Genomic DNA, 56,184 nt, shown 5'->3' with positions numbered 1-56,184 from the left:
AATCTCTCATCTGCTTTGCGGATGAGGGTTTTCTTATTTTATGCTATACTTAAGGTATGCATAGAAAAACAGTGATTGATTTTAGGATTTTGGGGGAGAGATACACCTTTACCCAGCCTATCAAAGAGATAAAAACGAGAAATGTAGCAGAAGTGGCAGATTTGCTGGCACAAGTGGAAAGCTACCAAGAGCAAGGTTATTATGTGGTGGGGTATGTCAGCTACGAGGCTGCCCCTGCTTTTGAGGAAAAATTAGCAGTTCACAAGGATCCCCTACTGGGAGAGTACCTGCTTTACTTTACTGTTCATGATAGGGTAGAGACCTCCCCTATTCCTCTGACTTATGAGGATATTGATTTGCCCTCAAATTGGCAGGAAGTGACGTCTGCAGCAGACTATGAAAAGGCCATTGCCCAGATACACCATCACTTGAGGCAGGGAGACACCTATCAGGTCAACTACACCGTCCAACTCAAGCAAAAGTTAAGTGCCAATCCTTTTGCCATCTACAATCGTATGGTGGTAGAGCAGGAGGCGGGCTACAATGCCTATGTGGAACATGACGAGATGGCAGTGATTTCCATGAGCCCAGAGCTCTTTTTTGAGCAAAATGATCGCGAGTTGACAACACGACCAATGAAGGGGACGACTCAGCGTGGGGTAACTGACCAAGAAGATCTTGAACAGGCCAGTTGGTTGGAACAGGATCCCAAAAATCGCTCTGAAAATATGATGATTGTGGACCTCTTGCGCAATGATATGAACCGTATTTCTGAAGTTGGGAGCGAGCACGTGGAGCGTCTGTGCCAGGTAGAGCAGTATTCAACTGTTTGGCAGATGACTTCGACCATCAAGAGTCAGTTGCGAGAGGATGTGGACCTTGTTGAAATCTTCCGCTCACTCTTTCCTTGTGGTTCCATAACGGGTGCACCGAAAATTGCGACAATGGAGATTATCAAGGACTTGGAGCCTCAACCGCGTGGAGTCTACTGTGGAACGATTGGTCTCTTGCTTCCAAATGGACGACGGATTTTTAATGTGGCCATTCGTACCATTCAACTTCACAAAGGTCAAGCCATTTATGGAGTTGGCGGAGGGATTACTTGGGATAGCACATGGGAATCTGAATACCGAGAGGTTCATCAAAAGGCAGCAGTTCTTTATCGTAAACAAGCCCGCTTCCAACTGATTACGACAGGGGAAATCAGCCAGAAGAACCTGCTGTTTGAAGATCAACATCTGGAAAGACTGAGAAAAGCTAGTCGTTATTTTGCCTTTCCTTTTGATGCAGAAGACTTGGGACACAAGATTGAGGAAGAGTGTCAGGATTGTGAAGCTAATCAAGATTACCGCTTGCGAATCAGCCTTAGCAAATCTGGAGAGATAGAAGTCAATCGTCAAGTATTAACCCCTCTCAGTACAAGCTTTTGTCAGGCCCAAGTCTGCCTTCAGGAAGCTGCTTTGAATCAATCCTTTACCTACTTTAAAACCACTCACCGACCGCATTTGAGCCTAGGAGAACAAGAGAAGATTTACCACAATAAGTCAGGAAAACTGCTTGAAACCTCTATAGGAAATTTGGTTCTGAAAATCGCTGGAAAACTCTACACACCGCCTATCCGACTTGGAATCTTGCCAGGAATTTACCGTCAGTATTTGCTAGAAACAGGACAGGTAGAAGAGAAAGTCTTGACCTTGGCAGATTTAGCCCAAGCAGAAGCTATTTACGGCTGTAATGCAGTGAGAGGCTTGTATGAACTAAGCCTTGAGGAGAACTAGATGAAACTGATATTTTTGCATGGGTTAGGGCAGTCAGCAGAGTCTTGGAAAGAAGTTCGGAATCTACTGACAGATTATCCTTCTGAGGCTATCGAGTTATTTCCTTCTGGAGTTAGTAACTATCAACAAGCTAAGGAGCGAGTTTATCAGCACCTAGCTCAAGAGACAGAACCTTTTGTTTTGATTGGATTGTCCTTAGGTGCTGCCCTGGCACTAGAACTTTCCAGTTACGATTTACCAAATCTTCGAGCTTTGATTCTGTCAGGATGCCCGCTTAAATTAGCAGGGAATATCCTATTTTATCTTCAGTTGCTGATTTTTAAACTACTTCCCAAAAGAGTATTTGAAAAACAGGGAGCAGACAAGGCTCTTATGGTCGGAGTTTCTGAGGAGTTGAAGACACTTGATTTAACGGATATAGCAGGAACTTGCCCTTATCCAACCTTACTAATTTGTGGTATCAAAGATAAACCGAATCTTAGTTCTATGAGAAGTCTTCATAAACTAATATCAGAATCCCAATTTCAGATTATCCCAGATGGCCCTCATGTCTTGAATAAGGCAAAACCAAAGGAGTTTGTAGAAAAGACCAGAAGTTTCCTTGAATTGCTGAAATAAGTTTGATAAAATAATATTGAAATCGATATCATAATTATGGGAGAAAGAAATGAATAAACGTCTATTTTTAAAAATGAGTCTGGTGACGTTGCCAATTTTAGCCTTGTTTTCACAACCTGTGTTAGCAGAGGAAAACATTCATTTTTCGAGTTGTAAGGAAGCTTGGGCTAATGGATATTCGGATCTTCATGAGGGAGAACCTGGTTATTCTGCCAAGTTAGACCGCGATCATGATGGTGTGGCTTGCGAATTGAAAAATGCTCCTAAGGGTGCTTTTAAAGCAAAACAAGCGGCTACAACTCAAACTGATACAACTTCATCCACAGCAAGTGGTTGGGTTAAGCAGGACGGTTCTTGGTACTATTTTGATGGAAATGGAAATCTAGTGAAAATGCATGGCAGGGAAACTATTACCTGAAAGCTGATGGTAAAATGGCACAGAGTGAATGGATTTATGACTCTTCTTATCAAGCTTGGTATTATTTGACATCAGATGGTTCTTATGCTTACAGTACATGGCAAGGAGCTTATTACCTTAAATCAAACGGTAAAATGGCACAAGGTGAGTGGGTTTATGATTCTTCTTACCAAGCATGGTATTACTTGAAATCAGATGGTTCATATGCTCGCAATGCATGGCAAGGAAACTACTATTTGAAATCAGATGGTAAAATGGCTAAAGGTGAATGGGTTTATGATGCCACCTATCAAGCTTGGTATTATTTGACATCAGATGGTTCTTATGCTTACAGTACATGGCAAGGAAATTACTATCTAAAATCGGATGGTAAAATGGCTGTCAATGAATGGGTTGATGGTGGACGTTATTATGTTGGCGCTGACGGAGTTTGGAAGGAAGGTCAAGCAAGTACAGCTTCTTCTAGTAATGATAGCAATAGTGAATATTCTGCTGCTTTAGGAAAGGCAAAAAGTTATAATTCGTTATTCCACATGTCAAAAAAACGTATGTATAGACAATTAACTTCTGATTTTGATAAATTTTCAAATGATGCAGCTCAATATGCCATTGATCATTTAGATGGTTAACAGATACTGGTAGGCGAAAAAATTCCTTATAATTCATTTACGCAAACCTTTGCATAAGTGAATGGATTTTGATATACTAGTACTGTAAGCATTTTCAATTACTACACAATGAAAAAGGAGAATATGATGAGTCAAAAGATTATTGGGATTGACCTTGGTGGAACTTCTATCAAATTTGCAATCTTAACAACAGCAGGAGAAATCCAAGGAAAATGGTCAATCAAGACCAACATTTTGGATGAGGGAAGTCATATCGTTGATGATATGATTGAGTCTATTCAACATCGTTTGGACTTGCTTGGATTGGCAGCAGCGGACTTCCAAGGTATTGGAATGGGATCACCAGGTGTGGTTGACCGTGAAAAAGGGACTGTTATCGGTGCCTACAACTTGAACTGGAAAACCCTTCAACCAATCAAACAAAAGATTGAAAAAGCTTTGGGCATTCCATTTTTCATCGATAATGATGCCAACGTAGCAGCTCTTGGTGAGCGCTGGATGGGTGCTGGAGATAACCAACCAGACGTTGTCTTTATGACACTCGGTACTGGTGTTGGTGGTGGTATTGTCGCAGAAGGCAAATTGCTTCATGGTGTTGCTGGTGCAGCAGGTGAACTTGGTCATATCACTGTTGACTTTGACCAACCAATCTCATGTACTTGTGGTAAAAAAGGCTGCCTTGAGACAGTTGCTTCAGCAACAGGGATTGTCAACTTGACTCGTCGCTATGCCGATGAATACGAAGGCGATGCAGCCTTGAAACGCTTGATTGATAACGGAGAAGAAGTAACTGCTAAGACTGTCTTTGATCTCGCAAAAGAAGGAGACGACCTTGCTTTGATTGTTTACCGTAACTTCTCACGTTACTTGGGAATCGCTTGTGCTAACATTGGTTCAATCCTAAACCCATCAACAATCGTCATCGGTGGTGGTGTGTCAGCTGCGGGAGAATTCCTTCTACAAGGTGTTCAAAAAGTTTACGATGAAAATAGTTTCCCACAAGTACGCACATCTACTAAATTAGCTCTTGCAACTCTAGGAAATGACGCTGGAGTTATCGGAGCAGCATCACTTGTATTGCAATAAGATAATGAGAGAGGAAAATGCTAACCTAGAGTTAGTAATGTTCCTCTTTTATTTTTTATGCTATACTAGTTAGGACAATGAATGAGGTGAAACGAAATGACAAAAGCAGATACGATTTTTAAAGAGAATATTGAACGCATTCTAAAGGAAGGTGTTTTCTCAGAGCAGGCTCGTCCTAAGTACAAGGATGGGACTGTTGCTAATTCCAAGTATGTAACTGGTGCCTTTTCCGAGTACGACTTATCTAAAGGAGAATTTCCTATCACAACCTTGCGTCCCATTGCAATCAAATCCGCCATCAAAGAAGTTCTCTGGATTTACCAAGACCAGTCAAATAGCTTAGAAGTGCTTAATGACAAGTACAATGTTCACTACTGGAATGACTGGGAAGTTGGAGACACGGGAACCATTGGTGAGCGCTATGGTGCCGTTGTTAAGAAACACGACATTATCAATAAGCTTCTCAAACAGTTGGAAACCAATCCTTGGAACCGCCGCAATATTATTTCGCTCTGGGATTACCAAGCTTTCGAAGAAACAGATGGGCTGCTCCCGTGCGCCTTTCAGACCATGTTTGATGTCCGGCGTGTTGATGGGGAAATCTATCTGGATGCGACCTTGACCCAGCGCTCCAATGATATGCTGGTGGCCCACCACATCAACGCTATGCAGTATGTGGCTTTGCAGATGATGATTGCCAAACATTTTGGCTGGAAGGTTGGGAAGTTCTTCTACTTCATCAACAACCTCCATATCTATGATAATCAATTTGAACAAGCTCAGGAATTGCTCCGTCGGGAGCCGTCAAACTGCCAACCACGCTTGGTTTTAAATGTTCCTGATGGGACTAATTTCTTTGATATCAAAGCAGAAGATTTTGAGTTGGTGGATTATGACCCTGTTAAGCCACAGTTGAAGTTTGACCTAGCTATTTAAAAGAATAGAAAAAAGAAGTTGAGAATAATCCCAACTTCTTTTGTTTCTTAACGTGATACGCGGCGACGAGCTGCTTTTTTACGGTTTTCTTCGATGAAAGCTGCTTTTTGCTCTTCTGGTTCGATTACTTTCTTTTTAAATGCGTATACTGCACCTGCAACGGCAGCGACAGTTCCTGCGACACCTGTTACAAGACCTTTAGCGAATCCTTTAGCCATGAGTCTTCCTCCTTTATATTCTCAATCAGCCAGCCTCCTCAAGAGGTCACATTTTTCTGACTGACCTTTTTGTGTTATAATAATAGTAACGAAAAAATGGGAATTTTTCAAGGAAAAAAGATGAAAACAAAAATAATTGTGATTGTTGGACCGACTGCTGTTGGAAAGACGGCTCTAGCTATTGAAGTTGCAAAGTGCTTTAATGGCGAAGTGGTTAGTGGAGATAGCCAACAAGTCTATCGAGGACTTGATATTGGGACGGCCAAGGCTAGTCCAGAAGAGCAGGCAGCTGTTCCTCATCATTTAATCGATGTTAGAGAGATAACCGAGTCTTACTCGGCTTTTGATTTTGTTTCAGAAGCTAAGATGACTATTGAGGATATTCACAGCCGTGGCAAGCTAGCCATTATCGCCGGTGGGACTGGACTTTATATCCAGAGCTTGCTAGAAGGTTACCACCTAGGTGGGGAGACTCCTCATGAGGAGATTTTAGCTTATCGAGCTAGTTTGGAGCCATATTCAGATGAGGAATTAGCCCATTTGGTGGAGCAAGCAGGCCTTGAGATTCCCCAGTTTAATCGTCGTCGTGCTATGCGTGCCTTAGAAATTGCCCATTTTGGTCAGGATTTGGAAAATCAAGAGATTTTGTATGAACCGCTGATTATCTGCTTGGATGATGAACGTAGTCAACTTTATGAGCGTATCAACCACCGAGTGGATTTGATGTTTGAGGCTGGGCTTTTGGATGAGGCCAAGTGGCTGTTTGACCATTCCCCTAATGTACAGGCTGCTAAAGGAATTGGCTATAAGGAACTCTTTCCTTATTTCCGTGGAGAGCAGACCTTTGAGGAAGCTCGTGAGAGTCTTAAACAGGCGACCCGTCGTTTTGCCAAGCGTCAGCTGACCTGGTTCCGTAATCGCATGCAGGTCACCTTTTATCAGATTGGAGAATCTGGTGTACAAGACCGCATTTTAAGCCAGATAGAGGAGTTTTTAGATGATTGAAACGGAGAAAAAAGAGGAGCGAGTCCTGCTGATTGGTGTGGAATTGCAGGGTATGGACAGTTTTGACCTCTCCATGGAAGAATTGGCTAGTTTAGCGAAAACGGCAGGGGCAGTCGTTGTAGATAGCTACAGACAAAAACGTGAAAAATATGATTCCAAGACCTTCGTCGGCTCTGGTAAGTTGGAAGAGATTGCGCTTATGGTGGATGCAGAAGAAATCACTACTGTCATCGTCAACAACCGTCTGACCCCAAGGCAGAATGTCAATCTAGAGGAAGTTCTCGGTGTTAAGGTCATTGACCGTATGCAGTTGATTTTGGATATCTTTGCCATGCGGGCTCGAAGCCATGAAGGGAAGCTCCAAGTCCACCTAGCCCAACTCAAATACCTCTTGCCTCGCTTGGTTGGTCAGGGGATTATGCTCAGCCGTCAGGCAGGGGGAATTGGTTCCCGTGGTCCTGGTGAAAGCCAACTGGAGCTGAACCGTCGTAGCGTTCGCAATCAAATCACGGATATCGAGCGCCAGCTCAAGGTGGTTGAGAAAAATCGTGCGACTGTCAGAGAAAAACGTTTGGAGTCTAGCACTTTTAAGATTGGTTTGATTGGTTATACTAATGCTGGGAAATCAACTATCATGAACATCTTGACCAGTAAGACCCAGTATGAAGCAGATGAGCTCTTTGCGACTCTGGATGCGACAACCAAGAGTATTCATCTGGGAGGCAATCTCCAAGTAACTTTGACAGATACCGTTGGCTTTATCCAAGATTTGCCGACAGAGTTGGTGTCCAGTTTCAAGTCAACCTTGGAAGAAAGCAAGCATGTGGACCTTCTGGTTCATGTTATCGATGCTAGCAATCCTTACCACGAGGAGCATGAAAAAACGGTTCTCTCCATCATGAAAGACCTGGACATGGAAGATATTCCTCACTTGACGCTTTATAATAAAGCGGATTTGGTGGAGGATTTCACGCCTACCCAAACGCCATATACCCTCATTTCTGCCAAGTCTGAGGACAGTCGTGAAAACTTGCAAGCATTATTGCTAGATAAGATTAAGGAAATTTTTGAAGCATTTACCCTGCGAGTGCCTTTTTCAAAGTCCTACAAGATTCATGATTTAGAGAGTGTTGCAATTCTGGAAGAACGTGATTATCAGGAAGACGGCGAAGTGATTACAGGCTACATTTCCGAGAAAAATAAATGGAGGTTAGAAGAATTTTATGACTGATATTAAAACTTTGGCTCTAAAGTATGGAGGTTATACAAGTCTGGACAAGGTCTATCTGGATCAGCTTCTAGCTGGTAAAACAGAGCAGGAGCAGTTAACACTTATTACACCTCCGCCAAGTGTTGTTAATGCCTACTTTGCAGAACTCTATCAGAAAAAAAGTCCTCAGGCTGCGACGGATTATTTTGCAGAACTCAGTCAGGAACTGAATCTTTACAATACTGAGCCAAGTTTCACCCTAGAAAATAAGCCTTTTATTCGGCTTAATCTGTCTGGTAAATCCTTTGGTTTTTGTTATGAGAGTGACGGCCTTGGTCGGATTTTCTCTGAAAATGAGGAGAAAATCTCGGATGACTTGCTCTTTGAAATTGCGCAAATTTTCTCCCATCAATTAGTCTTTGAAGAGTCTGGTAAGATTTACATGAAACCTGTCAAGGACGAGGAAGTTGTCAGCCTAGAAAGTCTCACAGCTTTGACTGATTTGGAAAGATTGGCTGATGGTCGAAAACGTCTCAAAGGCTACAGCCAAGAGGATTTATTGCAAGAAGCTGCTGCTTTTTCTGGCAAACGCTATTTCCGATCGGAAAACCGCACAGCCATGTTATATATTGATTAATTAGAAAGTATCGAATGGATATTCAATTTTTAGGAACGGGGGCTGGTCAGCCCTCTAAAGCCCGCAACGTTTCAAGTCTCGCCCTGAAACTTTTGGACGAGATTAACGAAGTTTGGCTCTTTGACTGTGGAGAAGGTACGCAAAATCGCATTCTGGAAACCACAATTCGACCACGTAAGGTCAGCAAAATCTTTATTACCCATCTGCATGGAGACCACATTTTTGGTTTGCCAGGTTTCCTTTCTAGCCGTGCCTTTCAGGCCAATGAAGAGCAGACAGATTTGGAAATCTACGGACCTCAAGGAATCAAGTCATTTGTCTTAACCAGCCTTCGTGTGTCAGGTTCTCGTCTGCCCTACCGCATTCATTTCCATGAGTTTGACCAAGATTCTCTGGGTAAAATTCTTGAAACCGATAAATTCACTGTGTATGCAGAGGAGCTGGACCACACTATTTTCTGTGTTGGCTATCGTGTCATGCAAAAGGATCTAGAAGGGACGCTGGATGCTGAAAAACTCAAGGCTGCTGGTGTTCCGTTCGGCCCGCTTTTTGGTAAAATCAAAAACGGCCAGGATCTTGTTTTGGAAGACGGAACTGAAATCAAGGCAGCAGACTATATCTCAGCGCCACGTCCAGGTAAGATTATCACTATTTTAGGAGACACTCGAAAAACGGATGCCAGTGTGCGTCTGGCTGTCAATGCAGATGTCCTAGTTCATGAGTCCACTTATGGCAAGGGTGATGAAAAAATTGCTCGTAACCATGGTCACTCAACTAATATGCAAGCTGCACAAGTAGCGGTAGAAGCAGGTGCCAAACGCCTCCTACTCAACCATATCAGTGCCCGTTTCCTCTCAAAAGATATAAGCAAACTCAAGAAGGACGCTGCCACAATTTTTGAAAATGTCCATGTGGTCAAAGACTTGGAAGAAGTGGAAATCTAGCAGTCACAGAAAGGATAAGTATGCCTACTATTCTCATTACCGGAGCTAGCGGTGGTCTAGCTCAAGAAATGGTCAAACTCCTGCCCAATGACCAACTCATCTTGCTTGGTAGAAATAAGGAAAAATTAGCCCAACTCTACGGAAATTATTCCCATGCAGAATTGATTGAAATTGATATTACCGACGATTCAGCCCTAGAAGCTCTGGTAACTGATCTTTATCTCCGCTATGGCAAGATTGATGTCTTGATTAACAACGCTGGTTACGGGATTTTTGAGGGATTTGACCAGATTGCTGATAAAGATATTCACCAGATGTTTGAGGTCAATACCTTTGCCCTGATGAATCTGTCTCGTCACCTTGCGGCTCGTATGAAGGAAAGCAGCAAAGGGCATATCATCAACATCGTCAGCATGGCAGGTCTAATAGCTACTGGCAAGTCTAGTCTTTACTCAGCGACCAAGTTTGCGGCTATTGGTTTTTCAAATGCTCTGCGACTCGAACTTATGCCCTATGGAGTCTATGTGACAACAGTCAATCCAGGTCCAATCCGAACAGGATTTTTTGACCAAGCTGACCCAGATGGAACTTATCTTAAATCGGTTGACCGCTTCCTCTTAGAGGCAGATGCAGTGGCTAAAAAGATTGTCAAGATTATAGGCAAAAATAAACGAGAACTCAATCTCCCGATTTTGTTGAACCTAGCCCATAAGTTTTATACTCTCTTTCCCAAGCTAGCTGATAAGTTGGCAGGGGAAACTTTTAATTATAAGTAAAAAGAACCAATGTGCAGGTTGTTGCTAGCCTACATATTGGTTCTTATCATTTCTCAACTATCAAACTGAACTTCTTCTAGTAGATAGTCGATAAAGCGTTCGCCCATCTTAGATAGGCTGGTTTTCTCATGCTGGATATAGACCAGCTCAATCGGGTCATCAATATCCAGTGGGATAGAAACGATATTGTCTCCGTTTAGGTTGCTGTTCAAAATCCCTGTCGCAATGGTATAACCATCCAAACCAATCAAGAGATTAAAGAGGGTGGCACGGTCACTGACCACAATGGATTTCTTGTGGTGTTCCTGAGAAAGAATCTCTTCTGAAAAGTAGAAGGAGTTGTGCGTCCCTTGGTCATAGCTGAGGTAAGGGAAATTCTCCAAATCAGACAGTTTCACCTTGTCTTTCTTTGCCAGAGGGTTGGTCTTGCTGACAAAGATATGCGGTTGCGCTGTGAAGAGATGGTGGGCTAGCAGGTGATTGTCATCCAGCATCTTGGTTAAAACATCACGGTTGTAACTGTTTAAGAAGAGGACCCCGACCTCACTGCGGAAGTTCTTGACGTCGTCGATAATCTCCCAAGTCCGAGTTTCACGAAGGAAGAGTTCGTATTTCTCCATATCGCTTTTCTTGAGCAAAGAGACAAAGGCATTGACCACAAAGGCATAGTGTTGAGACGAAACGCTAAAGAGTTCGCGGTGGGCGACAGGATTTTTATAGCGTTCCTCCAGAAGCTGGGTCTGCTCGACAACCTGACGGGCATAAGAGAGAAACTCCATCCCATCACGGGTCAAGGTGATTCCCTTGGGATTGCGGATAAAGATCTCAATGCCCATTTCATTTTCCAAATCTCGCACTGCATTGGAGAGACTTGGCTGAGTGATAAAGAGTTGCTTGGCTGCCTCATTCATGGAGCCAGTTTCGACGATTTTGATAATATAATGTAATTGTTGAATTCTCATGTTTTTATTGTACCATACTTGCCTTAGAATCGCTAAAGAAGATAGGAAAATAAGGAGCATTGTGTGAGTCTCTTCTTGAAAAAAACACAAAATTTTGCTAGAATGAGTCTTATGAAAACATTCTATGATGTGCAGCAATTCCTCAAACGATTTGGTATTATTGTTTACATGGGAAAACGCTTATATGATATTGAACTGATGAAGTTGGAACTATCTCGGATTTACGATGCAGGGTTGATGGATAAATTAGACTATCTAGAGGCAGAAGCAGTTCTTCGCAGAGAGCACAAGGTAGAATTGGATTATATTGAGAAAAATGGAGAAAAGAACTAATGGTTACTTGGATTTTGTGGGCACTTATACTAGCAATGTTGGCGTGGATGGGCTTTAACTATCTTCGTATTCGCCGTGCGGCTAAAATTGTGGACAATGAGGAGTTTGAAGCCTTGATTCGTACGGGTCAATTGATTGATTTGCGCGACCCAGCAGAATTCCACAGAAAACATATCCTTGGTGCACGCAATATTCCTTCAAGTCAGTTGAAAACTAGTCTTGCAGCCCTTCGTAAAGATAAACCTGTCCTTCTCTACGAAAACCAACGTGCGCAACGAGTTACAAATGCAGCTCTTTACTTGAAAAAACAAGGTTTTTCTGAGATTTATATCCTTTCTTATGGCTTGGATTCTTGGAAAGGGAAAGTGAAGACTAGCTAACCTTATTTCCAAATTAGTCGAATGATAGAATGAAGCTATTGTTTTATAGTATAATTAATTTGTATAAAATTTAAAGAGTTCTTAGAACATGAAAGAAAAGAAGAAAAATCCACTTTTTGTGGGTATCTTGTCGATTATTCTTGGTTTGTTATTTCCAATTGTAGGCCTGATTTTGGGTATCATAGGATTGGTCTTGGCTATTTCATACCAAAAAGAGTCACAATTAGACTATAAAATAGAAAAGATTCTTAATATCTTAGGAATTGTGATTTCTGTAGTTAACTGGATTGTAGCAATCGCCTTAATTTTTCGGTAAATAAAAGAAAAAAGCTTTAGTTTTAAAGCTTTTTTTGTTTTATCGACTCATCTCTAAATAGTTTTTAATGATTTGTAACTCTTTTTGGTTCAAAGGGTGGTAGTTACCTTCTGCTAAATCTGGGTTCAATGTGAAGTCCCCAAATTGGATTCTCTTGAGGTTAGTCACCTTAACACCAACCGAGAGGAACATTTTCTTGATTTGATGAAATTTTCCTTCTGAAATGGTGATAGAGGCTTGACTGAGGGAAGGACTTGCTGATAGAATCTCTAGTCTTGCAGGTTTACAGATAGTGCCATCTAAAAAGACAATTCCTTTTTGAAAGGTTTGGATATGGTCAGGTGTTAGAAGTCCATTAACCTCAACTTGATAAGTCTTATCGACATGATATTGGGGATGGAGGAGTTGGAAGCCCAAGGGACCGTTATCGGTCAAGAGAAGGAGTCCTGTTGTATCTCGGTCCAGTCGGCCGACGGCATAGAGCTTGTCAGACTGGATGTCAGATGGAAGCAAGTCCATGACGGTCGGAAGTTCCTTGTCTTTGTTGGCTGTAACGACACCAGCAGGTTTATGAAGCATAAGATAGGTGTGTTCATAGCCTTGAATGATTCGATCCTGAAAAAGGAGTTCTTGTAGTCCTGTATCGATATTTTGAGCTAGGGAGCGGGCTGGGCAACCATCGACTAGAATTTCCCCTCTGAGGAGTGCTTGCTTCATGGCCTTTCGGCTAACTTTTTCTTGGGCTAATAAATTATCTAAACGCATACTGTGCCTATCTTATCATAAGTCGCTTGCTTTGAAAAGGCTTGACGTGAAAAGAAAAGCGGAGTGAAAACATTTACACTTGCTTGAGTTATGTTATTTATTTGAAATTATGGTATAATCGTTCAGTTAGAAAATAAATTTTGAATATTATAGAGGAAATCATGACAAAATTAAGAGAAGATATCCGTAACATTGCGATTATCGCCCACGTTGACCACGGTAAAACAACCCTGGTTGACGAATTATTGAAACAATCAGAAACGCTTGATGCACGTACTGAATTGGCAGAGCGTGCTATGGACTCAAACGATATCGAAAAAGAGCGTGGGATTACCATCCTTGCTAAAAACACTGCCGTTGCTTACAACGGAACTCGTATCAACATTATGGACACACCAGGACACGCGGACTTTGGTGGAGAAGTTGAGCGTATCATGAAAATGGTTGACGGTGTTGTCTTGGTCGTAGATGCCTATGAAGGAACCATGCCACAAACTCGTTTCGTATTGAAAAAAGCCTTGGAACAAGACCTTGTCCCAATCGTGGTTGTTAACAAAATCGATAAGCCATCAGCTCGTCCAGCAGAAGTAGTGGATGAAGTCTTGGAACTTTTCATCGAGCTTGGTGCAGATGACGACCAGCTTGATTTCCCAGTGGTTTATGCTTCAGCGATCAACGGAACTTCTTCATTGTCAGATGATCCAGCTGACCAAGAAGCGACTATGGCACCAATCTTTGACACGATTATCGACCATATCCCAGCTCCAGTAGATAACTCAGATGAGCCTTTGCAGTTCCAAGTGTCACTTTTGGACTACAATGACTTCGTTGGACGTATCGGTATCGGTCGTGTCTTCCGTGGTACAGTTAAGGTTGGGGACCAAGTTACCCTTTCTAAACTTGACGGTACAACTAAAAACTTCCGTGTTACAAAACTCTTCGGTTTCTTTGGTTTGGAACGTCGTGAAATCCAAGAAGCCAAAGCGGGTGACTTGATTGCCGTTTCAGGTATGGAAGACATCTTTGTCGGTGAAACCATCACTCCGACAGATGCAGTAGAAGCTCTTCCAATCCTACACATCGATGAGCCAACTCTTCAAATGACTTTCTTGGTCAACAACTCACCATTTGCTGGTAAAGAAGGTAAATGGGTAACTTCTCGTAAGGTGGAAGAACGCTTGCAGGCAGAATTGCAAACAGACGTTTCCCTTCGTGTTGACCCAACTGATTCACCAGATAAATGGACTGTTTCAGGACGTGGAGAATTGCACTTGTCAATCCTTATCGAAACAATGCGTCGTGAGGGCTATGAACTTCAAGTATCTCGTCCAGAAGTTATCGTAAAAGAAATCGACGGTGTTAAATGTGAACCATTTGAACGTGTACAAATCGACACTCCAGAAGAATACCAAGGGTCTGTTATCCAAAGCCTTTCTGAACGTAAAGGTGAAATGTTGGATATGATTTCAACTGGTAATGGTCAAACTCGTTTGGTCTTCCTTGTTCCAGCGCGTGGTTTGATTGGATACTCAACTGAGTTCTTGTCAATGACTCGTGGTTACGGTATCATGAACCATACCTTCGACCAATACTTGCCATTGATTCCAGGGGAAATTGGTGGACGTCACCGTGGTGCCCTTGTTTCTATCGATGCTGGTAAGGCTACAACTTACTCAATCATGTCTATCGAAGAACGTGGTACGATCTTTGTCAACCCAGGTACTGAGGTTTATGAAGGAATGATCATCGGTGAAAACTCTCGTGAAAATGACTTGACAGTTAACATCACGAAGGCAAAACAAATGACCAACGTTCGTTCAGCTACTAAGGACCAAACAGCTGTTATCAAGACGCCTCGTATCTTGACACTTGAAGAGTCTCTTGAGTTCTTGAACGACGATGAGTACATGGAAGTAACGCCTGAGTCTATCCGTTTGCGTAAACAAATCCTTAACAAAGCAGAGCGTGAGAAAGCTAACAAGAAGAAAAAATCAGCTGAATAAGAGCTAGAAAGAGAGAAAGATGGTCTATTTAGTCCTAGGAATTTTACTGCTCCTACTCTATGTATTTGCGACACCAGAAAGCATTAAAGGGACAGTCAATATCGTCGCTATGGTATGTATTTTAGTGGCACTCTTGATTTTATTGGTTCTATCTTTTCTGAAAATTTTTCAATTACCAACAGAAATATTCCTAGCAATAGCCATGTTGATCCTAGCTTACTTTAGTGTTAGAGACATTACACTCATGCCAGTCAAAAAAAGTAAAAGAAGATAAAAAAGAGAGTTTTGGCTCTCTTTTTTGCTAGGAATTTTACAATAGTTTGAATTGTTTTGTACTATAACATCATCTCTTTTGCTTGGATAGTATGAATGGGAAAAACTTGAATAAAATTCGTTAATGGCATCTATTTTATATTTGGTTAGTACTGGTTGCATATTATTTTAAAATAAAACTACTATATAATATTATTCATAGAGGCAATGTAGTAAAATATCTAAAAAATTCGATTTTTTCTTTGACAACAAATAATAAAAATGATATTTTTATCACATAAGAAAGCGGTTTCAACAAAAGAGAGAGGAGGGTTTATTTTGTTGCATTGTTGCTCAAGGTGTGCTTTTTTTGAAAGAAAAAATAAAATGAAAACGAAAAAACATAGATTACTTGCTCTAGCTCTTATTTCAAGTTTTACATTATTGGGAGCTGCATCAGCTGCTGTACAATATCCAGATGGAGGAGTATGGACGTATGGAGAAGGTTCAGGAGGTGGTTGGGCTTTTTCAAATTACTATCATGGTAAAAAATATCATTATTCTTCTCTTGTAAGTAGATGGAATAGTCATTCAGATAAAGGAGAAGCTTCTGCTGGAAAAACCTCCTATGCATGGATTTGGACTAAATGGGGAGAACAAGTAGCATTTTACTGTGATTATGACTAATCGTTCATTGATTTAAATCGTTCCCCTTGTAAGAAATTACAGGGGGAATTTTGTTTACAAGGAGTCTACTATGAAGAAACTATTCATATTATTATCAACTTTTTTTCTCAGCTTCTTCCTTGCTTGGATTATTGTCTTACGTGCGCCACAATATTTATATGCAAGCTATGATTCCGTTTCTTTACTTCGTGTCAAAAAAGATACTCAGGAACCGACGCGTGAGGTATTTGAACAGGAATTGGAGAATTTTGCAAACTCAGAACAGAGTTTAATAGCTAGAAGAATTGTAGAGCCGAGTAAGGATGGGACGACTCACTTTACTTATGCAACTTATGGTCAGGGAACTTTACCAAAAGAATTCCAAGAAGCTAGCCAAGAAAGTCGTGAACGTAGTGATCCGCTAAATAGTTATCTCCTTTTGTCAGGCTCCTTGACGAAAGAAAAGCTTGCCGATAAATTAGGAGATTTGGGTTATAAAGCAAGTGCTGACCGAAAGATACCGCCCTATTTTCTTGCTTTTCGAATATTACTAAATCCCCTTATTTTAATTAGTTTAGCAATATTTGGCTTATCTTTCTTTGCTTTAGTGATTATCACTCGGATTAAGGAAATGAGAGCAGCAGGTATAAAACTCTTTTCTGGTCAGACTCTCTTATCCATCATGGGGCATTCTTTATCTACTGATATCAAATGGCTCCTTCTATCAGCCCTCCTTTCCTTCCTAGGTGGGGGAGTCGTTCTTTTTAGTCAAGGTTTGTTTTATCCTATCTTGTTAGCCACCTATGGTTTTGGGATTAGTTTCTATCTGTTGTTTTTATTGGCGATTTCAATTTTACTAATGCTTCTTTATCTAATGAGTTTGAGTTACAAAGCATTAGTTCCCGTTATTAAGGGGAGATTACCCCTTAAACGCCTGATGATTTTAACCCTATTGTGTCAGTTGGTTGCTGTCTTTACAGTAGGCTACGCTGTTAAGACAGGTTTGATGTCTTACCAACGATTGAAAGAACTTGAAATTTCAAAACAAGCATGGCAGGATAGAGCAGACTATTATCAAATTTCTTTTGGCTTAGGTGATAGAGGAAAAGATACAGAAAATCAGAGCAAGTGGTATGCCTTTGCCAAGGAAGCAATCGAAGAAGAACAAGCTCTTTATGTAAAGGATAATCTGCTCCATTTTGCCAATCCACAAGGAAAAAATGAACAGGGAGAGACACTGGATACCTATAGTCCAGATGCTAATACGCTCTATGTTAGTCCCAGTTATTTGGACAAGGAAAAGGTCGTGGTAGATGCTGAGACCAAACAGAAGTTAGCCCATCTCCAAAAAGGTGAGTTTATCCTCTTGCTCCCAGAACATTTGCGCTCTCGAGAAGCAGAACTTAAGAAAGTTTTTGAAGAAAGATTGAGTTATTATGGAAAATCTGGTGAGGAGGCAAGTGCTCCTTTGGATTATGAGATGAAAGCGCACGTTAGTTATCTTTCAATGGGAGAAAAGCGGTTTGTTTATAATAACGGTGAGAATCCCGTATCTACTCAGTATTTGACTGATCCGATTTTAGTGGTATTCACGCCGACTTCTACAGGTGATAGTTTTATATCCTTATCTAGTTGGTCTATCAATGCTGGAAAACAACTCTTTATCAAAGGATATGAGAGTGGGCTAGAACTCTTGAAGAAAGCTGGAATTTATGAGCAAGTATCCTATCTTAAAGAAGGAAGAAGTGTTTATCTAACTCGTTATAATGAAGTTCAAACTGAAACAGCAACTTTAATCTTAGGAGCTATTGTGGGGATAGCTAGTTCCTTGTTACTATTTTATTCTGTCAATCTTCTATATTTCGAGCAATTCCGCCGAGATATTTTGATTAAACGAATTTCAGGTTTACGATTTTTTGAAACACATGCTCAGTATATGGTTAGTCAATTTGCCAGTTTTGTATTTGGTGCTAGTCTCTTTATTTTAAGCAGTCGAGACTTGGTGATTGGCTTGCTCACTTTATTAGTCTTTCTAGCTAGTGCAGTTCTGACGCTTTACCGTCAAGCGCAGAAAGAATCTCGTGTTTCTATGACAATTATGAAAGGAAAATAGGATGATTGAACTAAAGAATATATCTAAAAAATTTGGAAGCCGTCAGCTATTTTCAGATACAAATCTTCATTTTGAAGGTGGGAAAATTTATGCCTTAATCGGTACAAGTGGCTGTGGTAAGACAACATTCTTGAATATGATTGGACGATTAGAGCCATATGACAAAGGACAAATCATCTATGATGGTACTTCTCTTAAGGACATCAAGCCTTCTGTTTTCTTTAGAGATTACTTGGGATACTTATTTCAAGATTTTGGCTTAATTGAAAGCCAAACCGTCAAAGAGAATCTCAATCTGGGTTTAGTTGGTAAAAAGTTGAAGGAAAAAGAGAAAATCTCTTTGATGAAACAAGCTCTAAACTGTGTAAACCTCTCTTATTTGGATTTGAAGCAACCTATATTTGAGTTATCAGGAGGAGAAGCACAACGTGTTGCATTAGCGAAGATAATTTTAAAGGATCCACCTTTGATCCTCGCAGATGAACCAACCACTTCCTTAGACCCCAAAAACTCTGAGGAATTACTTTCCATCCTAGAATCTTTAAAAAATCCGAATCGGACCATTATTATTGCGACCCACAATCCTCTGATTTGGGAACAAGTGGATCAGGTCATTCGAGTTACCGATTTATCACATAGATGATATGGTAAGATTCAGTTAGAAGAAAGAGTCACAAACACACTTTGTGGCTTTTTTATTTCCATAAAAATGGTAAAATAGTAGGAGTAGAAATGGAGTTCGAGACATGAAAGTAATAGATCAATTTAAAAATAAGAAAGTCCTTGTTTTAGGTTTGGCCAAGTCTGGTGAATCTGCAGCTCGTTTGTTGGACAAGCTAGGTGCCATTGTGACAGTAAATGATGGGAAACCTTTCGAGGACAATCCAGCTGCCCAAAGTTTGCTGGAAGAAGGGATCAAGGTCATTACAGGTGGCCATCCTTTGGAACTCTTGGATGAAGAGTTTGCCCTTATGGTGAAAAATCCAGGTATCCCCTACAACAATCCCATGATTGAAAAGGCTTTGGCCAAGGGAATTCCAGTCTTGACTGAGGTGGAATTGGCTTATTTGATTTCAGAAGCACCGATTATTGGTATCACAGGATCGAACGGTAAGACAACCACAACGACTATGATTGGGGAAGTTTTGACTGCTGCTGGGCAACATGGTCTTTTATCAGGGAATATCGGCTATCCAGCTAGTCAGGTTGCTCAAATAGCATCAGATAAGGACACGCTTGTTATGGAACTTTCTTCTTTCCAACTCATGGGTGTTCAAGAATTCCATCCAGAGATTGCGGTTATTACCAACCTCATGCCAACTCATATCGACTACCATGGGTCATTTTCGGAATATGTAGCAGCCAAGTGGAATATCCAGAACAAGATGACAGCAGCTGATTTCCTTGTCTTGAACTTTAATCAAGACTTGGCAAAAGACTTGACTTCCAAGACAGAAGCCACTGTTGTACCATTTTCAACACTTGAAAAGGTTGATGGAGCTTATCTGGAAGATGGTCAACTCTACTTCCGTGGTGAAGTAGTCATGGCAGCGAATGAAATCGGTGTTCCAGGTAGCCACAATGTGGAAAATGCCCTTGCGACTATTGCTGTAGCCAAGCTTCGTGGTGTGGACAATCAAACCATCAAGGAAACTCTTTCAGCCTTCGGTGGTGTCAAACACCGTCTCCAGTTTGTGGATGACATCAAGGGTGTTAAATTCTATAACGACAGTAAATCAACTAATATCTTGGCTACTCAAAAAGCCTTGTCAGGATTTGATAACAGCAAGGTCGTCTTGATTGCAGGTGGTTTGGACCGTGGCAATGAGTTTGACGAATTGGTGCCAGACATTACTGGACTCAAGAAGATGGTCATCCTGGGTCAATCTGCAGAACGTGTCAAACGGGCAGCAGACAAGGCTGGTGTCGCTTATGTGGAGGCGACAGATATTGCAGATGCGACCCGCAAGGCCTATGAGCTTGCGACTCAAGGAGATGTGGTTCTTCTTAGTCCTGCCAATGCCAGCTGGGATATGTATGCTAACTTTGAAGTACGTGGCGACCTCTTTATCGACACAGTAGCGGAGTTAAAAGAATAATATGAAAAAAATTGTCTTTACAGGTGGGGGGACGGTTGGACACGTTACCCTCAATCTTTTGTTAATGCCCAAGTTCATCGAAGATGGTTGGGAAGTCCACTATATCGGGGACAAGCGTGGTATCGAACACCAAGAAATCCTTAAGTCAGGTTTGGATGTCACCTTCCATTCTATTGCGACTGGAAAATTGCGTCGCTATTTCTCTTGGCAAAATATGCTGGACGTCTTCAAAGTTTGCTGGGGAATCGTCCAATCGCTCTTTATCATGTTGCGACTTCGTCCACAGACCCTTTTTTCAAAGGGGGGCTTTGTCTCAGTACCGCCTGTTATCGCTGCGCGTGTGTCAGGAGTGCCTGTCTTTATTCACGAATCTGACCTGTCTATGGGCTTGGCCAATAAAATCGCCTATAAATTTGCGACTAAGATGTATTCAACCTTTGAGCAAGCTTCGAGTTTGTCTAAGGTTGAGCATGTGGGAGCAGTGACCAAGGTTTCAGATCAAAAAAATCCAGAACCAGATGAATTGGTGGATATTCAAAGCCACTTTAATCATAAATTGCCGACTGTATTGTTTGTTGGCGGTTCTGCAGGTGCTCGTGTCTTTAACCAATTGGTGACAGACCATAAGAAAGAACTAACAGAGCGCTACAATATTATCAATCTAACTGGAGATTCTAGCCTGAATGAGTTGAGCCAAAATCTTTTTCGTGTTGACTATGTGACCGATCTCTATCAACCCTTGATGGAATTGGCTGATATTGTTGTGACACGAGGTGGTGCCAATACGATTTTTGAGCTCTTGGCGATAGCAAAATTGCATGTCATTGTGCCGCTTGGTCGTGAAGCTAGTCGTGGTGACCAGCTTGAAAATGCAGCTTACTTTGTAAAAAAAGGCTATGCAGAAGACCTTCAAGAAAGCGATTTGACCTTGGATAGTTTGGAAGAGAAGCTTTCTCACTTACTAAGTCACAAGGAAGATTACCAAGCTAAGATGAAGGCTTCTAAGGAATTGAAATCTCTAGCAGATTTTTATCAATTGTTGAAAAAAGATTTATCATAAGGAAAGTAAATGTCAAAAGATAAGAAAAATGAGGACAAAGAAATCCTCGAAGAATTGAAAGAGTTATCAGAATGGCAGAAACGAAACCAAGAATATCTAAAAAAGAAGGCTGAAGAAGAGGCGGCTCTAGCTGAGGAGAAGGAAAAGGAAAGACAAGCTCGAATGGGAGAAGAATCTGAGAAGTCAGAGGACAAACAGGACCAGGAGAGTGAAACAGACCAGGAAGATTCAGAATCAGCTAAGGAAGAGTCTGAAGAAAAAGTAGCATCCTCAGAGGCTGACAAAGAGAAAGAAGAGAAAGAAGAACCAGAGTCTAAAGAGAAGGAGGAACAGGATAAAAAGCTTTCTAAAAAGGCTACAAAGGAAAAACCAGCCAAAGCAAAGATTCCTGGTATCCATATCTTGCGAGCCTTCACGATTTTATTTCCAAGTCTGCTTTTATTGATTGTCTCTGCCTACTTGCTCAGTCCTTATGCGACCATGAAAGATATTCGTGTTGAGGGAACGGTGCAAACTACAGCTGATGATATTCGACAGGCTTCAGGCATTCAGGATTCGGATTATACGATTAACCTTCTGCTAGACAAGGCAAAATATGAAAAGCAGATTAAGTCTAACTATTGGGTTGAATCAGCTCAACTTGTCTATCAATTTCCAACTAAGTTCACTATTAAGGTCAAGGAATATGATATTGTGGCCTACTATATTTCTGGTGAAAATCATTATCCTATTCTTTCCAGTGGTCAGCTTGAGACTAGTTCTGTGAGTCTGAACAGTTTACCAGAAACTTATTTATCAGTTCTCTTTAATGATAGTGAACAAATCAAGGTTTTTGTCTCAGAACTTGCTCAAATTAGCCCAGAACTCAAGGCGGCTATCCAAAAGGTGGAATTAGCCCCAAGCAAGGTGACATCCGATTTAATTCGATTGACCATGAATGATTCGGACGAAGTCTTGGTTCCTCTATCTGAAATGAGTAAGAAACTGCCATATTACAGTAAGATTAAGCCACAATTGTCAGAACCGAGTGTGGTCGACATGGAAGCTGGAATTTACAGTTACACTGTGGCGGATAAATTAATTATGGAGGCTGAGGAAAAAGCCAAACAAGAGGCCAAGGAAGCCGAGAAAAAACAGGAAGAAGAACAGAAAAAACAAGAGGAAGAGAGCAATCGAAATCAAACGACCCAGCGCTCATCGCGTCGCTAGGTTTACCTTTTCTCTTATAGTTCTTTAGTGACCATGTTTTTACTTGACAAGTGCTAGTAGAAATAATAGAATAATAGAAAACCTTTAAAGCAGTCCAGAGAGGCAGCTAAGGTTAGACGGTGAAAGGGTGGAGACTACCCATTTTTCGTGGAACCTTGCTGTTGGCAGGTTCCTTTTTTCGTGGCTTCTGTTGGCCAGACTCTCTCACTAGTAAAGGTAAAAGGAGAAACCTATGCGAGAACATCGTCCAATCATTGCTCTTGATTTTCCTAGTTTTGAGGCGGTCAAGGAATTTTTAGCTCTTTTCCCAGCAGAAGAAAGCCTTTATCTCAAGGTAGGGATGGAGCTTTATTACGCAGCGGGGCCTGAGATTGTGTCCTACTTAAAAGGTTTGGGTCATAGTGTCTTTTTGGATCTCAAACTTCATGACATTCCTAATACAGTCAAGTCAGCCATGAAGGTCTTGTCTCAGCTTGGTGTCGATATGACTAATGTCCATGCGGCTGGTGGTGTAGAGATGATGAAGGCGGCGCGTGAAGGTCTTGGGAGTCAAGCCAAATTGATCGCTGTAACGCAGCTCACATCAACGTCAGAAGCTCAGATGCAGGAGTTTCAAAATATCCAAACCAGTCTGCAAGAGTCTGTGATTCACTATGCCAAGAAGACAGCTGAAGCTGGCTTGGATGGTGTTGTTTGCTCGGCTCAGGAAGTACAAGTCATCAAGCAGGCTACCAATCCAGATTTTATCTGTCTGACACCAGGGATTCGTCCAGCTGGTGTTGCAGTTGGAGATCAAAAACGAGTCATGACACCTGCTGATGCCTATCAAATCGGCAGTGACTATATCGTAGTGGGACGTCCCATTACCCAAGCTGAGGATCCTGTTGCAGCTTATCATGCCATCAAGGATGAATGGACACAGGACTGGAATTAAAGAACTAGATTAGAAAAATAAAAGGAGAATACCATGACACTTGCTAAAGATATCGCTAGCCACCTCTTGAAAATCCAAGCCGTTTACCTCAAACCAGAGGAACCCTTCACTTGGGCATCTGGTATCAAGTCACCGATTTACACTGATAATCGTGTGACACTAGCCTATCCAGAAACTCGTACCCTAATTGAAAATGGTTTTGTGGAAGCTATCAAAGAAGCCTTTCCTGAAGTAGAAGTGATTGCAGGAACTGCAACAGCAGGGATTCCACACGGAGCCATTATTGCTGATAAGATGGACTTGCCTTTTGCCTACATCCGTAGCAAACCAAAAGACCACGGAGCTGGTAATCAAATCGAAGGTCGCGTAGCTCAAGGTCAAAAAATGGTAGTGGTTGAAGACCTTATTTCAACGGGTGGTTCAGTTCTTGAAGCTGTAGCAGCAGCCAAGCGAGAAGGAGCAGATGTACTTGGAGTTGTAGCGATTTTCAGCTACCAATTGCCAAAAGCAGATAAGAACTTTGCAGATGCTGGTGTTAAACTTGTGACGCTTTCAAACTATAGCGAGCTTATCCATCTAGCCCAAGAAGAAGGTTACATCACGCCAGAGGGCCTTGATCTTCTAAAACGCTTTAAAGAAGACCAAGAAAATTGGCAAGAAGGTTAGGTCAGTAAGATAAAGAGAGACGAGGCTACCGAGTCTCTTTTACCATTTTATTTAAAATATGACAATATTTTAAATAAAATAATTGACAACGCTTTCTTTTATTGATATAATGAAAATGTAATATGTATCAAATTGATCAATCAACTATCTTGTTTATCACTTCTTAAGAGGACGATGTCATGAAAAGAAGAAAAATATATTCCTTTTTTGCGTAGTTACAATTGCATCTAGTTTGTTTCTCCCTACAGTTTTAGCTAGACAGATTGGAAATTATGATTTAACGTTGCCGCGTTGGGGTTCGGATACAACTAGTGAGCTTGAGAAAGAAAACGCCTCTGCTGGAATTAATAATAGTGACAGCACTGGTGGCGGTAAAAGGTTAAATACCTCTATTCGTAGCGCCTATAGTGGGTCAGATATTACCCCGGTATATTCATTGGGGTCTGGCTCTAGGATTGTCATGTACTATAATGGAGGTGGTGACAATTATATTGGTTCTGGTACTAGATTAGCTATGGCGCCACAATTTGGAAATTATGTAAGAATTCATACTTCAGGTTCTTGGAGTCCAGATTCTTATTAACTTACTTGTCAGAGTAAGCCTTAAAGATGGTTGATTGTGGGTGTAGCATGAAAAAAGAATGCTACACCCTATTTTTATTATAAGGAGGAGTAAGGATGGAATTTTTCATTTGTAATCTTGTACGAGTCGTTCAATCACCTCGGTTTTATATGTCTTTATTTTTGACCCTTCTTTGCATGAGTTTAGGAAATTTCCTTGCTTTCAATGGTATTTATAAAATTGAAGGTTTATCGATTTTTTTTGCCGCTTCTTCTATTCGAGGATTTTCACCGATTAGCCTAGTAGCTGCACTTATCTGTACACTGCCCTATTCTAGTCAGATAATAGAGGATGCTGAGAGTCATTTTCTAACAGCACAATTGTGCCGAATTTCTAAAAAGAGGTATCTAGCTATTGTAGGTAGTACTGCAATTATTTCTTCTTTTCTAGTCTTTTTTCTCCCCTATTTATTATTATTAGGAATTAATCTTTTAGTGACTCCTTATCAGGAAATTTATATTGGAGATTATAGTGGTGCCTTAAAAGAATTATTTGATTCCAATCAGTTTCTCTATAGTCTTGTGACGACTCTCTGGTATGGAGTTTGGGGCGCTGTGTTCTCTATTTTTGGACTAGCTAGTGCTTTGCTAGTGAAGAAAAAATTAGGAGCTATTTTCATCCCAGTTGCCTATATGATGGTTGGTGGTATTTTATGGGCTATTTTAGGGCTATCTTACTTAGAACCTGTGACAACGCTAGCTTTGGGATATCAGAAAGATATCAGTCTTTCCTTAGTTAGTGGGCATCTTGCTTTTATTTTATTTGTTAGTTGTTTGGTTGTTTATGGTACATTTTTTCTACATTCAGAGGACTATGTATAATGAAACAATTTGTTCAATTTTATAAAAAAGATTTCTTAGCAGTATTGGTTTATTTTATATTACTGCTATCCTGTGTTTTATCTAGTACAGTATATTTATTGCGCTGTCGCCAATATTCAATCCATCCAAATGTATTAGAATGGATCTTAGTTTTACTTCAAGATATGACGACTGGAGTATATTGCTTTCCGTTCACATATATATTATTCTTTTTTTATTTGATGAATAACTATTTTAATAGGTTGGAGTGTCGTATTCGTCTGAAATCAATTAAGCACTTTACCAGTTTTAGTTTCAAATTAGCAGCTCTTAGTACGGGGATTTGGACGGCGACTTTATTTTTATTGATTTTTCTGATTGCATTTAGTAATGGTTTTAGCTTCTCTTTGGAGATAAAGGAGGTTGATTTTTTAAGAGAATTTTATGGTATAAGTATTGCAAACAATGCTAGTTTTTTTATAGGATTTTTTTTCTCTTATATAGCATACTATTTCTTTTTATCCTTACTTACTATTAGCAGTTTTTCTTGGTTTAAAAAATCAAACATGAGCTTAGTATTTCTGTTTACTTTTTTATTTGTAGAATCCTTATTCTGGATTTATCAGTTGGACAATGGGATAATTGGATTATTGCCAATTTTTCAGTATATGGTAAATTCCAATCCGTATGCATTGATTTATTGGCTTACATTACTATCTATCATAATTCCATTGACTGTATTTTCTGTTCATAGAAACTGGAGGAGAGTGTAAAAGTTGGAAATGGGAAAGTTAAGTAGTCACATGTGGAGGTTGAATCAGATAATCTATACCAAGTACTTTTGGGGTTATGTTCTTTTTTGGATATTGATTTGTTTAGGATTATGGTATTGGTTAGAAGGAAATGATAGACTTGTTATAGAAATTTTAAAAGGGCCTAATCTGAGTCAAAACTCTTTTTTAGTCTTATCTATATGGTTGCTTCATTGGTTTATTATTCATACATTTTTTCTAGCAGTTGTATATCGTAGAAGAGCATCCGATTTCTTTATGGAAGTGATTCGATTTTCTTCTATTAAGCTCTGGATTAGGTATCAGATTTGGACCTGTTTTCTTTATGGACTCATTTTAATCATGGTAAAAGTTCTAGTGATTCAATTTATGTTACAGTTACCAAACTGGGATATAGGAGTTTTGTTTATAGTTGATTCTTTGAATGCTTGTGTGTTAGTCTTGTTTTGCTTTATGTTATACGCACTAGGAGCGAATGAGCAAATGAACTTTTCTTGTGTTAGCTTCTTTTTACTCATGATTGTGTTTGGTGGTCTATTTGTAGGAAATCGAACTAATTATCTATTTTATATTTTAAATCGAGGGAATGGAGATATAGGACGAGATTTATTTCTTCAGTTGCTATTTTTAGTCTTTCTTTTTAAAAGCATTTTCTATTTCACTCGTCAAAAGAGGAGGTTTATAGAATGAATGAAATAATTACATTAAAAAATATTCAGTTGGAATTAAAAAAAACATGTGTTTTTCAAAACCTTAACTTTAGTTGTAAACAGGGGGAAATTATAGGAATTACTGGTGCGAATGGCTCAGGGAAAAGTGTATTGTTTAAATTAATAGCTGGTTTATATAGTCCGTCTTATGGAGAAGTGTTAATCAATGGGGAAAATATTGTTCCTGAGAGAAAAATTCCAGCTAATTTGGGAGCTTTGATTGAAGAACCTGGTTTTATAAATTATTATAGTGGCTTTAAGAATTTACAATATTTGGCAAGCATACGAGGAGTAGTTGGTAATCAGGAAATCAATGATACACTGAAAATAGTTGGTCTATATGAGCAAAAAGACCAGAAAGTTAAAACTTATTCGCTAGGTATGAGGAAAAAGCTAGGGATTGCTCAAGCAATTATGGAGAATCCCTCTATTCTTTTACTAGATGAACCTATGAATGCCTTGGATAAATCAAGTGTAGAAAATATGAGAACATTGTTTAGAAAGCTCTCTAGTGAAAAAGGGACAACAATTTTGATTGCTAGTCATAGTGAAGAGGATATTCGTATCTTATGTGATAAAGTATATGCAATAGAAGATAAAGTATGTACACTGTGTTCAGATTGAACATCTTAGATAGACTCAGGATGTTATAGGTGAAATCTTAAAAAGGGATTGGATCTTAAAATCCAGTTCCTTTTAAGAGTTAATGACTAATCAACTTTTCCACCTTCAACAACCAGGTCATCTGCTTTAGCAGCGTCACCGTAGGTTGGGTGAAGTGTTTTTTCATAGGCCTTGTGGAAGAAGTTTTCCTTGCCTAATTTTTCAATATCTTTATTGATGAAGTCTAGCAATTCTTGGTTGCCTTTTTGAACTGCTGCCGCAATGGTATCGGGATCACCGAGGGAAGTAATTCCTACTTCAAATCCTTTATTTTCAAGCGCCCAAGCTAGAACTTCCGTATTGTCAGTTGAAAAGGCATCTCCACGTCCGTCAAGAAGAGCTTGGTAAGAGTCACTGTATTGGTCGTATTTTTGGAGTTTGATTTCTGGATGATTCTTTTCAAAATAAGTCTCAGCAGTCGTTCCTTTTGTGACAATTAAGGTTTTACCTTCAAGTTGTTTGACGTCTGTAATGAGACCAGTCTTAGGTGATACGACACCCAGAGAAACTTTCATATATGGAAGGGCAAAATCAACTTGTTTCTTACGTTCGTCAGTTACTGTAAAGTTAGCAAGAGTAATATCTACCTTGTTTGAAATCAAGTATTCCGCACGGTTGGCAGCATCGACTGAAATGTATTTAACCTTGACACCAAGGTCTTTAGCTAGTTGGTTCCCTAGTTCAATATCGTAGCCTTGGTAAGAACCATCATTGTCAACGTAGCCAAACGGTTTTTTATCTCCAAACACGGCGATTCGCAGTTCACCGCTTTTTTTTGATTTCATCGATAGTGCGAGCTTTGGCAGTTGTTTTTCCAGAGGATGAACCAGCGTTTCCACCTGAGCTACAAGCAGTGATAAAGATAAGGGCAAAGGCAAGTGCTAAAACAGTTAAGAGTGGTTTGAATAGTCTCATAAGAATCTCCTTTATAGATATGAGCCGAATTGGCTAAAGTCAAAGACGTTTAAAAATTCCTGGGCTCGTTTGGTTTGCGGATTGGTAAAGAAGGCTTGAGCTGTTCCTTCTTCAGCGATTTTCCCTTGGTCGAGGAAGATAATCCGGTCAGCAATGGCTTGGGCAAACTGCATTTCGTGGGTTACTAAAATCATGGTACGGCCTTCTTGGGCCAAATCATTGATAAGTTCCAGCACCTCACGCACCATTTCTGGATCCAGCGAAGCAGTCACCTCGTCAAAAAGGATGATTTCTGGATGCATTAGGAGGGCACGGACAATTGCAACACGTTGCTTCTGTCCGCCAGATAATTGACGGGCAAAGCTATGTTGTTTATCCAGCAAACCGACACGCTCTAGTAATTGCAAAGCTTCTTCCGTTACTTCTTTCTTGTCCCTTCCTTGAGCTTTGATAGGGCCTAGGATGAGGTTTTGTAAGACATCCAGATGGGGAAAGAGTTCATAACTTTGAAAGACCATGCCAATCTTTTGGCGAACTAGGTGAAAATCTTTTTTATTTTCAACGATAGACTGACCATCCAGAAGAATATCTCCACCTTGAATACTTTCTAAGCCGTTGAGGCAACGAAGGAGGGTACTTTTCCCACAACCAGATGGCCCTAGGATGACAACAACTTCCCCTTTTTTGATTTCTAGAGAAAGTCCTTGGAGGATGGGATTGTCTCCGAAGGATTTTTTTAGTTCCTTGATTTCTAAGATAGTTTCAGACATTTAGTTTCTCCAATGTTTTTCTAAGTGAGTGGATAGTTTGGAAATAGGGTAGCAAACTGCGAAATATAAGATTAGAATGGTTCCATAAATCCAAAATGAAGCAGTTGGGATGGTCAGGCGATTGCTATCGATGATTTGTTGTCCAACTTTGGTCACTTCCACAACCCCAATCAAAACAACTAATGAAGTGGTTTTAATCATCCGAGTGACAAGATTGATAGCCTGCGGTAGCAGTCTTCTTAAGACTTGTGGGATGATGATGTGGTAGTAAAGTTGAACATTAGTCAAGCCGAGTGCCTGTCCACTTTCAAACTGATGTTTAGGGAGAGAAGTGATAGCTCCACGTACCAAGTCTCCCATTTCAGCTGTTCCCCAGAGGGTAAAAACGATAATAGCTGAAGTCTCACCTGAGATATTGATATTAAAGTTTCGAGCCAAGCCAAAGTAAACGATGAAGAGTAGCACCAGCTGGGGCATGATACGGATAAATTCCAGATACAATCGTGTTAAAAATCGTATGATTCTAGAATGGGAGGTCATGATGATTCCCATGACTGTTCCGAACATCATGGATAAGAGGACAGACAGGATGGATATCCCAATCGTAACGCCCAATCCCTGTAAGATTCTCAGGAGATTATTTCCTTGAAAGAGTACTTGGATTCCCGAATCCTGCATGGCGGAGCCTCCTTTCTATCCAGCTAAAGACCAGTGAGATGGGTAGCAGCATGATCAGATAAGCAACTACCAACATAGCTAGCGCAATGTCTGTCTCATAGTAGAGACCAATCAAATCCTTGGCGACGTACATGAGGTCGGCCAAAGCCACTGCTGAGAAAACAGAGGTCTCCTTGATAAGGAAAATGACATTGGCACTAAAGGAGGGGAGTGCCACCGCTGTTGCTTGCGGAAGAACCACATAGTAAAAGACCTGTAGAGGTGTCAGACCAATAGCGAGGCCAATCTCCTGCTGGGTTTGACTGATGGCTTCCAGCCCACTTCGGAAAGATTCTGCCATATAGGAGCCTCCTAAAAAGACAAGCCCAAGCGTTGCACAGACTTCTGAAGATAGGACAATCCCGATTCGGGGAAGACCGAAGTAGAGAAAGAAGAGTTGAATCAAAAGGGGCGTATTACGTGACAATTCAATGTAGGCTGTCGCTACTTGCGCCAAAACAGGGATTCGATAATGTCGGATGATACTAACGATTAAACCGAGCAGAAAGGATCCCAAACTTCCCCAAACTGCAATATACAAAGTAAACGCTTACTTATCAAGGAGGGCATTTTATGTCATACAAAACAAGCAATGCAGAAGGTCATGTAGATTTCATCAATACCTATGATTTGGAGCCAATGGCGCAACAAGTTATTCCTAAAGCAGCATTTGGCTATATCGCTAGTGGGGCGGGAGATACTTTCACTTCTTTCCAGTGATTTTAGCGTCAGGTTCTTTTTAGTTTTTAAAGATTATCCGTGAATTTCTTGCTTATTTATGATAAAATGGGAGTATCGCAAAAAATGACTCATCGTATTCAATTTTGAGTAAAACTAGGAGGATCCCATGTCTACAGAACATATGGAAGAACTAAATGACCAGCAGATCGTTCGCCGTGAAAAAATGGCTGCGCTCCGCGAACAAGGAATCGATCCTTTCGGAAAACGTTTTGAACGTACTGCAAATTCACAAGAATTAAAAGATAAATATGCCAACCTCGATAAAGAACAATTACACGATAAAAACGAAACAGCTACTATCGCAGGACGCTTGATAACCAAACGTGGTAAAGGAAAAGTTGGTTTTGCCCACCTTCAAGACCGCGAAGGCCAGATTCAGATCTACGTTCGTAAGGATGCTGTCGGTGAAGAAAACTACGAAATCTTCAAAAAAGCAGACCTTGGTGACTTCCTTGGTGTCGAAGGTGAAGTGATGCGTACGGATATGGGAGAACTCTCTATCAAGGCAACCCACATCACACACTTGTCTAAGGCTCTTCGTCCTCTTCCTGAGAAATTCCATGGTTTGACAGACGTTGAAACAATTTACCGTAAACGTTACCTTGACTTGATTTCTAATCGTGAAAGCTTTGAACGCTTTGTCACTCGTTCAAAAATCATCTCTGAAATCCGTCGTTACCTTGACCAAAAAGGATTCCTTGAAGTGGAAACACCTGTTCTTCATAATGAAGCCGGTGGTGCTGCTGCCCGTCCATTTATCACCCACCACAATGCCCAAAACATTGACATGGTGCTTCGTATCGCGACTGAGCTTCACTTAAAACGCCTTATCGTGGGTGGTATGGAACGTGTCTATGAAATTGGCCGTATCTTCCGTAACGAAGGAATGGACGCTACTCATAACCCTGAGTTCACTTCTATCGAAGTTTACCAAGCTTATGCAGACTTCCAAGACATCATGGACTTGACGGAAGGCATTATCCAACACGCTGCTAAATCAGTCAAAGGTGATGGCCCAGTCAACTACCAAGGTACTGAAATCAAGATTAACGAACCATTTAAGCGTGTTCATATGGTGGATGCTATCAGAGAAATTACTGGTGTCGATTTCTGGCAAGACATGACTTTGGAAGAAGCTAAAGCTATCGCTGCTGAGAAGAAAGTTCCAGTTGAGAAACACTACACTGAGGTTGGTCACATCATCAATGCCTTCTTTGAAGAGTTTGTTGAAGAAACTTTAATCCAACCAACCTTTGTCTATGGACATCCAGTAGCTGTATCTCCACTCGCTAAGAAAAATCCTGAAGACCAACGCTTTACTGACCGTTTCGAGCTCTTTATCATGACTAAGGAGTACGGTAATGCCTTTACTGAGTTGAACGACCCAATCGACCAACTTAGCCGTTTTGAAGCCCAAGCTAAAGCTAAAGAACTTGGTGATGATGAAGCGACAGGCATCGACTATGACTACATCGAGGCTCTTGAATACGGCATGCCACCAACAGGTGGTTTGGGAATCGGTATCGACCGTCTCTGCATGCTCCTCACTGATACAACAACTATCCGTGATGTATTGCTCTTCCCAACAATGAAATAAATTCTTATCCTCTGGCTCTTACCAGAGGATTTTTTGATTCAAAAAGAGACTGAATTTAAGGAGAAAATGAAGTGTAGTATATTGAAGTTGAAATAGTACACTTTGATTTCTAACAATGTTTTAGAAGTAGAGGGGTACTATTCTAGTTTCAATCTACTATATATAAAGATATTTTTCGGTTAAATATCTTGCTAAGGCTTTCATTTTTTGCTATACTGGTTCAGTAATTAAATAATAGAGACATTTGGGGTGCTTTAGGCTGAGATAATACCCATTGAACCTGATACAGTTAAGACTGGCGAAGGGAAATGTGAACAGTTTTTTCGTATGGTGAAATGAACGGTCTAATCTTGTAAGTCAACTCTAATTCTTGATTGTAATTGGAGTTTTTTGTTTATATAAACTGGATAGGCTTGTTTAGTTAGCTCTCTGCAAATACTCTCGATGTGTTTTAAAAGGATCAAGTGGAATTACGATTTTTCTTGATATTTCTTGGTGTTTTATTAATTACTAACAAGTAAAGAGAGGAGAAGTAAATATGGAAACACAAGACTATGCATTTCAGCCAGGTTTGACTGTTGGAGAATTATTAAAAAGCAGTCAGAAGGATTGGCAGGCTGCAATCAATCATCGTTTTGTTAAGGAACTTTTTGCGGGGACAATTGAGAATAAGGTCTTAAAGGACTATCTGATTCAAGATTATCACTTCTTTGATGCCTTCTTATCCATGCTGGGTGCCTGCGTAGCTCACGCAGATAAACTTGAATCCAAGCTTCGTTTTGCCAAGCAACTAGGCTTTCTTGAAGCAGATGAAGATGGTTATTTCCAAAAGGCTTTTAAAGAGTTAAAAGTAGCAGAGAATGACTACCTAGAAGTGACTTTGCACCCTGTAACAAAAGCCTTTCAGGATCTAATGTATTCGGCGGTGGCTTCATCAGACTATGCCCATCTTTTGGTTATGCTGGTCATTGCAGAAGGTCTCTATTTAGACTGGGGTTCTAAAGATTTGGCTCTACCTGAAGTCTATATTCATTCGGAATGGATCAATCTCCACAGAGGTCCTTTCTTTGCAGAGTGGGTTCAATTTCTGGTTGACGAACTCAATCGTGTCGGTAAAAATCGAGAAGATTTGACAGAACTTCAGCAACGCTGGAATCAAGCAGTCGCTTTAGAATTAGCTTTTTTTGATATTGGTTACGATGTCTAGAGAAAGCTCATGATATTTACAAATTTGATGAGGTAAGACTCTTCGAAAATCTCTTCAAACCACGTCAGTTCTATCCACAACCTCAAAACAGTGTTTTGAGCAACCTGCGGTTAGCCTCCTAGTTTGCTCTTTGATTTTCATTGAGTATAAATCATTCAATGTAAATGAAAAAAATTCTTAACGAAAGATAGAAATAAATCGAAATCAGTAGATCGTATAAAGTGAAAAGGAAGGATTTCAATATGACAAGTTTAAAATTATTAAAAGAAAAAGCACCATTGGTCATTTGTATAACCAATGATGTAGTAAAAAATTTCACAGCAAATGGATTAGTAGCACTGAGCGTCTCACCAGCCATGAGTGAGTTTCCAGCAGATTTAGAGGATTTGTTAAAGTATGCTGGTGGTTTATTAATAAACATAGGAACATTGACAGATGAAAATTGGAAATTATACCAAGCTGCTCTGAAAATTGCGGAGAAATATAATGTCCCAGCAGTTTTAGATCCTGTAGCCTGTGGAGCAGGAGAATATAGAAAAAAAGTAGCAGATGATCTAATCAACAATTATAAACTAGCAGCGATTAGAGGAAATGCTGGCGAGATTGCCTCTTTAGTAGGAATAGATGTGGCATCTAAAGGAGTAGATAGTGCGGGCGTAGATAATATTGACGAAATTGCTCTAGCAGCAAATGAGAAGTTCAATATTCCAATAGTAGTAACAGGTGAAGTGGATGCCATTGCTGTTAATGGAGAAGTGGTAACGATTCATAATGGTAGTGCTATGATGCCGAAAGTCATTGGGACAGGATGCTTATTAGGAGCTGTAGTAGCAAGCTTTATCGGACTAGAAAAAGGTCAAGAATTGAAATCATTAGAAACAGCAATGTTAGTTTACAATATCGCTGGAGAAATGGCAGAAAAACGTCCAAATGGACATCTTCCTGGGACATTTAAAGTTGAATTTATAAATGCCTTATACGAGATTACAGATGAAGATGTAAAGGAATTCAAAAGAGTGAAGTAAGATGTTTCATAAAGAATTACTAAAACTATATTTTATTTGTGGAACGACTACTTGCCAAGGAAAAAATCTATATACAGTCGTTGAGGAAGCCTTAAAAGGTGGTATAACCTTATTTCAATTTCGAGAAAAAGGTGAGGGTGCTTTAGAAGGCTTAGAAAAACTTGAGCTAGCTATCCAAATTAAAGAACTTTGTAAAAAATACAATGTTCCATTTATCGTTAATGACGATATAGATTTAGCAATGGAAATTGACGCTGATGGCGTACATGTAGGTCAAGATGATATTGGTGTTGATGAAATTAGAAAATTGATGCCAGATAAAATAATTGGTCTTTCTATAAAAAACGAGGAAGAATTTCAACAATCAAAAGTTGAATATGTAGATTATGTTGGTGTTGGTCCTGTATTTGATACCCAGTCAAAGGATGATGCTGGTGGTGCTATAGGTTATGAAGGTGTTAAATTGATGAGAAAACTGTTGCCACAAATGCCCTTAGTTGCAATTGGTGGGATACAGACGAAACATATTAAAGACATTATGAAGACCAATGTTGACGGTGTTTCAATCATTTCAGCAATATCGTATGCAAAAAATATAGAAAAAACTGTTCGGGAAATGAGTGAACAATAGATATCTATCCTTGGATTCTAAGTAAGTAGGATTTTCCTTTTTTAAAAAGCTATGTCTAGATTCAGCTTGAATGGCTAATTCATCAAACAGGTCATTTGTTTTTTGCAAAAGAAAGATCTGCTGTCTTTGTGAGTGCAAGGCTGTATTTCCAGTTCAATTTCTTGAACTAGTATAAAATGTGTGTTATAATAATCACATAATTAAATAATAAAGGCATTTGGGGTGCTTTAGGCTGAGATGATACCCATTGAACCTGATACAGTTAAGACTGGCGAAGGGAAATGTGAAATGTTTTTTTCGTATGTCGAAAAGAACTGTCTAATCTTGTAAGCTGAACTCTAATTCGTATCTGTAATTAGAGTTTTTTCTTTTACGAAACTGGATGAAGATGATATAGTAGATTGAAATAAGATGCGAACAAATCAATTAGAAAATTCAAATTAATTTCTAGAAATATTTTAGTGTTCTTGTGTACTGTTCTAAATTCAGTCTGCTATACAAAGTATTTAGGTCGGTCTTCTTGAGTGCCCCACTTTTCTTTAAAAAAAGGAGTTTTTTATGTTGAAAAAATGGCAGTTAAAAGATGTTATCTTGCTTGCTTTCTTGTCTATCTTTTTTGGTGGGGTTTTCGTTGGTTCAGGATATGTGTATAATATTCTCAGTCTACTCTTAACACCTCTTGGTTTGCAGGCCTTTGCCAATGAAATCCTCTTCGGTCTCTGGTGTATGGCTGCGCCCATTGCTGCCATCTTTGTTCCGAGAGTCGGAAGTGCAACGATTGGAGAAGTGCTAGCTGCGCTTGCTGAAGTCCTTTATGGTAGCCAATTTGGTCTAGGAGCTCTTTTGTCTGGCTTGGTTCAAGGTTTGGGAAGTGAATTTGGTTTTATCGTAACTAAGAATCGCTATGAAAGTTGGCTCTCTCTAACTGCTAATAGTATTGGGATTACGCTTGTTAGCTTTGTCTATGAATACATTAAGTTAGGTTACTACGCCTTTTCCCTTCCGTTTGTCCTTTCCTTGCTTGTGGTACGTTTTATTTCTGTTTATTTCTTCTGTACCATCTTGGTTCGTGCCATTGTCAAACTCTATCATCAGTTTGCAACTGGAGGAAAAGCATAGATGGGTCTGGAACTACGAGCGATTCAGTCCCCAATCTTCTCTGAGCCGTTTGATTTTACTTTTCATGCGCAAGCCTTTACCTTGTTAGTTGGGAGCAGTGGTTCAGGAAAATCCAGCCTCTTTCAAATGATTGCCCAAGTCAGTTCTCTTCCCTATAGTGGTCAAGTCCTGATAGATGGGAGCGAGGTCAGTCAGCTTTCTATCATCGCACGTGTCCAGAAGGTTGGCATTCTCTTGCAAAATCCCAATCATCAATTTACCATGGAGAACTTGTTTGAGGAGTTGATTTTCACCTTGGAGAATATCGGCTATCACCTTCAGGAAATTGATTCTAAAATAGCAGAGGTTGTCCAGCAATGTCGTTGCGAGGCAATCTTACACCGTCCCATTCATCACCTATCAGGTGGGGAAAAGCAAAAAGCAGCGCTGGCTGTCCTCTTTGCCATGAATCCTAGGGTATATCTCTTGGATGAGCCCTTCGCTTCCATTGACCGCAAGAGCAGAATCGAGATATTGGAGATTCTAAAAGAGTTGGCTCTTGATGGGAAGACAGTTATTTTGTGCGACCATGATTTATCTGACTATAAAGCCTATATCGACCATATGGTTGAGCTAAGAGACGGAAAACTAAGGGAAATAAATCAAATCCCTTCCTATGAGATGACACAGGTTGCTTCAAAGGAAGTTGCTTCTAGCCCGGAACTATTCCATATGAACCGTGTGACTGGTGAGCTTGGTAATCGCCCCCTCTTTTCAATTGCTGATTTCACATTCTATCAAGGGATTTCCTGTATCCTGGGTGACAATGGTGTCGGGAAATCAACCCTCTTTCGGTCTATTCTTCAATTTCAAAAGTATAAGGGGCGCATTGCATGGAAGGGGACAGTCCTGAAAAAGAAAAAGAGTTTGTACCGTGATCTGACGGGTGTTGTTCAGGAAGCTGAGAAGCAGTTTATCCGAGTCAGTCTGCGAGAGGAGCTTCAATTAGATGGACCTGATTCTGAAAGAAATCAGCGGATTTTTCAAGCTTTACGATATTTTGATTTGGAGCAGGCAGTCGATAAGAGTCCCTATCAATTAAGTGGTGGTCAGCAAAAAATTCTTCAGCTCCTGACCATCTTGACCAGTAAGGCTTCCGTGATCTTGCTAGATGAACCTTTTGCAGGTTTGGATGATAGAGCCTGCCATTATTTTTGCAAGTGGATTGTGGAGGAGAGGAATCAAGGAAGAAGTTTTCTGCTCATTAGTCATCGTTTAGACCCTTTGATTTCTGTGGTTGATTATTGGATTGAGATGACTAGTCAGGGTCTTCGGCATGTGAAAGAAGTGACCATTACCAAACCACTTACATCTCAGAGTAGCAATACCCAAGGGGAGGTGAGATAGTATGGTCAAAGTAGCAACCCAGACACCGATTATCAGTCTCTTCTTGCTGATTTTATCCTTGGAAACATCTTTCATTCCTTCGATTGCTCTGAATCTTTCGGTAGTCGCATTTTGTATTCTCTTTATGCTCTATTACCGTCGATTTAAAATGTTAGCTTGGATGATCATACTTGCCATTTTACCATCTTTTGCCAACTACTGGGCAGTTCAGTTACACGGAGATGCTTCACAGGCAGTCATGCTTGGAACGAGGGCCTTTGTGACAGTTTGTATCGGCCTTGTCTTTGTTTCCTCTATTTCACTAAAAGAGCTTCTCTTGTACTTGGCTCAAAAGGGGCTATCACGCTCTTGGTCCTATGCCTTGATTGTGGTATTCAATTCTTTTCCTCTCATTCAGCAAGAAATCAAGTCCCTCAAAGAAGCTTGCCTATTACGTGGTCAAAAACTACATTTTTGGTCGCCCTTGATTTACAGTAAGGTTCTGATGACAGTCTTTAGGTGGCGCCATCTTTACCTGAGAGCTCTATCTGCTCACGGATATGACGAACATGCACAGTTGAAGAATAGCTATCGGACTTTTTATATTCCTAAAAAAACAAAATTAATCTACCTGCTTTTCTTTTTATTGCTTCAAACCAGTCTATTTTTATAAAGGAGTTATTATGGAATTTACAGATATTGCGATGGAATTATCCAAGAAAGCTTGGCAGGCTTCCTTTCATCATCCCTTTATTTTACAATTACAAGAGGGGAATTTAGAACCTGCCATTTTCCGCTATTACCTGATTCAGGATGCCTACTATCTGAAGGCTTTCTCAGAAATCTATCATCTTTTGGCTGATAAGACTTCAAACCAAGAGATGAAAAGACTCTTGAAACAAAATGCTCAGGGTTTAGTGGAGGGTGAGTTATTTATTCGCCAACAATTTTTCAAGGAATTGGAAATCAACGACCAGGAAATGGAGCAACATCCAATCGCTCCAACCTGTTATCATTACATTTCTCATATTTATAGGCAATTTGCAGAACCGAACTTAGCCATAGCTTTTGCAAGCTTGCTTCCTTGTCCTTGGTTATACCATGATATAGGCAAATCACTTAATCTTAAACCATCACCAAATCCTCTCTATCAACAATGGATTGAAACTTATATTACGGATGAGTTAGAGCAACAGATCAGAGAGGAGGGAGCACTGGTCAATCAGCTTTATCGAGAAAGTGATGAGACAGATAAGCAAAAAATGCTAGATGCCTTCCACATCAGTGTTCATATGGAAGCCAAGTTTTGGGAGATGGCTTACCAACACCAGACATGGAAGAGCGATTTACAGTCTTTAGAAAAAGGAGAAGAATAGAAACATGAGAAAGCACCAACTACAAGTTCACAAATTGACCATTTTATCTATGATGATTGCCCTTGATGTAGTCCTTACACCTATCTTTCGGATTGAGGGAATGGCACCGATGTCCAGTGTAGTCAATATTCTAGCGGGAATCATGATGGGACCTGTTTATGCCTTGGCTATGGCTACAGTGACAGCCTTTATCCGTATGACGACTCAAGGGATTCCGCCTTTAGCTCTCACAGGAGCGACTTTTGGAGCCCTTCTAGCAGGTCTCTTTTATAAGTACGGTCGAAAATTTTACTTTTCTGCCTTGGGAGAAATTGTGGGAACAGGTATTATTGGTTCTATTGTTTCCTATCCTGTTATGGTGCTCTTTACAGGATCGGCTGCTAAGCTTAGTTGGTTTATCTACACTCCTCGATTTTTCGGAGCAACCTTGATTGGTACAGCGATTTCCTTTATTGCATTTAGATTTTTAATCAAGCAGGAATTCTTTAAAAAAGTGCAAGGATATTTCTTTGCTGAAAGGATAGAATGATGCAGGCATTGACAAATCCTTTTCCTATAGGCTCTAGTTCCCTCATTCACTGTATGACCAATGAGATTTCTTGTGAGATGCTGGCAAATGGGATTTTGGCTCTGGGATGCAAACCTGTCATGGCAGATGATCCCCGTGAAGTTCTTGATTTTACTAAGCAAAGTCAGGCTCTCTTCATCAATTTGGGGCATTTGTCAGCTGAGAAGGAAAAAGCAATCCGCATGGCAGCTTCGTATGCAAACCAATCTTCTCTCCCGATGGTAGTAGATGCGGTTGGCGTAACGACTTCATCCATTCGTAAGAGCTTAGTTAAAGACCTTTTAGACTATAGACCTACGGTCCTTAAAGGAAACATGTCAGAAATTCGAAGTCTTGTTGGATTAAAGCACCACGGCGTTGGGGTCGATGCGAGTGCTAAAGATCAAGAAACGGAGGATTTGCTTCAAGTCTTGAAAGACTGGTGTCAGACCTATCCTGGTATGTCTTTCTTAGTTACTGGCCCCAAGGACCTTATTGTTTCGGAGAATCAAGTTGCTGTACTGGAGAATGGCTGTACTGAATTAGACTGGATAACAGGGACAGGAGACTTGGTTGGAGCCTTAACAGCCGTTTTTCTCAGCCAAGGAAAGACTGGTTTTGAAGCTTCTTGCTTAGCAGTCTCTTATCTCAATATCGCTGCTGAGAAAATAGTTGTTCAAGGAATGGGATTGGAAGAATTTCGTTACCAAGTACTCAATCAGCTTTCGCTCCTAAGAAGAGATGAAAATTGGCTAGATACCATCAAAGGAGAGGTTTATGAATAGAGAAGCACTTAGACTATATCTGGTAACCAATCGCTATCAAGATTCCGTGGAAAGCTTTCTTGCAAAAGTTGAGACGGCCTGCCGTTCAGGGGTTACCATAGTCCAATTGCGAGAAAAAAATCTCACAACCAATCAATATTATCAACTGGCAAAACAAGTCAAGGAAATAACAGATGCCTATCAGGTCCCCTTGATAATCGATGATCGGTTGGATGTTTGTCTTGCGGTTGATGCAGCAGGTCTGCATATCGGAGATGATGAATTACCAGTTTCGGTAGCTCGCAAAGTCTTGGGTCCTGAAAAAATCCTCGGTGTCACCGCTAAAACGGTTAAAAGAGCTCTGGAAGCGGAGAAATCAGGTGCAGATTACTTGGGTACAGGAGCCATTTTCCCAACCACCACCAAGGAAAATGCGCCCATTACTCTGATATCGACCTTGAAAACAATTTGCCAAACGGTTGCCATTCCAGTAGTTGCTATTGGAGGCTTGACTTCGGAGAATATTGATCAGCTTATGGGCACTGGCATAGCTGGTGTAGCTGTTGTACGTGATTTGATGCAAGCAGAAGATATTGAGGCAAAAACGCAAGCCTTTTTAACAAAGTTGCATGACATTCTTTCCTAATTAATACTCAATGAAAATCAAAGAGTAAACTAGAAAGCTAGTCGCAGGTTGCTCAAAGTACTGCCTTGAGGTTTTAGATAAGACTGACGAAGTCAGCTCAAAACAGTGTTTTGAGGTTGCAGATGGAAGCTGACGTAGTTTGAAGAGATTTTCGAAGAGTATAAAAACTCTCTAATTCCCTTAAAGTGGGAACTAGAGAGTTTTTTTCTTAATCTTTAAAAGTTGTATGGTTGACTGGACCAGAACCATGACCGAGTTGAGGGGCATCTTGAATAGCTTTTGTGATAAAGGCCTTGGCCTTATCAACTGCCTGGTAAAGACTCTTGCCCTTGGCTAGTTCAGCAGTAATCACTGCAGCAAAGGTACATCCAGTACCATGGGTGTGACAGGTTTGAATTCGTGGGCTTTCCCAGACAAATTGTTCATTCTTGGTAAAGAGGAAATCTTTAGCACCACCTTTGAGATGTCCGCCTTTGATAACCACAGACTGAGGACCAAATTCTTTTAAAATCAGGCGACCAGCACGCTGCATGCCTTCGGGGTCATGGATTGAAAAACCAACAATCTCTTCTGCTTCAGGAAGATTTGGCGTAATAATAGTTGCTAGAGGTAGTAAGTTTGTTTTGAGATAGTCTCTAGCACTTGAGTCAATCAAGGCATCTCCACTTGTAGCAACCATAACAGGATCAAGGACATAGGGACAATCCAGTTTTTTAAGATAGGGTTGGATGATTTCCATGATTTCAGTAGTAGCCAACATTCCAGTTTTTACAGCCTGAGGTGGAATATCAGAAAAGACACTCTCCAATTGGGCTTTCAACATTTGAGGAGAAACGTGCTCGATTAGCTGAACACCTCTGGTATTTTGAGCGACAAGACTGGTTACAACAGCCATTCCATAGACATCTCTCGCTTGGAATGACTTTAAATCTGCCATAATGCCAGCACCACCACTAGGGTCAGTCCCTGCAATGGTCAAAGCAACGGGTAAATAAGTCATCTAAAACCTCCCAACCAACTGAAGTTTGTATTCTTAAGAACAAGCTAGTCTGTTTTAGAAAGGCAATAGAAGACTGCTAGTCCCCATTATCATTTCCACTTCCATCAGCTAGCATTACCTAGATTGAGTCAGAGGGATCTAACAGTCGTTAATCTCAGCTTTACGCACCCCTAGTGGTTGTTTTCTTTTTTCTTTAGTATAGCATATTTTTATTGTTTATATAGTAATATTTGACTGCAAATCGTTTTTCAAATGATTAAAATTCTATTTTTCGAAGAAAATATTATTTCTATAATTGACAAATGTAGATTTTAAGAGTATACTGATGAGTGTAATTGACAAATGTAGATTTTGGAGGTATGGTAATGCAGATTTCAGATGCAGAATGGCAGGTCATGAAGATTATTTGGATGCAGGGGGAGCAGACCAGTACAGATTTGATTAGGGTTTTGGCAGAGCGGTTCGACTGGTCCAAGTCGACCATTCAAACTCTTTTGGCTCGTTTGGTTGAGAAAGAGTGTCTGACTCGGAAAAAAGAAGGCAAGTCCTTTGTTTATTCAGCCCTTTTAACTCTAGACCAAAGTCGGGATTTACTTGTCCAAGATATCAAAGACAAGGTTTGTTCCCGTAGGATTAGGAATTTGTTGGCTGACTTGATTGTAGAATGTGAATTTACTCAGACTGACTTGGAAGACTTGGAAGCTGTGATTTCAGAGAAGAAATCAAGTGCTGTAACAGAAGTAAGATGTAATTGTATGTAAAGGAGACGTCATGTTAAATAGTATTGTAACCATTATTTGTATTGCCCTTATCGCGTTTATCTTGTTTTGGTTTTTCAAAAAGCCTGAAAAATCTGGACAAAAAGCCCAGCAAAAAAACGGATACCAAGAGATTCGAGTGGAAGTCATGGGAGGCTATACTCCTGAGTTGATTGTCCTCAAGAAATCAGTGCCAGCACGCATTGTCTTTGACCGCAAGGATCCTTCACCATGTCTGGATCAAATTGTTTTTCCAGATTTTGGTGTACATGCGAACCTGCCAATGGGGGAAGAGTATGTAGTGGAAATCACGCCTGAGCAGGTTGGAGAGTTTGGCTTTGCTTGTGGTATGAACATGATGCACGGCAAGATGATTGTAGAGTAGGTGGAGACTATGACAGAAATTGTGAAAGCAAGCTTAGAAAATGGCATTCAAAAAATCCGTATCCGAGCTGAAAAAGGCTATCATCCAGCCCATATCCAGCTTCAAAAGGGAATTCCAGCTGAGATTACCTTTCATCGTGCTACTCCTTCAAACTGTTATAAGGAAATTCTGTTTGAAGAAGAAGGTATCTTGGAACCAATCGGCGTAGATGAGGAGAAAGTCATTCGTTTTACACCTCAAGAATTAGGGCGACATGAATTTTCTTGTGGCATGAAGATGCAAAAGGGAAGCTATATAGTCGTTGAGAAGACTCGAAAATCTCTATCTCTCCTGCAACGTTTTTGGATTACTAGTATCTTTACTGTGCCTCTTGTGATTCTCATGATTGGGATGTTGACAGGTAGCATTAGTCATCAAGTCATGCATTGGGGAACCTTTCTAGCAACAACGCCTATTATGTTAGTTGCAGGTAAGCCATATATCCAGAGTGCTTGGGCCAGTTTTAAAAAGCACAATGCCAACATGGATACCTTGGTTGCGCTGGGAACTCTAGTGGCTTATTTCTATAGCCTAGTTGCTCTCTTTGCTGGTCTCCCTGTTTACTTCGAAAGTGCTGGATTTATCCTCTTTTTCGTTCTTTTGGGAGCAGTTTTTGAGGAAAAAATGAGAAAAAATACGTCCCAAGCTGTGGAGAAATTACTGGACTTGCAAGCTAAAACCGCAGAAGTCTTGAGTGATGATAGTTATGTCCAAGTTCCTTTGGAACAAGTCAAGGTAGGCGACCTGATTCGAGTGCGTCCCGGTGAAAAGATTGCTGTTGATGGTGTCGTAGTAGAAGGTGTCTCTAGTATTGACGAATCCATGGTGACAGGTGAGAGTCTGCCTGTGGACAAGACAGTTGGAGATACTGTCATTGGCTCAACCATCAATCATAGTGGAACGCTTGTCTTTAGAGCAGAAAAAGTTGGCTCAGAGACTGTTTTGGCTCAGATTGTGGATTTTGTGAAGAAAGCTCAGACAAGTCGTGCGCCGATTCAGGACTTGACGGATAAGATTTCAGGGATTTTTGTCCCAGTAGTTGTCATTTTAGGAATCATGACCTTTTGGGTTTGGTTCGTCTTGCTCAGGGATAGTGTGGTCGTGCTTGGAGCTAGCTTTGTGTCCTCTCTTCTCTACGGAGTGGCGGTTTTGATTATCGCCTGTCCTTGTGCCTTGGGACTTGCAACACCGACAGCCCTTATGGTGGGGACAGGACGTAGTGCCAAGATGGGGGTTCTCCTCAAAAATGGAACTGTCTTACAGGAAATCCAGAAAGTTCAAACTCTTGTCTTTGATAAGACCGGGACTTTGACGGAAGGGAAACCTGTGGTAACAGATATCATCGGCGACGAAGTAGAAGTGTTTGGATTGGCAGCCTCCTTGGAAGATGCTTCTCAACACCCACTGGCTGAGGCTATCGTTAAGCGAGCGAGTGAAGCTGGACTTGAGTTTCAAACTGTTGAAAATTTTCAGTCCTTGCACGGGAAAGGTGTTTCAGGGCGAATCAATGGAAAACAAGTTTTACTTGGAAATGCTAAAATGCTGGATGGTATGGATATTTCTAATACTTATCAAGATAAACTAGAAGAACTAGAAAAAGAAGCTAAGACAGTTGTGTTCTTAGCTGTTGACAATGAAATCAAAGGCTTGCTTGCTTTGCAAGATATTCCTAAGGAAAATGCTAAGCTAGCCATCAGTCAGCTAAAAAAACGTGGTCTCCGAACAGTCATGCTGACAGGAGACAATGCTGGTGTGGCGCGTGCTATTGCAGATCAAATCGGAATTGAAGAGGTCATTGCAGGCGTCTTGCCAGAAGAAAAAGCCCATGAAATCCATAAACTGCAACAGTCAGGGAAAGTAGCCTTTGTTGGGGACGGTATCAATGACGCTCCTGCCCTTAGTGTAGCAGATGTGGGGATTGCTATGGGAGCTGGAACAGATATCGCCATCGAGTCAGCAGATTTGGTGTTGACAACCAATAATCTTTTAGGAGTGGTTCGTGCCTTTGATATGAGTAAGAAAACCTTTCATCGAATTCTACTCAATCTTTTCTGGGCTTTTATCTACAATGTTGTCGGAATTCCGATTGCAGCAGGAGTCTTTTCAGGTGTTGGACTGGCTCTCAACCCAGAATTGGCAGGTCTAGCCATGGCCTTTAGTTCTGTATCTGTTCTGACCAGTTCCCTTCTGTTAAATTTTAGTAAAATAGACTAAAAGTAATGACTAGATTTCTTTGTTATAAAACAGAAATGACAGAACTTTCAAAACTGTATTAGAATAGAGAATAGAGAGTTTTGAGCAGATTTTTAGAAAAGTCAGCATAAATATGATACAGTGGAATAGTAAAAATTTGGAGAACGTTTCCAATTCTATGTAATCGTATTCTCCAAATCTAAAAAAATTGAAGGAGAGTTATCATTATGACTCAAGGGAAAATTACTGCATCTGCAGCAATGCTTAACGTATTGAAAACATGGGGCGTAGATACAATCTACGGTATCCCATCAGGAACACTCAGCTCATTGATGGACGCTTTGGCTGAAGACAAAGATATCCGCTTCTTACAAGTTCGCCACGAAGAGACAGGTGCTCTTGCAGCGGTTATGCAAGCTAAATTCGGCGGCTCAATCGGGGTTGCAGTTGGTTCAGGTGGTCCAGGTGCGACTCACTTGATTAACGGTGTTTACGATGCAGCTATGGATAACACTCCATTCCTAGCGATCCTTGGATCACGTCCAGTTAACGAATTGAACATGGATGCTTTCCAAGAGCTTAACCAAAACCCAATGTACAACGGTATCGCTGTTTACAACAAACGTGTAGCTTACGCTGAGCAATTGCCAAAAGTAATTGACGAAGCCTGCCGTGCTGCAGTTTCTAAAAAAGGTCCAGCTGTTGTTGAAATTCCAGTAAACTTCGGTTTCCAAGAAATCGATGAAAACTCATACTACGGTTCAGGTTCATACGAACGCTCATTCATCGCTCCTGCTTTGAACGAAGTTGAAATCGACAAAGCTGTTGAAATCTTGAACAATGCTGAACGCCCAGTTATCTATGCTGGATTTGGTGGTGTTAAAGCTGGTGAAGTGATTACTGAATTGTCACGTAAAATCAAAGCACCAATCATCACAACTGGTAAAAACTTTGAAGCTTTCGAATGGAACTATGAAGGTTTGACAGGTTCTGCTTACCGTGTTGGTTGGAAACCAGCCAACGAAGTGGTCTTTGAAGCAGACACAGTTCTTTTCCTTGGTTCAAACTTCCCATTTGCTGAAGTTTACGAAGCATTCAAGAACACTGAAAAATTCATCCAAGTCGATATCGACCCTTACAAACTTGGTAAACGTCATGCCCTTGACGCTTCAATCCTTGGTGATGCTGGTCAAGCAGCTAAAGCTATCCTTGACAAAGTAAACCCAGTTGAATCAACTCCATGGTGGCGTGCAAACGTTAAGAACAACCAAAACTGGCGTGATTACATGAACAAACTCGAAGGTAAAACTGAGGGTGAATTGCAATTGTATCAAGTTTACAATGCAATCAACAAACATGCTGATCAAGACGCTATCTACTCAATCGACGTAGGTAACACTACTCAAACATCTACTCGTCACCTTCACATGACACCTAAGAACATGTGGCGTACATCTCCACTCTTTGCGACAATGGGTATTGCCCTTCCTGGTGGTATCGCTGCTAAGAAAGACAATCCAGATCGCCAAGTATGGAACATCATGGGTGACGGAGCATTCAACATGTGCTACCCAGACGTTATCACAAACGTTCAATACGACCTTCCAGTTATCAACCTTGTCTTCTCAAATGCTGAGTACGGCTTCATCAAGAACAAATACGAAGATACAAACAAACACTTGTTTGGTGTAGACTTCACAAACGCTGACTACGCTAAAATTGCGGAAGCTCAAGGAGCTGTTGGATTCACAGTTGACCGTATCGAAGACATCGATGCAGTTGTTGCAGAAGCTGTTAAATTGAACAAAGAAGGTAAAACTGTTGTCATCGATGCTCGCATCACTCAACACCGTCCACTTCCAGTAGAAGTACTTGAATTGGATCCAAAACTTCACTCAGAAGAAGCTATCAAAGCCTTCAAGGAAAAATACGAAGCAGAAGAACTCGTACCATTCCGTCTCTTCTTGGAAGAAGAAGGATTGCAATCACGCGCAATTAAATAATTCCTCTCGCCGAAAATCAAATATGAAACTTGTAGACTTTATTCTTTGATTTTCATAGAGCAGAACTTTAAAAGATCGGAGCAATCCGGTCTTTTTATGGAGGAGAGTAAATGAATTTAAATCAATTAGATATTATCGTTTCAAATGTTCCCCAAGTCTGTGCTGACTTGGAGCATATCTTGGATAAAAAGGCAGATTATGCTGATGATGGTTTTGCTCAGTTTACGATTGGTAGTCACTGCCTTATGTTGTCACAAAATCATTTGGTTCCTTTGGAAAACTTTCAGTCAGGAATCATTATTCATATCGAGGTTGAGGATGTAGACCAGAACTACAAACGGTTGAACGAGCTTGGTATAAAGGTTTTACACGGACCAACTGTAACCGATTGGGGAACAGAGTCCTTATTAGTTCAAGGACCTGCTGGTCTAGTGCTTGATTTTTATCGTATGAAATAGGTCGCGTAGTCATTTGACGTTAACCTTAGCTATTTTTAAAATAGAAATTGAGAATATGAACTATTGAAAGATCGGAGCAATCCGGTCTTTTTATATAAAGAAATTGCATATAATACTCATCTGCTTTCAAAAAGCATTCTAGTCCATCTCCGATTAACGATGGACTTTATCACCTCCTTCTCCAATCCTTGTATGACATCTTGGAGTTGATTCATGACATCTTCCAAAGTTTGAAAGGCTTTATTCTTAAATTCACGTTTACGAATCTCTTTCCACACTTGTTCAATGGGGTTCATCTCTGGTGTGTATGGAGGAATAAATGCAAAACCAATATTAGTCGGAATCTTTAAGATACTTGATTTATGCCATATAGCATTGTCCATAACGAGTAAAAGATAATCATCTGGATAAGCTTGTGAAAGCTCTTCTAAAAAGGCGTTCATCCACTCAGTATTACATCTACCAGCTATTAAGAAAAATGATTCGCCTGTATAGGCATCAACAGCTCCATAACAATAGCGAAATTCTCGTATATAGTGACTATGGATATGTGGACCTACTCCTATTGGAGCCCAACAAGATCCCAGTTTACTGATTCTACCGAAACCAGCCTCATCTTGGTACATCAAGCGAACCTTACGAAAACGTCTACTGGTTTTAAAGCGCTTTCTTGTCTTCTTGAATTGAGATTTTATTTTTAGACGCGACAATGGTTTGAGCGTCTGCTTTCTTAGGATGTTCTGGACGTGGCATAATATTTCGCCAACCATGGCGCTTCAACAGTTGATAGAAGGCATCACGTGTGTAGGAACGACCTAACTTCTTCTATAATGTATTGAATCTATAACAGTACACCTTGGCTGTTAAAATATTTCTATAAATTAATTTGACTTTCCTGATAGAGTTGTTCACATCTTATTTCAAACTACTATAAAAGTTCTATAATCTCTTTATAAGATTTGCCCATCAGACGAAATATAATAAATTGAAACTAGAATAGTACACCTCTACTTCTAAAACATTGTTAGAAATCGATTTGACTGTCCTGATCGATTTGCCCTATTCTTGTTTCGTTTTACTATAGAACGATTTGAAGGCGTTTATGATATTTAGCTGTACGAGAGTCTTTTAAAAGTGTTTTGATGGCTTGGATTTCTTCTTTAGTTGATTTCATATCACTATTATATAATGCTTTTTGATTTTAGTTTAGTATTATCGTAGAAAATGGACTAGGTGCTATGGATACACCGGATGAGAATGGTTATGTAGCAGATGACTATCGGATTACTTACTTAGAGGCCCACATCAAGGCCATGCGAGATGCCATTTACCAAGACGGGGTTGACTTGCTTGGTTATACGACTTGGGGCTGTATCGATCCAGTTTCAGCTGGCACAGGGGAAATGAATAAGCGCTATGGCTTTATCTATGTAGATCGAGATAATGTAGGAAACGGAGCTCTCAAACGTAGCAAGAAGAAGTCCTTCTATTGGTACAAGGATGTCATTGATAGCAATGGTGCAAGCATCGGGTAGAGCACATTTGTTTACTATTTTTATAAAATCTTCTCCCTGCTTTATAAGATGTAAAAAAGAGTTCAATTCGAACTCTTTTTTTGCTATAATGAGGGGAGAAAAATCAGACAGGAGATCGACATGTCAGAACCATTATTTTTACAATCAGTTATGCAAGAAAAAATCTGGGGTGGAGCCAAGCTACGTGATGAGTTTGGCTACGACATCCCAAGTGAAAAAATCGGAGAATATTGGGCCATCTCAGCCCATCCAAATGGAGTCTCTAAAGTTGCCAATGGTCGTTACGAGGGAACAGATCTTGCTACTTTGTATGCGGAACACCGTGAATTATTTGGCAATCGTCCAGAACCTGTATTTCCACTTTTGACCAAGATCCTCGATGCCAACGACTGGCTCAGTGTCCAAGTTCACCCAGACGATGCTTATGGACTCGAGCATGAAGGCGAACTCGGAAAAACAGAATGCTGGTACATTATCGCAGCGGATGAAGGTTCAGAGATTATCTACGGTCACAATGCCAAGTCAAAAGAAGAACTCCGCCAGCAAATCGAGGACAAGAACTGGGATGACTTGTTGACCAAAGTCCCTGTTAAGGCTGGAGATTTCTTCTATGTACCAAGCGGGACTATGCACGCTATCGGGGCGGGTATCTTAATCCTTGAAACCCAGCAGTCTAGCGATACCACCTATCGCGTCTATGACTTTGACCGCAAGGATGACAAAGGCAACTTGCGTGAACTTCATCTTGAAAAATCCATCGATGTCTTGAACATTGGTGAGCCAGCAAATAGCCGTCCTGTAACTGTTAAAGCAGATGATTTGCGTTCCACTCTCCTTGTATCTAATGATTTCTTCGCAGTTTACAAGTGGGAAATTACTGGAAAAGTTGACTTTGAAAAGACAGCTGACTACAGTTTATTGAGTGTCTTAGCTGGTCAAGGTCAGCTAACTGTTGACGGGAAAAATTATCCAATTCAAAAAGGCAGCCACTTTATCCTACCAAGTGATGTTGAAGCTTGGACTCTGGAAGGGCAAGGTTTGGAATTGATTGTTAGCCATCCATAAAAAGAAAGGGCCTGAGTTCACTACTCAAGTTCTTTTTGATTACATAAATTGGGCAATGAAGACCACAATGATGATGATTGGAATGACGAAACGAAGAAACGAAGAAGGAAGAGCCAGACTTGGAACAGTCCTTGTTTCCATGCTCTTTCATCGAGATGGAGTTCCTCCATTGCAAGAGCCTTTTTAAAGATATAGCCTGTAAAAAGTGAAAGGTAGAGAGCTCCAAATGGCATGAGGAGATTGGAAACCAAGAAGTCCATAGCGTCAAAGAAGGTCTTACCAAAAATGTGAACATCCGCCATGACACCGTAAGATAGGGCTGAAGGAATGCCAAAGACAAAGGTCAAAATTCCTAAAATAACACTCCATTTGGCACGTTTGCTGTTATCCTGGTTGGTGACATTGCCCACATTGATCTCCAGCATCACGACAGAAGAAGTGACAGTCGCAAAGAGGAAGAGGACGTAGAAAATGGTTCCAAAAGGCATCTTGTCAAAGAGTTGAGGCAAGACGATAAAGAGCAGGCTGGGTCCCCCTTCAGACTGGATATTGAAGGCTGACATGGCTGGGAAAATGGCTAGACCTGCCATGATGGATATCGAGATATTCATGGCTACGATGGAGATTCCTGACTGGACTAGATTGGTTTTCTTGTCCAAGTAAGAAGCATAGGTCAACATGACTGTAACCCCTAGTGAGAGGGCAAAGAAAGATTGTCCCAGAGCATAGAGGAGACCAGCGCTAGTCAGTTTTGAAAAGTCTGGTTTGAGGAAGTAAAGAACCCCTTCCATGGCATTTGGCAAACTGAGAGAGCGACCGATGATAACAACAAAGATGATAAAGAGCAGGGGCATCATGACTTTCGAAGCTCTTTCAATCCCTTTTTGAACCCCACGTGATACAATAAAGATATTTAATAAGATAAAGGCTGCTTGAGCTCCTAGGTCAATGGCTGGATTTGAAATGATTGAAGTAAATAACTGAGCATAATCACCCGTTCCACCAAGTTGGAACAATTTCCCAAACTCAATACCTAGATAGACTAGAATCCATCCTCCGATAACACTGTAAAAAGATAAGAGGATAAAGAGGGCAAAGGCGCCAATCCAACCGATAAAGTTGTACTTGTTATTCTTGCCCAGTTTTCCAAAGGTTTTGATAGCGGAAACGCCAGCACTACGGCCAAGGGCAAACTCAGCCAGCAGGAGAGGGAAACCGATTAAAATAGTGGAAATGAGAAAGATTAGTAAAAAGCCTCCACCGCCATTAGCAGCAGTCATGTAGGGAAACTTCCAAACGGAACCAAGCCCGATGACCGAGCCAGCAGATGCTAGAATAAAGCCAAGTTTCGACCCCCATTGTGATTTTTCTGACATAGTTAAACTCTGATCTCCTTTTTCAAAATAAGAAAAAGCTACTTGAGTTGTCAAATAGCCTTCTGTTTGATTGATAGACTTGACTATCCTATTATGTTTTCTAAGGTCCGTCAAGAAAATCATTTTCAAGTTTTCACACCTTTCTCAAAAAAGTTAAAAAATTTTCTCAAAAACGCTTGACTCTGACCTAAGGGGAGGGGTTATACTATCATTGTAAGGAGGAAATCATGTACCATATAAAAGAAGCTGCGCAGCTTTCAGGTGTCTCTGTCAAGACCCTGCATCACTATGACAAGATAGGACTCTTGGTCCCCTTAAAGTCGGAAAACGGCTATCGAACCTACAGTCAAGAGGATTTGGAACGCCTTCAGGTCATTCTTTACTACAAATATCTAGGCTTTTCTTTAGAGAAAATAGCAGAACTGTTAAAGGAAGAAAGGACAGATTTATTGCCCCATTTGACTAGGCAGTTGGACTATCTAACTCGCGAAAGGCAACATCTGGATACCTTGATTTCCACCTTGCAAAAAACTATTCAAGAACAAAAAGGAGAAAGAAAAATGACCATTGAGGAAAAATTCACGGGATTTAGCTATCAAGACAATCAAAAATACCACCAAGAAGCGGTAGAGAAATATGGTCAAGAAGTCATGGGACAAGCGCTCGAACGCCAAAAAGGTCACGAAGACGAGGCTACGGCCGCCTTTAACCAAGTCTTTCAAACTTTGGCACAAAATCTTCAAGTTGGTTTACCTGCAACAGCAACCGAAAACCAGGAGCAAGCAGCCAAGCTCTTGCAAGCCATTCGCACTTATGGATTTGACTGCTCTATTGAGGTATTCGGTCATATCGGTAAAGGTTACGTCTACAACCCAGAGTTTAAGGAAAACATTGACAAGTTTGGTTCTGAAACAGCCCAGTACACGTCAGATGCCATTGCGGCTTACGTTCAGACAAATGCAGAATAAATAGGCTAGGAATTTCCTAGCCTATTTTTTACTTCAAATCATAAAGCCAGTCGTCACCGTTTTTGTAGTAAAAGAATTCACTGAGATCTTCTTCTAGAAACACACGAAGCATATCAGACATATCATCGGTTGCAAGTTTTAGATGAGAAAGATTTTCAAAGTCCTCCCACCAAACTTTCCCTTCGTCTGAAGACTGGAGTTCACCAGTAAAGTGTTCTGTCTTGTAAAAAAGGACGACATAACGATAATCCTTGTCGTCATACCAGTTTTTGATACCACAGAGTTGGGGTTTGGAAATGATCAGACCAGTTTCTTCTTTCACTTCACGAATGACAGCATCGACAAAGGATTCGCCACGTTCAACATGACCACCAGGAAAAGTAATGCCAGACCAGTCGGGACTAACTCGGTCTTGGACCAGGACCTTATCTCCGTTTTTAATCATACACATGTTAACAAATTCGACTGCCTCTCTTCTGTTCATTCTTCACAACCTTTAATCTTTAATCATAATGCAGACTTCCCGCCACCCAGCCGGTACAGAGGGCAGAAGTGATGTTAAAGCCACCCGTGTGGGCATTGATATCCATAACTTCGCCTGCAAAGTGGAGACCAGGTACCAGCTTACTTTCAAGGGTTTTAGGATTGATTTCCTTGAGACTGACTCCACCCTTGGTAACAAAGGACTTTGCAAGGGACATTTTTCCAGTTACAGGAATTTTAAGTTCTTTAATGGACTGGACAAGTTGTTCTCGTTCCTTTTCAGTCAGTTGTTTGACTTTTTCAGGATATCCTTGTACAAAAAATTCGGCCAAGCGTTCTGGTAACAAGGTTTTTAAAGCGTTTTTCAAGGATTTTTCCCGATTTTCTTCTAGAAATGTAACCAAGTCCTTCTCAGAAAGTTGAGGCAAAACATCGAGTGAGAGAACCTCCCCACCTTTGACAAAGCTAGACATGCGTAGGGCAGCAGGACCTGACAAACCAAAGTGGGTAAAGAGTAAATCATGAGTGATGACATGCTTACCATAACTTAGGGTCACATCGTCCAGAGAAATCCCTTGTAAGGCTTTATGTGGAAAATCTGTTAATAAAGGACTTTCAGCAGCCTCAAGATCGGTGATGGTATGCTTAAAATGGCGAGCAATCTCGTGACCAAAACCAGTCGAACCAGTCGAAGGATAAGACTTACCACCTGTTGTGACAATGAGTTTCTCACAAGTGAAGGTTTGATCCGCTGACTTAAGGACAAACTGGTCATCTACTTTTTTAACAGAAACGATTTCTATTTGAGTAGCAACTTGACCACCTAGTTCGGTGATTTTCTTTTCCAAAGCTTCGATAATAGTCCGAGACTTGTCACTGGCTGGAAAGACGCGTCCGTGGTCTTCGACCTTAAGTTTAACACCATTTTCTGTAAAAAAGTTGATGATGTCATGATTATCGAACTGGGAGAAAACACTGTAAAGAAAGCGTCCGTTTCCAGGAATTCCAGCTAGCAGGTTGTCTAAGCTACCATTGTTGGTCACATTGCAACGTCCCCCACCAGTCCCAGCTAATTTTTTTCCAAGTTTCCGATTTTTTTCGATGAGGAGGGTTTTCTGTCCATAAAAGCTACTGGAAATAGTAGCCATCATACCAGCAGGTCCCCCACCGATGACAATAGTATCAAAATGTTTCATAGCTCTATTGTACCACAAAAAAACAAGAGATGATGGTCACCTCTTGTCAAGAATGCAATTAATCAATTTCATAGCCCATCAGCAAACCGCCCTCTTCTGCATAGAAACTGCAGAGACCAGAGGTTGGTAGAATTTTAATATCCGCTTGTGGGAAGGTTTCACGGATTCGCTCTGAGAGCTGTTGACAACATTTTTCGTTATTGCGTTGGGCCATGACAATACGGCCACCAGCATATCCAGCTTTTACTAACTCATCATAGGCAGCTTGAACTGATTTCTTTGATCCCCTTGCTTTTTGTAGCAATTCGAGAGTTCCAGTTTCACTAGCTTTTCCGACCATACGAATGTTGAGAAGGCCAACGACCGTACCGATAAGCTTGCTCAAACGGCCGTTCTTCACCAAGTTATCGACTTTGGCTAGGACAAAGAGCAACTTAGTTTTTTCTTGATAGGCGGTGATAGCTTCAACCACTTCTTCAAAAGACAAGCCTTGGTCAATCAAGTCATTCAATTTTTCTACGAGTAGGTCAACTTCACCACCAGCAGATAAACTATCAATCACATGAATCTTAGTGTCAGGATGGTCTTCCAGATAAATATTCTTTGCTAGTTGAGCACTATTGTGACTGCCAGAAAGGGTACCTGTGATGGTTACTAGGAAAATGTTTTCGGCACCTTCAAATGCTCGCAAATAGTCATCTGGGCTTGGACAAGCTGATTTTGAAGCTTCTGCAGTTGCATACATGGTTTCCATCATTTGGTCAATATCGAGACTGGCGTCATCAACAAAGACCTGATCAGCTACTTGAATGGTTAAGGGGACACTTACAAAGGTTGTGTTAATAGCTGGTGTTGGCAGTTGACGATAATCACAACCAGAGTCAGCAATAATCTTCCAAGTCATAGAAATTCTCCATCTTTGTCAGTTATACATTGACAAAGGTTCTGTCTTTTTTTACAATTATATCATGAAAACTCTTGAAACAAAAGCATCATCCGTCTGTTGTGACAAGTAGAAAGAAAATGTTATGTCTGAACGTAGAATCTCTGAAAAGTCTCTTGAAAATCTCAGAAAATCAAATCAAGAATCCAATTTATTAACCAGAGAAGCCATTGAAACAGCTCTCTTGCAACTCTTGGAAAAAAAGGAGCTGACCAAGATTAGTATTTCTGAATTGGTCAAACGTGCAGGTGTTTCGCGTGCGGCCTTTTATCGCAATTATGACTCCAAAGAGGAAATTTTAGAGAGCGTCTTTAAACGAACTGTCCACAATATTATGGAACAGCTGCATCATTACGATTTAAAGACAGACCTTTATTTGGTTTGGGTTCACCTTTTCCGGGAGGCCAGAAAGGAAGCTAGAGTAATTCAATTGGCCTTGGATTACCATCTGGAAAAAATCTTTGTCCAAGCCATGCAGGAATTTCTAGAAAAATACCATGGGAAATCAAAAGGTGTCAGCTCTTATCTTCATTCCTTCTGGAGCTCAGCCATCGTCTCTGTCCTTCTAAAATGGATCAAGGATGGCATGAAGGTACCAGCTGAAAAGATTGCAGATTTAGGTTTACCATTTTTTAAAAAATAGAGAAAAAGGAGAAAAGAGATGACTGAAAAAAGACTGGCCTGGGATGAGTATTTTGCAGCCCAAGCCCTACTAATTGCGAATCGTTCCACTTGTAAACGTGCTAAAGTGGGCGCGATTCTG

The 56,184-nt window shown here is 40.6% G+C and carries 58 protein-coding genes, 5 pseudogenes and 3 riboswitches (1 of these 66 cut by a window edge); of the genes and pseudogenes, 50 read left to right on the top strand and 13 right to left on the bottom strand.

Features of this window, described 5'->3' with window-relative positions; genetic code table 11:
• The first annotated feature begins 56 nt into the window (after positions 1-56).
• The 5 genes and pseudogenes from pabB (at position 57) to AT689_RS10385 (ending at position 5,465) form a co-directional block, all read left to right on the top strand.
• Entirely contained in the window at positions 57-1,778 is a 1,722-nt protein-coding gene (gene pabB / locus AT689_RS10405) for an aminodeoxychorismate synthase component I (RefSeq protein ID WP_000554844.1), read from the top strand.
• The gene (locus AT689_RS10400; protein WP_000766569.1) at positions 1,779-2,396 is read left to right on the top strand and encodes an alpha/beta fold hydrolase; all 618 of its coding nucleotides are present in this window, start codon (positions 1,779-1,781) and stop codon (positions 2,394-2,396) included.
• 49 nt (positions 2,397-2,445) lie between these two features.
• Positions 2,446-3,443 (top strand): annotated as a pseudogene (locus AT689_RS10395) (Ltp family lipoprotein).
• 126 nt (positions 3,444-3,569) lie between these two features.
• Positions 3,570-4,529 (top strand): ROK family glucokinase, encoded by a 960-nt coding sequence (locus AT689_RS10390; protein ID WP_000078580.1) that lies wholly within the window; start codon positions 3,570-3,572, stop codon positions 4,527-4,529.
• 96 nt (positions 4,530-4,625) lie between these two features.
• The gene (locus tag AT689_RS10385; RefSeq protein WP_000158639.1) at positions 4,626-5,465 is read left to right on the top strand and encodes a thymidylate synthase; all 840 of its coding nucleotides are present in this window, start codon (positions 4,626-4,628) and stop codon (positions 5,463-5,465) included.
• Between the two features lie 47 nt (positions 5,466-5,512).
• Here the strand turns inward: AT689_RS10385 and AT689_RS10380 are convergent, their stop codons facing one another.
• Positions 5,513-5,683 (bottom strand): DUF3042 family protein, encoded by a 171-nt coding sequence (locus AT689_RS10380; protein ID WP_001051780.1) that lies wholly within the window; start codon positions 5,681-5,683, stop codon positions 5,513-5,515.
• 120 nt (positions 5,684-5,803) lie between these two features.
• On the opposite strand from AT689_RS10380, the gene miaA reads away from it, so the two are divergent.
• Genes miaA through AT689_RS10355 form a run of 5 tightly spaced genes read left to right on the top strand, consistent with a single transcriptional unit; the run spans position 5,804 to position 10,255 of the window.
• Positions 5,804-6,688, top strand: coding sequence for a tRNA (adenosine(37)-N6)-dimethylallyltransferase MiaA (gene miaA, locus AT689_RS10375; RefSeq protein ID WP_000850157.1), 885 nt, complete (start codon positions 5,804-5,806; stop codon positions 6,686-6,688).
• Positions 6,681-7,919 (top strand): GTPase HflX, encoded by a 1,239-nt coding sequence (gene hflX, locus AT689_RS10370; protein WP_000573197.1) that lies wholly within the window; start codon positions 6,681-6,683, stop codon positions 7,917-7,919. The genes miaA and hflX overlap by 8 nt, the downstream gene beginning before the upstream one ends.
• Positions 7,912-8,535 carry a hypothetical protein gene (locus tag AT689_RS10365; protein ID WP_000129718.1) on the top strand — a complete coding sequence of 208 codons (624 nt, stop codon included), beginning with the start codon at positions 7,912-7,914 and terminating at the stop codon, positions 8,533-8,535. Before hflX ends, AT689_RS10365 begins: the two co-directional genes overlap by 8 nt.
• A 14-nt stretch (positions 8,536-8,549) precedes the next feature.
• The gene (gene rnz, locus AT689_RS10360) at positions 8,550-9,479 is read left to right on the top strand and encodes a ribonuclease Z (protein WP_000354336.1); all 930 of its coding nucleotides are present in this window, start codon (positions 8,550-8,552) and stop codon (positions 9,477-9,479) included.
• Positions 9,480-9,499: 20 nt separating this feature from the next.
• Positions 9,500-10,255, top strand: coding sequence for an SDR family NAD(P)-dependent oxidoreductase (locus AT689_RS10355; RefSeq protein ID WP_001142141.1), 756 nt, complete (start codon positions 9,500-9,502; stop codon positions 10,253-10,255).
• A gap of 53 nt (positions 10,256-10,308) precedes the next feature.
• Here the strand turns inward: AT689_RS10355 and AT689_RS10350 are convergent, their stop codons facing one another.
• A complete protein-coding gene (locus tag AT689_RS10350) occupies positions 10,309-11,217 on the bottom strand; it encodes a LysR family transcriptional regulator (RefSeq protein ID WP_001222592.1) in 909 nt (302 codons plus the stop codon).
• A 63-nt stretch (positions 11,218-11,280) separates the two neighbouring features.
• Between AT689_RS10350 and AT689_RS10345 the strand changes: the two genes are divergently transcribed.
• The 3 genes from AT689_RS10345 to AT689_RS10335 all read left to right on the top strand — a co-directional run bounded on the left by AT689_RS10345 (position 11,281) and on the right by AT689_RS10335 (position 12,246).
• Positions 11,281-11,550 (top strand): YqgQ family protein, encoded by a 270-nt coding sequence (locus tag AT689_RS10345; protein WP_000051787.1) that lies wholly within the window; start codon positions 11,281-11,283, stop codon positions 11,548-11,550.
• Complete coding sequence (locus tag AT689_RS10340; protein ID WP_000259256.1) at positions 11,550-11,930, top strand: rhodanese-like domain-containing protein; 381 nt, start codon at positions 11,550-11,552, stop codon at positions 11,928-11,930. The genes AT689_RS10345 and AT689_RS10340 overlap by 1 nt, the downstream gene beginning before the upstream one ends.
• Positions 11,931-12,018: 88 nt before the next feature.
• Positions 12,019-12,246, top strand: a complete 228-nt coding sequence (locus tag AT689_RS10335) for a hypothetical protein (protein ID WP_000660078.1) — start codon at positions 12,019-12,021, stop codon at positions 12,244-12,246.
• A 39-nt stretch (positions 12,247-12,285) separates the two neighbouring features.
• Here AT689_RS10335 and AT689_RS10330 read toward each other — a convergent pair whose 3' ends face one another.
• Positions 12,286-13,011, bottom strand: a complete 726-nt coding sequence (locus tag AT689_RS10330; protein WP_001235039.1) for a 16S rRNA pseudouridine(516) synthase — start codon at positions 13,009-13,011, stop codon at positions 12,286-12,288.
• A 161-nt stretch (positions 13,012-13,172) separates the two neighbouring features.
• On the opposite strand from AT689_RS10330, the gene typA reads away from it, so the two are divergent.
• The 15 genes from typA to AT689_RS10255 all read left to right on the top strand — a co-directional run bounded on the left by typA (position 13,173) and on the right by AT689_RS10255 (position 27,560).
• Complete coding sequence (gene typA / locus AT689_RS10325) at positions 13,173-15,014, top strand: translational GTPase TypA (RefSeq protein WP_000164111.1); 1,842 nt, start codon at positions 13,173-13,175, stop codon at positions 15,012-15,014.
• Positions 15,015-15,033: 19 nt separating this feature from the next.
• On the top strand, positions 15,034-15,288 hold the full coding sequence (locus tag AT689_RS10320) for a DUF3165 family protein (RefSeq protein WP_000262800.1): 255 nt from the start codon (positions 15,034-15,036) through the stop codon (positions 15,286-15,288).
• 365 nt (positions 15,289-15,653) lie between these two features.
• Positions 15,654-15,953 carry a lactococcin 972 family bacteriocin gene (locus AT689_RS10315; RefSeq protein WP_000850389.1) on the top strand — a complete coding sequence of 100 codons (300 nt, stop codon included), beginning with the start codon at positions 15,654-15,656 and terminating at the stop codon, positions 15,951-15,953.
• 70 nt (positions 15,954-16,023) lie between these two features.
• Positions 16,024-18,045 (top strand): bacteriocin-associated integral membrane family protein, encoded by a 2,022-nt coding sequence (locus tag AT689_RS10310; protein WP_000732435.1) that lies wholly within the window; start codon positions 16,024-16,026, stop codon positions 18,043-18,045.
• A 1-nt stretch (position 18,046) separates the two neighbouring features.
• Entirely contained in the window at positions 18,047-18,688 is a 642-nt protein-coding gene (locus tag AT689_RS10305) for an ABC transporter ATP-binding protein (protein ID WP_000571276.1), read from the top strand.
• Between the two features lie 103 nt (positions 18,689-18,791).
• A complete protein-coding gene (gene murD / locus AT689_RS10300; protein ID WP_000863038.1) occupies positions 18,792-20,144 on the top strand; it encodes a UDP-N-acetylmuramoyl-L-alanine--D-glutamate ligase in 1,353 nt (450 codons plus the stop codon).
• Between the two features lies 1 nt (position 20,145).
• Positions 20,146-21,204 (top strand): UDP-N-acetylglucosamine--N-acetylmuramyl-(pentapeptide) pyrophosphoryl-undecaprenol N-acetylglucosamine transferase, encoded by a 1,059-nt coding sequence (locus tag AT689_RS10295; protein ID WP_000724816.1) that lies wholly within the window; start codon positions 20,146-20,148, stop codon positions 21,202-21,204.
• Positions 21,205-21,213: 9 nt separating this feature from the next.
• Positions 21,214-22,413, top strand: coding sequence for a cell division protein DivIB (gene divIB, locus AT689_RS10290; RefSeq protein WP_000031137.1), 1,200 nt, complete (start codon positions 21,214-21,216; stop codon positions 22,411-22,413).
• Positions 22,414-22,645: 232 nt separating this feature from the next.
• Positions 22,646-23,347 (top strand): orotidine-5'-phosphate decarboxylase, encoded by a 702-nt coding sequence (gene pyrF, locus AT689_RS10285; protein ID WP_001206717.1) that lies wholly within the window; start codon positions 22,646-22,648, stop codon positions 23,345-23,347.
• 33 nt (positions 23,348-23,380) lie between these two features.
• Entirely contained in the window at positions 23,381-24,013 is a 633-nt protein-coding gene (gene pyrE / locus AT689_RS10280) for an orotate phosphoribosyltransferase (protein ID WP_000170915.1), read from the top strand.
• Positions 24,014-24,473: 460 nt separating this feature from the next.
• Entirely contained in the window at positions 24,474-24,596 is a 123-nt protein-coding gene (locus tag AT689_RS13560; RefSeq protein WP_007517595.1) for a hypothetical protein, read from the top strand.
• A 95-nt stretch (positions 24,597-24,691) separates the two neighbouring features.
• A complete protein-coding gene (locus AT689_RS10270; RefSeq protein ID WP_000394075.1) occupies positions 24,692-25,456 on the top strand; it encodes a hypothetical protein in 765 nt (254 codons plus the stop codon).
• Positions 25,456-26,208, top strand: a complete 753-nt coding sequence (locus AT689_RS10265; RefSeq protein WP_000808913.1) for a hypothetical protein — start codon at positions 25,456-25,458, stop codon at positions 26,206-26,208. The genes AT689_RS10270 and AT689_RS10265 overlap by 1 nt, the downstream gene beginning before the upstream one ends.
• A gap of 9 nt (positions 26,209-26,217) precedes the next feature.
• On the top strand, positions 26,218-26,916 hold the full coding sequence (locus AT689_RS10260) for a hypothetical protein (protein WP_174222587.1): 699 nt from the start codon (positions 26,218-26,220) through the stop codon (positions 26,914-26,916).
• Complete coding sequence (locus AT689_RS10255; protein WP_001002573.1) at positions 26,913-27,560, top strand: ATP-binding cassette domain-containing protein; 648 nt, start codon at positions 26,913-26,915, stop codon at positions 27,558-27,560. Before AT689_RS10260 ends, AT689_RS10255 begins: the two co-directional genes overlap by 4 nt.
• 86 nt (positions 27,561-27,646) lie before the next feature.
• On the opposite strand, the pseudogene AT689_RS10250 reads toward AT689_RS10255, so the two are convergent.
• The 4 genes and pseudogenes from AT689_RS10250 to AT689_RS10230 form a co-directional block, all read right to left on the bottom strand.
• Positions 27,647-28,514 (bottom strand): annotated as a pseudogene (locus AT689_RS10250) (cysteine ABC transporter substrate-binding protein).
• Between the two features lie 11 nt (positions 28,515-28,525).
• Positions 28,526-29,284, bottom strand: a complete 759-nt coding sequence (locus AT689_RS10240) for an amino acid ABC transporter ATP-binding protein (protein WP_000005009.1) — start codon at positions 29,282-29,284, stop codon at positions 28,526-28,528.
• Complete coding sequence (locus tag AT689_RS10235) at positions 29,285-29,962, bottom strand: amino acid ABC transporter permease (RefSeq protein WP_001154145.1); 678 nt, start codon at positions 29,960-29,962, stop codon at positions 29,285-29,287.
• The gene (locus tag AT689_RS10230; RefSeq protein ID WP_000275025.1) at positions 29,922-30,542 is read right to left on the bottom strand and encodes an amino acid ABC transporter permease; all 621 of its coding nucleotides are present in this window, start codon (positions 30,540-30,542) and stop codon (positions 29,922-29,924) included. Before AT689_RS10230 ends, AT689_RS10235 begins: the two co-directional genes overlap by 41 nt.
• 32 nt (positions 30,543-30,574) lie before the next feature.
• Here AT689_RS10230 and AT689_RS10225 point away from each other — a divergent pair.
• From AT689_RS10225 to thiE (AT689_RS10170), 12 genes and pseudogenes are all read left to right on the top strand, one after another.
• Positions 30,575-30,709 (top strand): annotated as a pseudogene (locus AT689_RS10225) (lactate oxidase); the annotation flags it as partial.
• A 139-nt stretch (positions 30,710-30,848) separates the two neighbouring features.
• Entirely contained in the window at positions 30,849-32,339 is a 1,491-nt protein-coding gene (gene lysS / locus AT689_RS10220) for a lysine--tRNA ligase (protein WP_000102456.1), read from the top strand.
• A gap of 235 nt (positions 32,340-32,574) precedes the next feature.
• A riboswitch (TPP riboswitch) is annotated at positions 32,575-32,663 on the top strand.
• A 214-nt stretch (positions 32,664-32,877) separates the two neighbouring features.
• Positions 32,878-33,546 (top strand): TenA family protein, encoded by a 669-nt coding sequence (locus AT689_RS10215; protein WP_000449822.1) that lies wholly within the window; start codon positions 32,878-32,880, stop codon positions 33,544-33,546.
• 242 nt (positions 33,547-33,788) lie between these two features.
• Positions 33,789-34,571 (top strand): hydroxyethylthiazole kinase, encoded by a 783-nt coding sequence (gene thiM / locus AT689_RS10210; RefSeq protein ID WP_000202473.1) that lies wholly within the window; start codon positions 33,789-33,791, stop codon positions 34,569-34,571.
• 1 nt (position 34,572) lies between these two features.
• Complete coding sequence (gene thiE, locus AT689_RS10205; RefSeq protein WP_000468577.1) at positions 34,573-35,202, top strand: thiamine phosphate synthase; 630 nt, start codon at positions 34,573-34,575, stop codon at positions 35,200-35,202.
• Between the two features lie 208 nt (positions 35,203-35,410).
• Positions 35,411-35,499, top strand: a riboswitch (TPP riboswitch).
• 261 nt (positions 35,500-35,760) lie between these two features.
• A complete protein-coding gene (locus AT689_RS10200) occupies positions 35,761-36,321 on the top strand; it encodes an ECF transporter S component (RefSeq protein ID WP_000915286.1) in 561 nt (186 codons plus the stop codon).
• The gene (locus AT689_RS10195) at positions 36,322-37,707 is read left to right on the top strand and encodes an ATP-binding cassette domain-containing protein (RefSeq protein WP_000522093.1); all 1,386 of its coding nucleotides are present in this window, start codon (positions 36,322-36,324) and stop codon (positions 37,705-37,707) included. It abuts the gene before it with no gap.
• Position 37,708: 1 nt separating this feature from the next.
• Positions 37,709-38,359, top strand: coding sequence for an energy-coupling factor transporter transmembrane component T (locus AT689_RS10190; RefSeq protein ID WP_000241375.1), 651 nt, complete (start codon positions 37,709-37,711; stop codon positions 38,357-38,359).
• Positions 38,360-38,369: 10 nt separating this feature from the next.
• Positions 38,370-39,062: a thiaminase II gene (gene tenA, locus AT689_RS10185; protein WP_000397207.1), complete on the top strand. Its 693-nt coding sequence runs from the start codon at positions 38,370-38,372 to the stop codon at positions 39,060-39,062.
• A 4-nt stretch (positions 39,063-39,066) separates the two neighbouring features.
• The gene (gene thiW / locus AT689_RS10180) at positions 39,067-39,591 is read left to right on the top strand and encodes an energy coupling factor transporter S component ThiW (protein ID WP_001225556.1); all 525 of its coding nucleotides are present in this window, start codon (positions 39,067-39,069) and stop codon (positions 39,589-39,591) included.
• A complete protein-coding gene (locus AT689_RS10175; RefSeq protein ID WP_001148665.1) occupies positions 39,591-40,394 on the top strand; it encodes a hydroxyethylthiazole kinase in 804 nt (267 codons plus the stop codon). The genes thiW and AT689_RS10175 overlap by 1 nt, the downstream gene beginning before the upstream one ends.
• Positions 40,387-41,019: a thiamine phosphate synthase gene (gene thiE, locus AT689_RS10170; protein WP_001078224.1), complete on the top strand. Its 633-nt coding sequence runs from the start codon at positions 40,387-40,389 to the stop codon at positions 41,017-41,019. The genes AT689_RS10175 and thiE (AT689_RS10170) overlap by 8 nt, the downstream gene beginning before the upstream one ends.
• 208 nt (positions 41,020-41,227) lie before the next feature.
• On the opposite strand, the gene thiD is transcribed toward thiE (AT689_RS10170), so the two are convergent.
• Positions 41,228-42,019, bottom strand: a complete 792-nt coding sequence (gene thiD / locus AT689_RS10165; protein ID WP_000221752.1) for a bifunctional hydroxymethylpyrimidine kinase/phosphomethylpyrimidine kinase — start codon at positions 42,017-42,019, stop codon at positions 41,228-41,230.
• Between the two features lie 83 nt (positions 42,020-42,102).
• Positions 42,103-42,201: riboswitch (TPP riboswitch) on the bottom strand.
• Between the two features lie 183 nt (positions 42,202-42,384).
• On the opposite strand from thiD, the gene AT689_RS10160 reads away from it, so the two are divergent.
• From AT689_RS10160 to AT689_RS10140, 5 genes are all read left to right on the top strand, one after another.
• Positions 42,385-42,780: a CopY/TcrY family copper transport repressor gene (locus tag AT689_RS10160; protein WP_001167208.1), complete on the top strand. Its 396-nt coding sequence runs from the start codon at positions 42,385-42,387 to the stop codon at positions 42,778-42,780.
• Positions 42,781-42,790: 10 nt separating this feature from the next.
• Positions 42,791-43,162: a cupredoxin domain-containing protein gene (locus AT689_RS10155; protein WP_000935066.1), complete on the top strand. Its 372-nt coding sequence runs from the start codon at positions 42,791-42,793 to the stop codon at positions 43,160-43,162.
• Between the two features lie 9 nt (positions 43,163-43,171).
• Positions 43,172-45,415, top strand: coding sequence for a heavy metal translocating P-type ATPase (locus AT689_RS10150; protein WP_000136298.1), 2,244 nt, complete (start codon positions 43,172-43,174; stop codon positions 45,413-45,415).
• 206 nt (positions 45,416-45,621) lie between these two features.
• On the top strand, positions 45,622-47,397 hold the full coding sequence (gene spxB, locus AT689_RS10145) for a pyruvate oxidase (RefSeq protein WP_000191798.1): 1,776 nt from the start codon (positions 45,622-45,624) through the stop codon (positions 47,395-47,397).
• Positions 47,398-47,507: 110 nt separating this feature from the next.
• Positions 47,508-47,855, top strand: a complete 348-nt coding sequence (locus AT689_RS10140; protein ID WP_001052655.1) for a VOC family protein — start codon at positions 47,508-47,510, stop codon at positions 47,853-47,855.
• Positions 47,856-47,971: 116 nt separating this feature from the next.
• Here the strand turns inward: AT689_RS10140 and AT689_RS12105 are convergent.
• A pseudogene (locus AT689_RS12105) lies at positions 47,972-48,677 on the bottom strand (IS630 family transposase); the annotation flags it as partial.
• Between the two features lie 392 nt (positions 48,678-49,069).
• Here AT689_RS12105 and AT689_RS10125 point away from each other — a divergent pair.
• Positions 49,070-49,390 (top strand): annotated as a pseudogene (locus AT689_RS10125) (family 1 glycosylhydrolase); the annotation flags it as partial.
• Positions 49,391-49,510: 120 nt separating this feature from the next.
• The gene (gene manA, locus AT689_RS10120) at positions 49,511-50,455 is read left to right on the top strand and encodes a mannose-6-phosphate isomerase, class I (protein ID WP_001294282.1); all 945 of its coding nucleotides are present in this window, start codon (positions 49,511-49,513) and stop codon (positions 50,453-50,455) included.
• A gap of 20 nt (positions 50,456-50,475) precedes the next feature.
• Here the strand turns inward: manA and AT689_RS10115 are convergent, their stop codons facing one another.
• Positions 50,476-51,954 carry a sodium-dependent transporter gene (locus AT689_RS10115; RefSeq protein WP_001844893.1) on the bottom strand — a complete coding sequence of 493 codons (1,479 nt, stop codon included), beginning with the start codon at positions 51,952-51,954 and terminating at the stop codon, positions 50,476-50,478.
• Positions 51,955-52,058: 104 nt separating this feature from the next.
• On the opposite strand from AT689_RS10115, the gene AT689_RS10110 reads away from it, so the two are divergent.
• Positions 52,059-52,799 carry a MerR family transcriptional regulator gene (locus tag AT689_RS10110; RefSeq protein ID WP_000274790.1) on the top strand — a complete coding sequence of 247 codons (741 nt, stop codon included), beginning with the start codon at positions 52,059-52,061 and terminating at the stop codon, positions 52,797-52,799.
• Between the two features lie 28 nt (positions 52,800-52,827).
• Here the strand turns inward: AT689_RS10110 and AT689_RS10105 are convergent, their stop codons facing one another.
• The 3 genes from AT689_RS10105 to AT689_RS10095 are packed head-to-tail and all read right to left on the bottom strand — an operon-like array spanning position 52,828 to position 55,382.
• Complete coding sequence (locus AT689_RS10105) at positions 52,828-53,283, bottom strand: 8-oxo-dGTP diphosphatase (RefSeq protein ID WP_001823744.1); 456 nt, start codon at positions 53,281-53,283, stop codon at positions 52,828-52,830.
• Between the two features lie 19 nt (positions 53,284-53,302).
• On the bottom strand, positions 53,303-54,478 hold the full coding sequence (locus AT689_RS10100; RefSeq protein ID WP_000680053.1) for a BaiN/RdsA family NAD(P)/FAD-dependent oxidoreductase: 1,176 nt from the start codon (positions 54,476-54,478) through the stop codon (positions 53,303-53,305).
• Positions 54,479-54,536: 58 nt separating this feature from the next.
• Complete coding sequence (locus tag AT689_RS10095) at positions 54,537-55,382, bottom strand: DegV family protein (protein WP_000219933.1); 846 nt, start codon at positions 55,380-55,382, stop codon at positions 54,537-54,539.
• Positions 55,383-55,506: 124 nt separating this feature from the next.
• On the opposite strand from AT689_RS10095, the gene AT689_RS10090 reads away from it, so the two are divergent.
• Positions 55,507-56,064 (top strand): TetR/AcrR family transcriptional regulator, encoded by a 558-nt coding sequence (locus AT689_RS10090; RefSeq protein ID WP_000004139.1) that lies wholly within the window; start codon positions 55,507-55,509, stop codon positions 56,062-56,064.
• A gap of 18 nt (positions 56,065-56,082) precedes the next feature.
• Positions 56,083-56,184, top strand: the 5' end (the start) of a protein-coding gene (locus tag AT689_RS10085) for a deoxycytidylate deaminase (protein WP_000136976.1). It continues 366 nt past the right edge of the window; 102 of the gene's 468 nt are visible here — the first part of the coding sequence; its start codon is at positions 56,083-56,085; the stop codon falls past the right edge of the window.

The organism is Streptococcus pneumoniae (assembly GCF_001457635.1).
Classification (GTDB): Bacteria; Bacillota; Bacilli; order Lactobacillales; family Streptococcaceae; genus Streptococcus; species Streptococcus pneumoniae.
Note: the sequence above shows the minus strand (reverse complement) of the source record. Positions and strands in the feature narration are given on the sequence as shown.

What these genes read in the sequence shown, in the direction of transcription:
- AT689_RS10095 (WP_000219933.1), bottom strand. Translation starts at nt 55,382, where the DNA reads ATGACTTGGAAGATTATTGCTGACTCTGGTTGTGATTATCGTCAACTG.
- lysS (WP_000102456.1), top strand. Translation starts at nt 30,849, where the DNA reads ATGTCTACAGAACATATGGAAGAACTAAATGACCAGCAGATCGTTCGC.
- AT689_RS10330 (WP_001235039.1), bottom strand. Translation starts at nt 13,011, where the DNA reads ATGCGTTTAGATAATTTATTAGCCCAAGAAAAAGTTAGCCGAAAGGCC.
- AT689_RS10335 (WP_000660078.1), top strand. Translation starts at nt 12,019, where the DNA reads ATGAAAGAAAAGAAGAAAAATCCACTTTTTGTGGGTATCTTGTCGATT.
- AT689_RS10265 (WP_000808913.1), top strand. Translation starts at nt 25,456, where the DNA reads ATGAAACAATTTGTTCAATTTTATAAAAAAGATTTCTTAGCAGTATTG.
- miaA (WP_000850157.1), top strand. Translation starts at nt 5,804, where the DNA reads ATGAAAACAAAAATAATTGTGATTGTTGGACCGACTGCTGTTGGAAAG.
- thiW (WP_001225556.1), top strand. Translation starts at nt 39,067, where the DNA reads ATGAGAAAGCACCAACTACAAGTTCACAAATTGACCATTTTATCTATG.
- AT689_RS10195 (WP_000522093.1), top strand. Translation starts at nt 36,322, where the DNA reads ATGGGTCTGGAACTACGAGCGATTCAGTCCCCAATCTTCTCTGAGCCG.
- AT689_RS10175 (WP_001148665.1), top strand. Translation starts at nt 39,591, where the DNA reads ATGCAGGCATTGACAAATCCTTTTCCTATAGGCTCTAGTTCCCTCATT.
- AT689_RS10140 (WP_001052655.1), top strand. Translation starts at nt 47,508, where the DNA reads ATGAATTTAAATCAATTAGATATTATCGTTTCAAATGTTCCCCAAGTC.
- AT689_RS10110 (WP_000274790.1), top strand. Translation starts at nt 52,059, where the DNA reads ATGTACCATATAAAAGAAGCTGCGCAGCTTTCAGGTGTCTCTGTCAAG.
- spxB (WP_000191798.1), top strand. Translation starts at nt 45,622, where the DNA reads ATGACTCAAGGGAAAATTACTGCATCTGCAGCAATGCTTAACGTATTG.
- AT689_RS10315 (WP_000850389.1), top strand. Translation starts at nt 15,654, where the DNA reads ATGAAAACGAAAAAACATAGATTACTTGCTCTAGCTCTTATTTCAAGT.
- rnz (WP_000354336.1), top strand. Translation starts at nt 8,550, where the DNA reads ATGGATATTCAATTTTTAGGAACGGGGGCTGGTCAGCCCTCTAAAGCC.
- pabB (WP_000554844.1), top strand. Translation starts at nt 57, where the DNA reads ATGCATAGAAAAACAGTGATTGATTTTAGGATTTTGGGGGAGAGATAC.
- hflX (WP_000573197.1), top strand. Translation starts at nt 6,681, where the DNA reads ATGATTGAAACGGAGAAAAAAGAGGAGCGAGTCCTGCTGATTGGTGTG.
- AT689_RS10385 (WP_000158639.1), top strand. Translation starts at nt 4,626, where the DNA reads ATGACAAAAGCAGATACGATTTTTAAAGAGAATATTGAACGCATTCTA.
- AT689_RS10255 (WP_001002573.1), top strand. Translation starts at nt 26,913, where the DNA reads ATGAATGAAATAATTACATTAAAAAATATTCAGTTGGAATTAAAAAAA.
- AT689_RS10390 (WP_000078580.1), top strand. Translation starts at nt 3,570, where the DNA reads ATGAGTCAAAAGATTATTGGGATTGACCTTGGTGGAACTTCTATCAAA.
- AT689_RS10270 (WP_000394075.1), top strand. Translation starts at nt 24,692, where the DNA reads ATGGAATTTTTCATTTGTAATCTTGTACGAGTCGTTCAATCACCTCGG.
- AT689_RS13560 (WP_007517595.1), top strand. Translation starts at nt 24,474, where the DNA reads ATGTACTATAATGGAGGTGGTGACAATTATATTGGTTCTGGTACTAGA.
- AT689_RS10310 (WP_000732435.1), top strand. Translation starts at nt 16,024, where the DNA reads ATGAAGAAACTATTCATATTATTATCAACTTTTTTTCTCAGCTTCTTC.
- AT689_RS10150 (WP_000136298.1), top strand. Translation starts at nt 43,172, where the DNA reads ATGACAGAAATTGTGAAAGCAAGCTTAGAAAATGGCATTCAAAAAATC.
- tenA (WP_000397207.1), top strand. Translation starts at nt 38,370, where the DNA reads ATGGAATTTACAGATATTGCGATGGAATTATCCAAGAAAGCTTGGCAG.
- AT689_RS10400 (WP_000766569.1), top strand. Translation starts at nt 1,779, where the DNA reads ATGAAACTGATATTTTTGCATGGGTTAGGGCAGTCAGCAGAGTCTTGG.
- AT689_RS10350 (WP_001222592.1), bottom strand. Translation starts at nt 11,217, where the DNA reads ATGAGAATTCAACAATTACATTATATTATCAAAATCGTCGAAACTGGC.
- AT689_RS10100 (WP_000680053.1), bottom strand. Translation starts at nt 54,478, where the DNA reads ATGAAACATTTTGATACTATTGTCATCGGTGGGGGACCTGCTGGTATG.
- thiE (WP_000468577.1), top strand. Translation starts at nt 34,573, where the DNA reads ATGTTTCATAAAGAATTACTAAAACTATATTTTATTTGTGGAACGACT.
- AT689_RS10295 (WP_000724816.1), top strand. Translation starts at nt 20,146, where the DNA reads ATGAAAAAAATTGTCTTTACAGGTGGGGGGACGGTTGGACACGTTACC.
- AT689_RS10105 (WP_001823744.1), bottom strand. Translation starts at nt 53,283, where the DNA reads ATGAACAGAAGAGAGGCAGTCGAATTTGTTAACATGTGTATGATTAAA.
- AT689_RS10365 (WP_000129718.1), top strand. Translation starts at nt 7,912, where the DNA reads ATGACTGATATTAAAACTTTGGCTCTAAAGTATGGAGGTTATACAAGT.
- AT689_RS10320 (WP_000262800.1), top strand. Translation starts at nt 15,034, where the DNA reads ATGGTCTATTTAGTCCTAGGAATTTTACTGCTCCTACTCTATGTATTT.
- pyrE (WP_000170915.1), top strand. Translation starts at nt 23,381, where the DNA reads ATGACACTTGCTAAAGATATCGCTAGCCACCTCTTGAAAATCCAAGCC.
- AT689_RS10200 (WP_000915286.1), top strand. Translation starts at nt 35,761, where the DNA reads ATGTTGAAAAAATGGCAGTTAAAAGATGTTATCTTGCTTGCTTTCTTG.
- AT689_RS10190 (WP_000241375.1), top strand. Translation starts at nt 37,709, where the DNA reads ATGGTCAAAGTAGCAACCCAGACACCGATTATCAGTCTCTTCTTGCTG.
- AT689_RS10215 (WP_000449822.1), top strand. Translation starts at nt 32,878, where the DNA reads ATGGAAACACAAGACTATGCATTTCAGCCAGGTTTGACTGTTGGAGAA.
- manA (WP_001294282.1), top strand. Translation starts at nt 49,511, where the DNA reads ATGTCAGAACCATTATTTTTACAATCAGTTATGCAAGAAAAAATCTGG.
- AT689_RS10090 (WP_000004139.1), top strand. Translation starts at nt 55,507, where the DNA reads ATGTCTGAACGTAGAATCTCTGAAAAGTCTCTTGAAAATCTCAGAAAA.
- AT689_RS10305 (WP_000571276.1), top strand. Translation starts at nt 18,047, where the DNA reads ATGATTGAACTAAAGAATATATCTAAAAAATTTGGAAGCCGTCAGCTA.
- AT689_RS10235 (WP_001154145.1), bottom strand. Translation starts at nt 29,962, where the DNA reads ATGCAGGATTCGGGAATCCAAGTACTCTTTCAAGGAAATAATCTCCTG.
- divIB (WP_000031137.1), top strand. Translation starts at nt 21,214, where the DNA reads ATGTCAAAAGATAAGAAAAATGAGGACAAAGAAATCCTCGAAGAATTG.
- AT689_RS10355 (WP_001142141.1), top strand. Translation starts at nt 9,500, where the DNA reads ATGCCTACTATTCTCATTACCGGAGCTAGCGGTGGTCTAGCTCAAGAA.
- pyrF (WP_001206717.1), top strand. Translation starts at nt 22,646, where the DNA reads ATGCGAGAACATCGTCCAATCATTGCTCTTGATTTTCCTAGTTTTGAG.
- murD (WP_000863038.1), top strand. Translation starts at nt 18,792, where the DNA reads ATGAAAGTAATAGATCAATTTAAAAATAAGAAAGTCCTTGTTTTAGGT.
- thiD (WP_000221752.1), bottom strand. Translation starts at nt 42,019, where the DNA reads ATGACTTATTTACCCGTTGCTTTGACCATTGCAGGGACTGACCCTAGT.
- AT689_RS10260 (WP_174222587.1), top strand. Translation starts at nt 26,218, where the DNA reads ATGGGAAAGTTAAGTAGTCACATGTGGAGGTTGAATCAGATAATCTAT.
- AT689_RS10240 (WP_000005009.1), bottom strand. Translation starts at nt 29,284, where the DNA reads ATGTCTGAAACTATCTTAGAAATCAAGGAACTAAAAAAATCCTTCGGA.
- AT689_RS10155 (WP_000935066.1), top strand. Translation starts at nt 42,791, where the DNA reads ATGTTAAATAGTATTGTAACCATTATTTGTATTGCCCTTATCGCGTTT.
- thiM (WP_000202473.1), top strand. Translation starts at nt 33,789, where the DNA reads ATGACAAGTTTAAAATTATTAAAAGAAAAAGCACCATTGGTCATTTGT.
- AT689_RS10380 (WP_001051780.1), bottom strand. Translation starts at nt 5,683, where the DNA reads ATGGCTAAAGGATTCGCTAAAGGTCTTGTAACAGGTGTCGCAGGAACT.
- thiE (WP_001078224.1), top strand. Translation starts at nt 40,387, where the DNA reads ATGAATAGAGAAGCACTTAGACTATATCTGGTAACCAATCGCTATCAA.
- AT689_RS10340 (WP_000259256.1), top strand. Translation starts at nt 11,550, where the DNA reads ATGGTTACTTGGATTTTGTGGGCACTTATACTAGCAATGTTGGCGTGG.
- typA (WP_000164111.1), top strand. Translation starts at nt 13,173, where the DNA reads ATGACAAAATTAAGAGAAGATATCCGTAACATTGCGATTATCGCCCAC.
- AT689_RS10160 (WP_001167208.1), top strand. Translation starts at nt 42,385, where the DNA reads ATGCAGATTTCAGATGCAGAATGGCAGGTCATGAAGATTATTTGGATG.
- AT689_RS10115 (WP_001844893.1), bottom strand. Translation starts at nt 51,954, where the DNA reads ATGATTTTCTTGACGGACCTTAGAAAACATAATAGGATAGTCAAGTCT.